The sequence below is a fragment of the Streptomyces sp. NPDC048434 genome, from assembly GCF_043200375.1.
Classification (GTDB): domain Bacteria; phylum Actinomycetota; class Actinomycetes; order Streptomycetales; family Streptomycetaceae; genus Streptomyces.
Map to the genome: position 1 here is coordinate 183,940 of NZ_JBICXQ010000010.1, position 56,235 is coordinate 240,174.

Annotated in this window: 48 protein-coding genes, 4 tRNA genes and 1 pseudogene (1 of these 53 only partly in view); 35 read left to right on the forward strand and 18 right to left on the reverse strand. The window is 72.7% G+C overall.

Annotation, left to right across the window (positions count from 1 at the left end):
- Window positions 1–215 precede the first annotated feature (215 nt).
- Window positions 216–291: transfer RNA gene (locus ACGFWI_RS14480), tRNA-His, on the forward strand.
- 74 nt (window positions 292–365) lie between these two features.
- Here ACGFWI_RS14480 and ACGFWI_RS14485 read toward each other — a convergent pair.
- A complete protein-coding gene (locus ACGFWI_RS14485; RefSeq protein WP_393906288.1) occupies window positions 366–1,016 on the reverse strand; it encodes an NAD(P)-dependent oxidoreductase in 651 nt (216 codons plus the stop codon).
- 122 nt (window positions 1,017–1,138) lie between these two features.
- Here ACGFWI_RS14485 and ACGFWI_RS14490 point away from each other — a divergent pair, with 122 nt between their 5' ends.
- Entirely contained in the window at window positions 1,139–2,044 is a 906-nt protein-coding gene (locus ACGFWI_RS14490; RefSeq protein WP_393906289.1) for a helix-turn-helix domain-containing protein, read from the forward strand.
- Between the two features lie 128 nt (window positions 2,045–2,172).
- Here ACGFWI_RS14490 and ACGFWI_RS14495 read toward each other — a convergent pair.
- The 3 genes and pseudogenes from ACGFWI_RS14495 to ACGFWI_RS14505 all read right to left on the reverse strand — a co-directional run.
- Window positions 2,173–3,063: pseudogene (locus ACGFWI_RS14495) on the reverse strand (chitinase); the annotation flags it as partial.
- 484 nt (window positions 3,064–3,547) lie between these two features.
- A complete protein-coding gene (locus ACGFWI_RS14500; RefSeq protein ID WP_393906290.1) occupies window positions 3,548–4,978 on the reverse strand; it encodes an ATP-binding protein in 1,431 nt (476 codons plus the stop codon).
- A gap of 88 nt (window positions 4,979–5,066) precedes the next feature.
- Entirely contained in the window at window positions 5,067–5,759 is a 693-nt protein-coding gene (locus ACGFWI_RS14505; RefSeq protein WP_393906291.1) for a response regulator transcription factor, read from the reverse strand.
- A 109-nt stretch (window positions 5,760–5,868) separates the two neighbouring features.
- On the opposite strand from ACGFWI_RS14505, the gene ACGFWI_RS14510 reads away from it, so the two are divergent.
- Entirely contained in the window at window positions 5,869–6,444 is a 576-nt protein-coding gene (locus tag ACGFWI_RS14510) for a hypothetical protein (RefSeq protein ID WP_393906292.1), read from the forward strand.
- Window positions 6,445–6,470: 26 nt separating this feature from the next.
- Here the strand turns inward: ACGFWI_RS14510 and ACGFWI_RS14515 are convergent, their stop codons facing one another.
- Both ACGFWI_RS14515 and ACGFWI_RS14520 read right to left on the reverse strand, forming a co-directional pair.
- Window positions 6,471–7,331: a spermidine synthase gene (locus ACGFWI_RS14515; RefSeq protein ID WP_393906293.1), complete on the reverse strand. Its 861-nt coding sequence runs from the start codon at window positions 7,329–7,331 to the stop codon at window positions 6,471–6,473.
- Window positions 7,332–7,523: 192 nt separating this feature from the next.
- Window positions 7,524–7,853: a chaplin gene (locus ACGFWI_RS14520; protein ID WP_393906294.1), complete on the reverse strand. Its 330-nt coding sequence runs from the start codon at window positions 7,851–7,853 to the stop codon at window positions 7,524–7,526.
- A gap of 243 nt (window positions 7,854–8,096) precedes the next feature.
- Here ACGFWI_RS14520 and ACGFWI_RS14525 point away from each other — a divergent pair, with 243 nt between their 5' ends.
- The 9 genes from ACGFWI_RS14525 to ACGFWI_RS14565 all read left to right on the forward strand — a co-directional run bounded on the left by ACGFWI_RS14525 (window position 8,097) and on the right by ACGFWI_RS14565 (window position 19,358).
- Window positions 8,097–9,188 carry a hypothetical protein gene (locus ACGFWI_RS14525; protein WP_393906295.1) on the forward strand — a complete coding sequence of 364 codons (1,092 nt, stop codon included), beginning with the start codon at window positions 8,097–8,099 and terminating at the stop codon, window positions 9,186–9,188.
- A 62-nt stretch (window positions 9,189–9,250) separates the two neighbouring features.
- Window positions 9,251–10,438 (forward strand): glycosyltransferase family 4 protein, encoded by a 1,188-nt coding sequence (locus tag ACGFWI_RS14530; protein ID WP_393906296.1) that lies wholly within the window; start codon window positions 9,251–9,253, stop codon window positions 10,436–10,438.
- Complete coding sequence (locus tag ACGFWI_RS14535; RefSeq protein WP_393906297.1) at window positions 10,435–11,931, forward strand: sugar transferase; 1,497 nt, start codon at window positions 10,435–10,437, stop codon at window positions 11,929–11,931. The genes ACGFWI_RS14530 and ACGFWI_RS14535 overlap by 4 nt, the downstream gene beginning before the upstream one ends.
- A complete protein-coding gene (locus tag ACGFWI_RS14540; RefSeq protein ID WP_393906298.1) occupies window positions 11,928–13,358 on the forward strand; it encodes an O-antigen ligase family protein in 1,431 nt (476 codons plus the stop codon). The genes ACGFWI_RS14535 and ACGFWI_RS14540 overlap by 4 nt, the downstream gene beginning before the upstream one ends.
- Window positions 13,359–13,363: 5 nt before the next feature.
- On the forward strand, window positions 13,364–15,235 hold the full coding sequence (locus ACGFWI_RS14545) for a lipid II flippase MurJ (protein WP_393906299.1): 1,872 nt from the start codon (window positions 13,364–13,366) through the stop codon (window positions 15,233–15,235).
- Entirely contained in the window at window positions 15,225–16,046 is an 822-nt protein-coding gene (locus ACGFWI_RS14550; protein WP_393906300.1) for a polysaccharide deacetylase family protein, read from the forward strand. The genes ACGFWI_RS14545 and ACGFWI_RS14550 overlap by 11 nt, the downstream gene beginning before the upstream one ends.
- Window positions 16,043–17,332, forward strand: a complete 1,290-nt coding sequence (locus tag ACGFWI_RS14555; RefSeq protein WP_393906301.1) for a glycosyltransferase — start codon at window positions 16,043–16,045, stop codon at window positions 17,330–17,332. Before ACGFWI_RS14550 ends, ACGFWI_RS14555 begins: the two co-directional genes overlap by 4 nt.
- A gap of 8 nt (window positions 17,333–17,340) precedes the next feature.
- Window positions 17,341–18,099, forward strand: coding sequence for a lipopolysaccharide biosynthesis protein (locus ACGFWI_RS14560; RefSeq protein WP_393906302.1), 759 nt, complete (start codon window positions 17,341–17,343; stop codon window positions 18,097–18,099).
- Complete coding sequence (locus tag ACGFWI_RS14565; RefSeq protein ID WP_393906303.1) at window positions 18,096–19,358, forward strand: GNAT family N-acetyltransferase; 1,263 nt, start codon at window positions 18,096–18,098, stop codon at window positions 19,356–19,358. Before ACGFWI_RS14560 ends, ACGFWI_RS14565 begins: the two co-directional genes overlap by 4 nt.
- A gap of 41 nt (window positions 19,359–19,399) precedes the next feature.
- Here ACGFWI_RS14565 and ACGFWI_RS14570 read toward each other — a convergent pair whose 3' ends face one another.
- On the reverse strand, window positions 19,400–20,635 hold the full coding sequence (locus tag ACGFWI_RS14570) for a glycoside hydrolase family 26 protein (protein WP_393906304.1): 1,236 nt from the start codon (window positions 20,633–20,635) through the stop codon (window positions 19,400–19,402).
- Window positions 20,636–20,786: 151 nt separating this feature from the next.
- Between ACGFWI_RS14570 and ACGFWI_RS14575 the strand changes: the two genes are divergently transcribed.
- On the forward strand, window positions 20,787–22,082 hold the full coding sequence (locus ACGFWI_RS14575; RefSeq protein ID WP_393906305.1) for an ATP-grasp domain-containing protein: 1,296 nt from the start codon (window positions 20,787–20,789) through the stop codon (window positions 22,080–22,082).
- Between the two features lie 93 nt (window positions 22,083–22,175).
- Window positions 22,176–23,435 (forward strand): NAD(P)-binding domain-containing protein, encoded by a 1,260-nt coding sequence (locus ACGFWI_RS14580; RefSeq protein WP_393906306.1) that lies wholly within the window; start codon window positions 22,176–22,178, stop codon window positions 23,433–23,435.
- A 60-nt stretch (window positions 23,436–23,495) separates the two neighbouring features.
- Here ACGFWI_RS14580 and ACGFWI_RS14585 read toward each other — a convergent pair whose 3' ends face one another.
- Entirely contained in the window at window positions 23,496–23,927 is a 432-nt protein-coding gene (locus ACGFWI_RS14585) for a hypothetical protein (protein WP_393906307.1), read from the reverse strand.
- A gap of 260 nt (window positions 23,928–24,187) precedes the next feature.
- Here ACGFWI_RS14585 and ACGFWI_RS14590 point away from each other — a divergent pair, with 260 nt between their 5' ends.
- Entirely contained in the window at window positions 24,188–25,636 is a 1,449-nt protein-coding gene (locus ACGFWI_RS14590; protein ID WP_393906308.1) for a tetratricopeptide repeat protein, read from the forward strand.
- 222 nt (window positions 25,637–25,858) lie between these two features.
- Here ACGFWI_RS14590 and ACGFWI_RS14595 read toward each other — a convergent pair whose 3' ends face one another.
- Window positions 25,859–26,452, reverse strand: coding sequence for a histidine phosphatase family protein (locus ACGFWI_RS14595; RefSeq protein ID WP_393906309.1), 594 nt, complete (start codon window positions 26,450–26,452; stop codon window positions 25,859–25,861).
- 284 nt (window positions 26,453–26,736) lie between these two features.
- On the opposite strand from ACGFWI_RS14595, the gene ACGFWI_RS14600 reads away from it, so the two are divergent.
- The 6 genes from ACGFWI_RS14600 (at window position 26,737) to ACGFWI_RS14625 (ending at window position 32,425) form a co-directional block, all read left to right on the forward strand.
- Window positions 26,737–27,978 carry a hypothetical protein gene (locus ACGFWI_RS14600; protein ID WP_393906310.1) on the forward strand — a complete coding sequence of 414 codons (1,242 nt, stop codon included), beginning with the start codon at window positions 26,737–26,739 and terminating at the stop codon, window positions 27,976–27,978.
- Window positions 27,969–29,519: a hypothetical protein gene (locus ACGFWI_RS14605; RefSeq protein ID WP_393906311.1), complete on the forward strand. Its 1,551-nt coding sequence runs from the start codon at window positions 27,969–27,971 to the stop codon at window positions 29,517–29,519. Before ACGFWI_RS14600 ends, ACGFWI_RS14605 begins: the two co-directional genes overlap by 10 nt.
- Before the next feature lie 40 nt (window positions 29,520–29,559).
- Entirely contained in the window at window positions 29,560–30,945 is a 1,386-nt protein-coding gene (locus ACGFWI_RS14610) for an AAA domain-containing protein (RefSeq protein WP_393906312.1), read from the forward strand.
- 146 nt (window positions 30,946–31,091) lie between these two features.
- A complete protein-coding gene (locus ACGFWI_RS14615; protein WP_393906313.1) occupies window positions 31,092–31,475 on the forward strand; it encodes a hypothetical protein in 384 nt (127 codons plus the stop codon).
- A 187-nt stretch (window positions 31,476–31,662) separates the two neighbouring features.
- On the forward strand, window positions 31,663–32,295 hold the full coding sequence (locus ACGFWI_RS14620; RefSeq protein WP_393906314.1) for a bifunctional DNA primase/polymerase: 633 nt from the start codon (window positions 31,663–31,665) through the stop codon (window positions 32,293–32,295).
- 56 nt (window positions 32,296–32,351) lie between these two features.
- Window positions 32,352–32,425, forward strand: a tRNA-Lys gene (locus ACGFWI_RS14625).
- Between the two features lie 102 nt (window positions 32,426–32,527).
- Here the strand turns inward: ACGFWI_RS14625 and ACGFWI_RS14630 are convergent.
- Window positions 32,528–33,769 (reverse strand): M6 family metalloprotease domain-containing protein, encoded by a 1,242-nt coding sequence (locus ACGFWI_RS14630; protein WP_393906315.1) that lies wholly within the window; start codon window positions 33,767–33,769, stop codon window positions 32,528–32,530.
- 361 nt (window positions 33,770–34,130) lie between these two features.
- Here ACGFWI_RS14630 and ACGFWI_RS14635 point away from each other — a divergent pair, with 361 nt between their 5' ends.
- The gene (locus ACGFWI_RS14635; RefSeq protein WP_393906316.1) at window positions 34,131–35,945 is read left to right on the forward strand and encodes a putative bifunctional diguanylate cyclase/phosphodiesterase; all 1,815 of its coding nucleotides are present in this window, start codon (window positions 34,131–34,133) and stop codon (window positions 35,943–35,945) included.
- A 22-nt stretch (window positions 35,946–35,967) separates the two neighbouring features.
- Here the strand turns inward: ACGFWI_RS14635 and ACGFWI_RS14640 are convergent, their stop codons facing one another.
- The 3 genes from ACGFWI_RS14640 to ACGFWI_RS14650 all read right to left on the reverse strand — a co-directional run bounded on the left by ACGFWI_RS14640 (window position 35,968) and on the right by ACGFWI_RS14650 (window position 39,017).
- Complete coding sequence (locus ACGFWI_RS14640) at window positions 35,968–37,104, reverse strand: LLM class flavin-dependent oxidoreductase (RefSeq protein WP_393906317.1); 1,137 nt, start codon at window positions 37,102–37,104, stop codon at window positions 35,968–35,970.
- A gap of 126 nt (window positions 37,105–37,230) precedes the next feature.
- The gene (locus ACGFWI_RS14645) at window positions 37,231–37,956 is read right to left on the reverse strand and encodes a decarboxylase (RefSeq protein ID WP_393906318.1); all 726 of its coding nucleotides are present in this window, start codon (window positions 37,954–37,956) and stop codon (window positions 37,231–37,233) included.
- 146 nt (window positions 37,957–38,102) lie between these two features.
- Window positions 38,103–39,017 carry a decarboxylase gene (locus ACGFWI_RS14650; RefSeq protein WP_393906319.1) on the reverse strand — a complete coding sequence of 305 codons (915 nt, stop codon included), beginning with the start codon at window positions 39,015–39,017 and terminating at the stop codon, window positions 38,103–38,105.
- Between the two features lie 206 nt (window positions 39,018–39,223).
- Here ACGFWI_RS14650 and ACGFWI_RS14655 point away from each other — a divergent pair, with 206 nt between their 5' ends.
- Window positions 39,224–40,189, forward strand: a complete 966-nt coding sequence (locus ACGFWI_RS14655; RefSeq protein WP_393906320.1) for a D-2-hydroxyacid dehydrogenase — start codon at window positions 39,224–39,226, stop codon at window positions 40,187–40,189.
- A 75-nt stretch (window positions 40,190–40,264) separates the two neighbouring features.
- Complete coding sequence (locus ACGFWI_RS14660; RefSeq protein ID WP_393906321.1) at window positions 40,265–41,686, forward strand: amidase; 1,422 nt, start codon at window positions 40,265–40,267, stop codon at window positions 41,684–41,686.
- 66 nt (window positions 41,687–41,752) lie between these two features.
- Here the strand turns inward: ACGFWI_RS14660 and ACGFWI_RS14665 are convergent, their stop codons facing one another.
- On the reverse strand, window positions 41,753–42,253 hold the full coding sequence (locus ACGFWI_RS14665) for a DUF3830 family protein (protein WP_393906322.1): 501 nt from the start codon (window positions 42,251–42,253) through the stop codon (window positions 41,753–41,755).
- A 110-nt stretch (window positions 42,254–42,363) separates the two neighbouring features.
- Here ACGFWI_RS14665 and ehuB point away from each other — a divergent pair, with 110 nt between their 5' ends.
- From ehuB to ACGFWI_RS14710, 9 genes are all read left to right on the forward strand, one after another.
- Window positions 42,364–43,302 (forward strand): ectoine/hydroxyectoine ABC transporter substrate-binding protein EhuB, encoded by a 939-nt coding sequence (gene ehuB, locus ACGFWI_RS14670; RefSeq protein WP_393906323.1) that lies wholly within the window; start codon window positions 42,364–42,366, stop codon window positions 43,300–43,302.
- Window positions 43,299–44,030, forward strand: a complete 732-nt coding sequence (gene ehuC / locus ACGFWI_RS14675; protein ID WP_393906324.1) for an ectoine/hydroxyectoine ABC transporter permease subunit EhuC — start codon at window positions 43,299–43,301, stop codon at window positions 44,028–44,030. The genes ehuB and ehuC overlap by 4 nt, the downstream gene beginning before the upstream one ends.
- 32 nt (window positions 44,031–44,062) lie before the next feature.
- A complete protein-coding gene (gene ehuD, locus ACGFWI_RS14680; protein ID WP_393906344.1) occupies window positions 44,063–44,680 on the forward strand; it encodes an ectoine/hydroxyectoine ABC transporter permease subunit EhuD in 618 nt (205 codons plus the stop codon).
- The gene (gene ehuA, locus ACGFWI_RS14685; RefSeq protein WP_393906325.1) at window positions 44,670–45,485 is read left to right on the forward strand and encodes an ectoine/hydroxyectoine ABC transporter ATP-binding protein EhuA; all 816 of its coding nucleotides are present in this window, start codon (window positions 44,670–44,672) and stop codon (window positions 45,483–45,485) included. Before ehuD ends, ehuA begins: the two co-directional genes overlap by 11 nt.
- A 522-nt stretch (window positions 45,486–46,007) precedes the next feature.
- Window positions 46,008–46,526: a winged helix-turn-helix domain-containing protein gene (locus tag ACGFWI_RS14690; protein WP_393906326.1), complete on the forward strand. Its 519-nt coding sequence runs from the start codon at window positions 46,008–46,010 to the stop codon at window positions 46,524–46,526.
- A 143-nt stretch (window positions 46,527–46,669) separates the two neighbouring features.
- On the forward strand, window positions 46,670–47,086 hold the full coding sequence (locus tag ACGFWI_RS14695) for a hypothetical protein (protein ID WP_393906327.1): 417 nt from the start codon (window positions 46,670–46,672) through the stop codon (window positions 47,084–47,086).
- 80 nt (window positions 47,087–47,166) lie between these two features.
- The gene (locus ACGFWI_RS14700) at window positions 47,167–47,625 is read left to right on the forward strand and encodes a hypothetical protein (protein ID WP_393906328.1); all 459 of its coding nucleotides are present in this window, start codon (window positions 47,167–47,169) and stop codon (window positions 47,623–47,625) included.
- A 328-nt stretch (window positions 47,626–47,953) separates the two neighbouring features.
- Window positions 47,954–48,712 (forward strand): IclR family transcriptional regulator, encoded by a 759-nt coding sequence (locus ACGFWI_RS14705; RefSeq protein WP_393906329.1) that lies wholly within the window; start codon window positions 47,954–47,956, stop codon window positions 48,710–48,712.
- A gap of 116 nt (window positions 48,713–48,828) precedes the next feature.
- A tRNA-Lys gene (locus ACGFWI_RS14710) sits at window positions 48,829–48,902 on the forward strand.
- Window positions 48,903–49,090: 188 nt separating this feature from the next.
- Here ACGFWI_RS14710 and ACGFWI_RS14715 read toward each other — a convergent pair.
- From ACGFWI_RS14715 to ACGFWI_RS14730, 4 genes are all read right to left on the reverse strand, one after another.
- Window positions 49,091–50,845, reverse strand: a complete 1,755-nt coding sequence (locus ACGFWI_RS14715; RefSeq protein WP_393906345.1) for an AMP-binding protein — start codon at window positions 50,843–50,845, stop codon at window positions 49,091–49,093.
- Between the two features lie 217 nt (window positions 50,846–51,062).
- Window positions 51,063–51,656, reverse strand: a complete 594-nt coding sequence (locus ACGFWI_RS14720) for a lytic polysaccharide monooxygenase (RefSeq protein WP_393906330.1) — start codon at window positions 51,654–51,656, stop codon at window positions 51,063–51,065.
- Window positions 51,657–51,950: 294 nt separating this feature from the next.
- The gene (locus ACGFWI_RS14725; protein ID WP_393906331.1) at window positions 51,951–52,934 is read right to left on the reverse strand and encodes a hypothetical protein; all 984 of its coding nucleotides are present in this window, start codon (window positions 52,932–52,934) and stop codon (window positions 51,951–51,953) included.
- A 443-nt stretch (window positions 52,935–53,377) separates the two neighbouring features.
- Window positions 53,378–53,797, reverse strand: a complete 420-nt coding sequence (locus ACGFWI_RS14730) for an SsgA family sporulation/cell division regulator (protein ID WP_393906332.1) — start codon at window positions 53,795–53,797, stop codon at window positions 53,378–53,380.
- A 458-nt stretch (window positions 53,798–54,255) separates the two neighbouring features.
- On the opposite strand from ACGFWI_RS14730, the gene ACGFWI_RS14735 reads away from it, so the two are divergent.
- Window positions 54,256–54,329 (forward strand) — tRNA-Lys (locus tag ACGFWI_RS14735).
- A 1,299-nt stretch (window positions 54,330–55,628) separates the two neighbouring features.
- Window positions 55,629–56,235, forward strand: partial view of a glycosyltransferase family 2 protein gene (locus ACGFWI_RS14740; RefSeq protein ID WP_393906333.1) — the start only. It continues 1,508 nt past the right edge of the window; only the first 607 of its 2,115 coding nucleotides appear in the window; its start codon is at window positions 55,629–55,631; its stop codon lies beyond the right edge, outside the window.

Consider the following 56,235-nt stretch of genomic DNA (forward strand, 5'->3'; position numbering starts at 1 on the left):
CCCGCAGAGCCTCCCCGCGCACCAGATCGTCCGCGCGGGGGGGGGCGCCCCCCCCGGGGTGGGGGGGGGGGGGGGGGGGGGGGGGGGGCGGCCCCCCCCCCCCCCACCCCACGCCCTCGGTCCCGGGACACGAAATCTGGGCGCGAGCACCCCTTGGGACCCTGTACACTTTTTCTCAGCCGGTGGGGAAAAAGAACCACACAGCACCGGTCATGGTGGGTATAGCTCAGCTGGCAGAGCACCTGGTTGTGGTCCAGGATGTCGCGGGTTCAAGTCCCGTTACTCACCCCACATCAAGGCCCCCGACCTCAGGTCGGGGGCCTTGTCGTTATGGGGGCGTAGAGAGAAGGAGCCGGTGCCGCGGCTCAGTAGCCGACGGTGAAGCGCTCGCCGAGGTGGCGGGGCTGCTCGATCTCGTCGAGGACGGCGACGGCGTAGTCCTCGGCGGTGATCCGGCTGGTGCCCTCGGCATCGGTGATCAGCTCGTCGAGGGCGGTCCGGTAGCTGCCGGTGCGCTCACCGGGCTCGATGGTGGCGGCCGGACTGAGGCTGGTCCAGCGCACATCGGAGACGGACCGGAAGAAGTCCAGCGCATCGCCGTGGGCGTGCATGATCTGCAGCAGGAACTCGGGGAGGCCCTCCGTGTCCCAGACCTGCGTGCCGCCCGGGGTACGCAGCGAGCCGGCGCCGCCGACGGAGATCAGCCGGGGTGCGGTGTCGCCGAGGGTGCGCAGACCGGCGACGAGGGACTCGGCGGCGGGCCTGATCGTGGCGACATGGCCCGGTCCGTCGCCGCCGCCGACCGCGCTGACCACGACGTCCTGGCCCTTGGCCGCGGCGGCGACGGCGGCCGGATCGAGGATGTCGCCGGTGGTCACGGTCAGGTCCGGATGGGTCGTGGTGATCTTCGCGGGGTCGCGGACGACCGCGGTGACCCGGTGGCCGCGCCGGAGGGCCTCGTGGCGGATGCGGCTACCGATGGTGCCGTTGGCCCCGAAGAGAGCGATCGTGGACATGGTGGTCTCCCAGCTGTTCTGTGCGTCCGGGCAAGGACTTCCGTTTTCCGTCAGCTGCCGCGCTGACGTCTTCTACGCTAGGGGGACCAGCGGGACATTTTGGGGTAGCGAGGGGACCAGCGATGGTCAAAAAGCGACAGGAGGGCGGGGAGCCCGTTCCGGAGATCCCGGAGGTGGCGTTCTCCGCGCCGGCCGGGCGGCCGAGGGGCGTGGAGGTGATGACGCTCGCGGAGCTGCGGGCGCGTGCGGACGCCTGTCAGCTGTCCACCCCGCACCGCCCCGGTTTCCACCATCTGCTGCTCCTGGACGGCGGCCGGCTGGTGCACAGCGTCGACTTCCGGGAGCACGTCCTGGCGCCGGGCGATCTGCTGTGGTCGCGCCCGGGGCAGGTCCAGCACTTCGGTGATCTGACGGGCGCGAAGGGGCGGCTGGTGCTCTTCGAGGCCGGCTTCCTGGACCCGGCGACCGCGACCGCGGCCCGGGTCGAGGACTGGTACGGGCCGCCGGTACGGCATCCCGAGGGCGCCGCGGCCCGGGGCGTGGACGAGGCGATGCGGCAGCTGCACGGGGAGTTCGGGGCGCTGGGCGGGCTGCCGCTGGAGATCCATCTGGACGTGCTGCGGCATCTGCTGGCCGTACTGGTGCTGCGGGCCGCGTATCCGGGCGGGGAGGCGGACGGGGACGGGTCCTGTGCGGCGGGCGCGACCTATCTGCGCTTCCGGGACGCGGTGGAGCGGGACTTCACCCGCAGCCGCCGGGTCGCCGACTACGCCCGCTCGCTGGGCTATGCGCCACGCACCCTCTCCCGGGCCACCGAGGCCTCCGCGGGGGTGGGGGCCAAGGAGTTCATCGACCGGCGGGTGGTGCTGGAGGCCAAGCGGCTGCTGGCGCACGGCGATCAGTCCGCGGCCCGGATCGCGGACCGGCTGGGCTTCGACGACGCCACCAACTTCAGCAAGTTCTTCCAGCGGCAGACGGGCACCACCCCGATCGCGTTCCGCACGGCCGTACGCAGCGGTGCGGGCTGAGGACGTGCCGCGTAAGGGAGTTGTGGCGCGGACGGCGGACGGCGGGGCGCAGCGGTGGGGGGAATATCCCGCTGCGCCCCGCCTCTGGGGCGAGCGGCCCGGTTGGGGGCCCGGGCCGCCGGTGGGGGTCAGCCGGTGTACGCGCCGAAGGCCTTGGTGAAGTCCAGCGGGCCCTGCTCGATGGAGCTGCAGGTCGGCTGCGCGGAGTTGCCGGCGCCGCCCGGGCAGGCCTTGTCGCGGGTCCCGGACCACATCGACAGCCAGGCCAGGTGCTTGTCCTTGGCGAACTTCACCAGTTCGGTGGCGTCGTCGGTCTTGAAGACCTCGCTCTGGACGTCGTTGACACCGATCATCGGGGTCACGGCCACGGTCTTCCAGGCGTCCGCGTCGCTCAGGCCGAGCGCCTTCTTGATCTGGCCCTGGGTGGCGGTGGCGGCCTGGGTCGCGTAGGTGCCCATGTCGCCGTTGTAGGAGGGGCCGTAGTCCATCGCCATGATGTTGACGGCGGAGATCTTGACGCCGTTCTTCTTGGCGTCGGCGACCAGGTTCACCCCGTCCTGGGTCAGGCCCTCGGGCAGGACCGGCAGGGTGAAGGAGACGTCCAGGCCGGGGTGCTTCTTCTGGAGCTGGGTGATGGCCTGGGCGCGGCGGGTGTTGGCGCCGGTGTTGGGCAGCGCACCGCCCTCGATGTCGAAGTCGACCTTGGTGAGCTTGAACTGGTCGATGACCTTGCCGTACGCGGCGGCCAGCTCGTCCGCGGAGCCGCAGACCAGCCCGAGTTCGGAGCCGGTGGCGCCGCCGAAGGAGACCCGGACATCGCCGCCGGCCTTGCGCAGGGCGGGTATCTGCTGGGCCACCGGGTCGTTGCCGAGCTCGCCGGAGCCGCCCCACTTGGGGGTACAGCCGCCGCCGGAGGTGACGAACGCCAGGTTGAAGTTCTTCACCCCGGTCTTCTGGGCGGTGCCGGCCAGGTCGTAGGCGGGGGCGAGCGAGGTGTCGACGTACGGGGCGAAGCCGGCCGCTGCCTGTGCGGTGCCGGTGGTCCGCGGCGCCTTGGCGGCCAGGGCGGAACCGGCGATGGCGAAGGCGCCGCCGGCCGCGACCACGGCGGCCGCGCCGCTCACGATCAGCTTGGTGGTGCGGCTCTTGCGCCGGCGGTGTGCCGAGGAACTCATCTCGTGCCTGCCTGTCGTCACATGGGGGGCTGGGGTGCACCGTGGTGCGTCCCGCACGCTAGCGGCAGCGAAACGGACAAATGCCGGGATCGGTACGGCGGTTGGCAGAATTATGTCCGCCTTAAGGCAGCGGAAGGGGGTGGTTAAGAGCCCCCGGCCCGGAGCCGTCCCGCAGCCCCGTGCGCCGGACGGGCGCCGGACTCGTCGGAGCCGCCGGACCCACCGGAACTCGTTGGCCCCATGGGACCCGTCAGGCCCGCCGGACCCGCCGGACCCGCCGGACGAGTCGGCCCCGCCGGACCCGCCCCCGGGAGTGTGACGACACCCCCTACGAGCCGGTGCGCGCCGCCCGCCGCCCGCGGGTGCGCAGCGTGCGGCGCAGCCGGTGGCCGCGGCGGGTGCCGAGGCGGGCGCGCCGGTCGTCCAGCGCCAGCCAGATCCGGATCTCGGTGCCGCCGAGGACGGAGCGGCCGATGCGCACATCGCCGCCGGTGGACTCGGCCAGCCGCCGCACGATGTCCAGGCCGAGGCCGGTGGAGCCTCCCCCGGCTGCCGCCGGTCGGTGCCCCCGCCCGCCGCCCGACCAGCCGCGGCGCAGTGCCGCGTCCGGGTCGGCGATGCCGGGACCGGCGTCCGAGACCAGCACGATCACCGCCTCCTCCGCGTTGTGGACGTCGACCGCGAAGGCGGTGCCCTCGGGGGTGTGGCGGAAGACGTTGCCGAGCATCGCGTCCAGGGCGGCGGCGAGTTCGGGGCGGGCGACGGGGACGCGTACCGGGCGGTCCGCGCCGGCGATGCGTACGGTACGGCCCTCGTCCTCGGCGAGCGCCGACCAGAAGCCCATCCGCTCGCGGATCACCTCTGCGGCGTCACAGCCGGCCGCGGCGGTCGCCTGCGGGGTCTGAGCCTTCTGCTCACGGGCGGTGCGGATGATCTGGTCGACCTCGCGCTCCAGCTGCTCGACGGCGGCCCGGGTCTGCTCGGCGGCCGAAGTGTCGCCGAGCGAGGCGGCGTTGAGCCGGAGGACGGTCAGCGGGGTGCGCAGCCGGTGCGAGAGGTCGGCGGCCAGTTCGCGCTCGTTGGCCAGCAGCTGGACGACCTGGTCGGCCATGGCGTTGAAGGCGCTGGCCGCGGAGCGCAGTTCCTTGGGGCCGTCCTCCGGGACGCGGACGCCGAGCTTGCCCTTGCCGAGGTCGTGGGCGGCGCCGGCCAGCCGTTCCGCGGGCCGCACCATGCGGGTGCCGAGCCGGTCGGCGACGGCGACCGAGCCGATGATCAGCGCGAGGCCGACCCCGGCGAGCACCACCCAGGAGGTGGTGACGCCGTTGGTGAGGGCCGCGTCGGGGACGAAGACCTCGACGACGGCGATGCCGGAGGCGACGGCGGTCGGCTGGAGGAGCGAGGAGCCGCCGGAGACCGGGGAGATGGAGGCCCGGCCGAGCTTCGCGGCGGCCTCGACATCCCGCTGCGCGGCGCGCCGGGAGCCGATCTCGGCGGGCTTGCCGTTCTTGCCGCTCGCCGGGACATGGACACCGATCCGCCCGCCGGGACCGGTCTCGGCGCTGGCGACGGCGCGCTCCAGCTGGGTGCGGTCGGTGGTGATGGCGAGGACCGGGCCGATGGTGGCGGCCTGCCGCTCGGCGTTGGAGTAGGCGCGGTCGCGGGCCAGCTCCTTGACGACCAGTCCGAGGGGGACCGCGAACGCGACCACGACCATGGCGGTGACCGCCAGCGCCACCTTGACCAGGGCCCATCTCACTGTGTCTGATCCTTCGCTTCTCCGCCCGCGAGGCGCAGAAGTGCAGCTCTCGCCGTCCTCTGCGGCCCGGCGGCCTCGCGCGCGACGCTCACCGCGGTGGCTCCAGCTTCACGCCGACGCCCCGCAGGGTGTGCAAGTACCGGGGCTTCGCGGCGGTTTCGCCCAGCTTGCGGCGCAGCCAGGACAGATGGACGTCGATGGTCTGGTCGTCGCCGTAGGACTGCTGCCAGACCTCGGCGAGGAGTTCCCTGCGGGGCACGACGACGCCGGGACGCCCGGCGAGGAAGGCCAGCAGGTCGAATTCCCTGCGGGTCAGATCGAGTGCGGCGCCGTCCAGTTCGGCCTGCCGGCGCAGCGGGTCGATGGACAGTCCGCCGACCCGGATCACTCGTGAGGGCGGTTCCGCGCCGGCCGCGGTGGCCCGGGAGCGGCGCAGTACGGCCGACATCCGGGCCGAGAGGTGCTCGACGGAGAACGGCTTGGTGAGGTAGTCGTCGGCACCGTCGTTCAACAGCCGGACGATTTCCGCCTCGTCGTCCCGGGCGGTGGCGATGATCACCGGGACATCGGTGATTCCGCGGAGCATCTTCAGCGCCTCGCCCCCGTCCAGATCGGGCAGGCCGAGGTCGAGGATGACGACGTCGAAGCCGACGTGCGCCACCTCGCGGAGCGCCTCCAGAGCGGTTCCGACGCTGCGTACGGTGTGGGCGGCCTCGGTCAGATGCCGGATGAGGGCCGAACGTACGAACTGGTCGTCCTCGACGACGAGCACACGTGCCATGGGCGGCACCGTACGCCATTCGGGCGAGGTTCTTCGCCCGAGGCTGACGCCGCAAGGGCGCACTCCGGCGTGCTGGACGGGCTGCAACGGGGCGGGCCGGTGGTGCAGTATGAGCCGAATGCAACGAGGACTGGTTCACGCGGCGGCCTGGACGCTGGCGACCGGCGCCGCGGTCACCCTGTCGTGGTTCGGCGTGCACACCGTGCTGTCCGGCACGGCGTACGACGCCCCGCGCGCGCTGCCGATCTCCGACCAGGTGGCCTCGGCAAAGGGGCGGCAGGACGACGGCGCCGCACCGCGCGTCTCCTCCACCCACCGCCCCAAGCCGTCCCGGTCACCCGCCCACAGCCAGGCGCCCGCCGACGGCAAACCGTCACGCCCGGCCGGCCCGTCCGCCAGCGGCACCCCCCGGTCGCAGTACCCGAACACCACCTCGCCGGGCGGCTCGGCCTCCGACGGCCGGGTCAAGAGCTACGCCACGGCGGGCGGGCGGGTGGTCTTCGACATGGACGGCCGGTCCGCCGAGTTGGTGTCGGCGACCCCGAACTCGGGCTGGGAGATGCAGGTGTGGAAGCAGGACGGGTGGATCCGGGTCGACTTCTCCGGCGGTACCTCGCATACGTCCGTGTTCTGCACCTGGAACGGCCATCCGCCGACCGTGCAGACCAGCGACCACGGGACGTAGACCCGCCCGCGCGACGCGGCCCGGCGTCAGTCGAAGGCCGCGGCCGGCGGGGCCGGTGAGGCGAGGGCCGTGGCGTCGGTGACCGGTGCCGCGCCGCCGGTGAAGTCCAGCAGCGCCCGGCCGTGTTCGACCCGTCCGGCCTGCGGATCGGTGGCCGCCCGCCGGGTCAGTTCGGCGACCGGCAGCTGCCCGTCGGCAGCCAGCAGAACGGCGTTGCCGAAGCGCTTGCCGCGCAGTACGGCCGGGTCGGCGGTCAGACACAGCTCGGGGAAGACCGTACGGGCCGTGGCGATCTGGCCGCGCAGAAACCGCAGCGGCGGCCCGTCCGCGAGGTTCGCCGCGTAGAACCCGCCGGGCCGCAGCGCCCGGTGTATCTCCGTCAGGAATTCGGTGCTGGTCAGGTGCGCGGGTGTGCGCGCACCGCCGAAGACATCGGCGATGATCAGGTCAGCCCAGCCGTCCGGGATCTTCGCCAGGCCGGCGCGGGCGTCGCCGCCGCGCACCCGTATCCGCCAGCCGCTGTCCAACGGCAGCTGCCGGCGCACGAGTTGGACGAGCGGTGCGTCGAGCTCCACCACCTGCTGGGTGGACCGCGGGCGGGTCGCCGCGACATAGCGGGCCAGGGTCAGGGCGCCGCCGCCGAGATGGACAACGCGCAGCGGTTTGCCCGCGGGCCCGGCCAGGTCGGCGACGTGCCCGAGCCGCCGCTGATAGGAGAAGTCCAGATAAGCCGGGTCGTCGAGGTCCACATGGGACTGCGGGGCACCGTCGATCAGCAGCGTCCAGCCGCGCGGCCGGTCCCGGTCGGGCCGTAGCTCGGCAAGCCCGCCGTCCACCGTCTCCGTGACGGATTCCGGTCCGCCGCGTCCGCGTCTGCTCTTCGCCATGCCCTCCAGTATGGCCCCTGCCCCGAAGGCCATATCCGCTGGTCAGCGAAGTACTTCCGGCCGGACGGCCGGGGTGGGGCGCCCGGACGTACGAGGCAGAGTGGCGGACCGCCCGTGACCGAGGTCAGGGGCGATCCGCCAACTGCACATTACGACCCATGCCGGCCCGACATCCTGCGGACCGGCGTCGGGTCACCTGTTGATGCAGACGTTCCCGAAGGCCGGGTTCAGCAGCCCGGGCACGTTGAGGCTGTTGCCGCACACATTGATCGGGATGTTGATCGGAACCTGGACATTGTTGCCGCTGAGGATGCCCGGGGAGCCGGCGGCAAAGCCCGCGGCATTGGCACCGCTCCGGTGGCTGAAGAGATTCCGGTGATCGTTGCGGTAACGCTCGTTGTCATAGTAACGACCGTGGCGACCGTGGTGGCCGTCCCCGCTGGCTGATGCGACGCCTGCGCCACTTAGCACGATGGCACAGCCGACCGCAGCCGTTGCGGCGGTCTTAACAAACCGCTTCATCCCATTCTCCTTTCAGTTCGTGAATGGGGCAACCGGTCACAACGAGCGAAATGAGTCAGGGGTGCGGATGTTCCCCCGTCCGGGAAAATGTTAGCCCTTCTGGCAGTAAGAGGGTGGCGCCGGCGGAGTTAGTATTCCGCTGACCGGAATCCCGACGGGGATCCGGCGTGCCTGCCGCGGTTTCCAACATGATTTCTGTCAGAGTGCTCTCCAGTTTGACTGATTGAAGTCGGAGAGGAAGACATGCGGAAGTCGATGGACCGCACAGCGCGCGGCGTCGTATGCGCACTGACCTCCTTGGCATTGTCCGCCGCCCTGTCTTCGGCGTCAGCCGCGCCGACTCCCAAGGAATCCGCGCGAATTCCTTTCCACGAGCGCTATCACGTGACCCAGCACGGCGGTGTCACGCGCGCGGCCAACTCCTCAGTCACCTGCAGGACGGCGTTCCGCCGCGCGGCCACCCCGTGCGCGGCGGTGCAGCAGGGCGGCGCCGGCCTGAACGGCCACTACCGGATGGCGTACATCGACGTCGACTCCGACGCCCACACCTACAACTCCAGCAGTGCGGACCTGCGGATCCCGGCCGGCTCCCGGGTGAGCTACGCCCGGCTGTACTGGGGCGGCAACCTGCGGGCCGGCGAGCAGAAGCCCGCCAAGGACAACGGCCGGGTGCTGATCGCCGAGCAGGGCGGCCGGTACAAAGAGGTGCGCGCCGACACCCTCACCGGCCACCGCACCACCTCCGCGACCGACGGTTTCCAGGCCTCGGCGGACGTCACCCGGCTGGTGCGCAAGAGCGGAGCGGGCGCCTACACGGTGGCCCAGATCAATGCCGCGATGGGCCATTCCCCGGCCGGTGCCTGGGGCGGCTGGACACTGGTGGCCGCCTACGAGAACAGCAAGCAGCCGCTGCGCAGAATCGCCCTGTGGGACGGCTTCCAGCCGCTGGGGCCGGACCGTCGCAGCTTTTCGGTACGGCTGAATGGATTGCATATCCCGGCTCATTCCCATGGCCTCGCCGGTGTGGTGGCGTACGACGGTGACCGGGGCCGTGGAAATGACGCGCTCGCCGTCCGGGCGGGCCGGCACCACGTGCAAAAGGTGCGGGATACCGCCAATCCGGCTAACGACGTGATGAACTCGACGATCACCGAATTCGGCCGGCAGACGAAGCGGCTGCCCGCCTACCGCAACACTCTCGGATTTGATTCCGACGTATTCGACATCACTCCCGCGCTGCGGTCCGGCGGCGACCGGCTCACTTTCCGCTTCACCACCCGCAGTCCGGGATATCTGCTCGGCGCGCTCTTCCTCCAGACCGATACCAGCCGCTGAGCGGCGCGCCCCGGCAATTCCCGCAGAGACTTCTGTCAGCTCGGCAATCAGGGGAGCAGTGCGTGCTGCCACAAGACCTGCAGTGCCAAGAGCGGCCAACGGTTCTCCATGTCTCCCGGCCCGTCGACGGCGGGGTCGCCCGGGTCGTCACCGACCTGGTGCGGGCCCAGGTGGCGGCGGGACTGCGGACCGTGGTGGCCGCGCCGCCCGGCGGCGAGTTGCACCGGGGCGCCGCCGCGGCGGGCGCCGAGGTGGTCTCCTGGCCGGCCCGCCGCTCCCCCGGCCCGGCGCTCGCCGGTGAGACCGGACGGCTGACCCGGCTGATCCGGCAGGCCGGCCCGCACCTCGTCCATGCGCACAGCGCCAAGGCCGGGCTCGCCGCCCGTCTGGCCGTCCGGGGCCGGATCCCGACGGTCCATCAGCCGCACGCCTGGTCCTTCGAGGCGGTCGGCGGGACGGCGGCGCGGCTGGCGCTCGGCTGGGAGCGCTACGCCGCGCGCTGGGCGGACCGGGTGCTGTGCGTGAGCGAGGCGGAGCGGCTGCGGGGCGTCGAAGCGGGGGTGCCGGCCCGGTGGGCGGTGATCCGCAACGGGGTGGACCTGGACCGCTGTATGCCCGCGTACCGCGAGGAGGCGACGCGGCGGGCGCTGCGCCGCGACCTGCCCGCGCTCGGCGATCTGCCGCCGGAGGCGCCACTGGTGGTGTGCGTGGGACGGCTGTGCACGCAAAAAGGGCAGCTGTCGCTGTTGCGGGCGTGGCCCGCGGTCGTCGCGGCCGTCCCGGACGCCCGGCTGGTCCTGGTCGGCGACGGCCCGGACCGGGAGCTGCTGCATGCGGCCGCACCCCCTGGTGTGCGTTTCGCGGGCGCGGCACGGGACGCCGTCCCCTGGTACCGGGCGGCGGATCTGGTCGTCCTTCCGTCACGCTGGGAAGGCATGGCGCTGGCTCCTCTGGAGGCGATGGCCTGTGGCCGCCCCGTGGTGCTCACCGATGTCGGCGGGGCCCGCGAGAGCCTGCCGCCCGGGGCCGCCCCGCACTGTCTGGTGCCGCCCATGGATCCGGCCGCCCTGGCGCAGGCCGTATGCGGTCTGCTGACCCGCCCTCAGCTGCGCAGGGCGCTGGGCCACCGCGCCTTGGAGCACATGCGGGCGGCGTACGACGTGCGGCACACCGCGGCGGCGGTCCTCGGGCTGTACCGCGAACTGCTCGGTGTGGCGTGCCCGGAGAGCAGGGAGCGGCTCAGCAGATGACGACGGAGAGCGCGGACGCGCCCCATTCCGCCCGGGTCCTTCCCCCGTCGGCGGTCCCCCGGCCGACGGCCGCCGCGGTCCACCCGCCCCGTGGGCCGGGCCTGCAGACCCTGCCCCCGCCCCGGCCCGGCCGCGGCGTACGGCGTCGGACCGTCGTCCCGCTGATGGCCGCCGACGGCCTGGCCACCGCGGGCACCGCGCTGCTCGTCCTCGGGACCGGTACGGCGCCGGCGGCACTCGCCGCCATGGTGCTGGGCCTGCTGCTGCTCCACTCCCAGGCCGGTCTCTACCGTCCCGGGCCCGCCCCGAACGTGCTGCACGACCTGCCGGCGCTGCTGGGCCGTGCCGCCGTCTGCTGGTGCGCGGCGGCCGCGGTGCTCGCCGCCGTGCATCCCGGGCAGGCGCTGACCGCCGCCCTGCTGGCGGGTGCGGTGGCGGCGCACACCCTGCTGGTCTGCGGCGGCCGGGCCACGGTCCACCGGGCGCACCGCAACGCCGCCCGCCGCCGTCCGCGCGCCACTCTGATCGTCGGCACCGACCCGGCCGCCCGGCAGCTGGCCGCCGTGCTGCACGCCCACCCCGAGTACGGCATGCGCCCGGTGGGCGTGGTCACGCCGGCGTCGCTGCCGCCCGGCGGGCCCGAGGCGCCCCCGGCCCGCGGGAGGCTGCCGCGGCTCACCTCCGCGCAGGACATCACCCGGGCCGTCATCCAGCACACCGTGCGGGACGCGGTGTTCACGCTGTCGCCGTACGGCGATCCGCACACCGCCGCGCTGCTGCGCCGCTTCATCGACCAGGGCTCGGCGATCTGGCTGGCCGGCGCGGCGGCCGCCCGCGAGGGCCGCCCGCCGCATGCGGGCACCGACCAGCTGTGGGGCTTCGCCTGCCGGCGGCTGGACACCGCCCCGCCACGGCACGGCGGCCGGTGCAAGCGGGCCCTGGACCTCGCGCTGGCCGGCCCGGCGCTGGTGGTCGCGGCCCCGGTGCTGCTGGGCTGTGCGCTCGCGGTACGGCTCGCCGACGGGCCCGGTGTGCTCTTCCGGCAGGAACGTATCGGCCGGGGCGGGCGCAGCTTCACCCTGCTGAAGTTCCGCACCCTGCACCCGTGCGACGCGCACGAGGAGGCGACACGGTGGACCGTGGCGGACGACGCCCCGATGAGCCGGGTCGGCCGGCTGCTGCGGCGGACCGCGCTGGATGAGCTGCCGCAGCTGTGGAACGTGCTGCGCGGCGATATGAGCCTGGTCGGGCCGCGCCCGGAGCGCCCCTTCTTCGTCCGGCAGTTCACCCAGGCCTACCCGGAGTACGGCGCCCGGCACCGGATGCCGGCGGGCATCACGGGACTTGCGCAGGTGCACGGGCTGCGCGGCGACACCTCCGTCGAGGACCGGGCCCGCTTCGACAACCTCTATATCGACAGCTGGTCGCTGTGGCAGGACATCCGGATCATGCTGCGCACGGTGGCCTCGCTGGTGCGGCGGGAGGGCGGATGAGCGCGGGTGCGCCGGCGTCCGCGCTGTCGGGGCCGTGGCGTACGGCCGTCCGGTCCTGGGCGCCGGCGGTGCACCGGGCACCGCTTCTCCCGGCGACGGCGACCGTGGTGCTGCTGTGCGCACCGGCCGGCAGCGCCGAGGTCACGGCGTTCGGCAAGGTCACCCCGGCGGATGTGGCGTCCGCCGTGCTCGTGGTCTGCTGCGCACTCCGTCTGCTGCGGCATCGCGCCCGGCCGCTGAGCCGGACGGCCGCGCTCGTTCTGGGCGCGCCGGTGGCGGGGCTGGCGCTGGCCACCGTCACGTCCGGCGACCCGGCGGCGAGCCTGCCGGGCCTCGTCCGTCATCTGCAGATCTTTGTGCTGGTGCCGGCCGCGCTGCTGCTGACGCTGCGCAGCGCACGGGATTTCCGGGTAATGGCCGGGTCGCTGGTGTTGCTGGCCCTGGTGCAGGGCGCGATCGGTGTCCATCAGTATCTGACCGCGACGGGTGCCTCTTATATGGGGCACGACATCCGGGCGGTCGGGACGTTCGGTCCGCTGGATGTCATGGGGATGGCCACGGTCGTCGGGTACGGCCTGACGGCCGCGCTGGCGCTGGGCCTTGCGCCGGCCGCGGACGCGCCGGGATGGGTGCGGCCGGCCGCCCTGTGCAGCGCGGCGGCGCTGGTGCTTCCGCTGACGCTGTCGTTCAGCCGGGGCGCCTGGATCGCCACCGCGGTGGCCGTCGGCGTCGTCCTGCTGCTGGCGGGGCCGCGGGTGGCGGCGGGGGCGCTGGCGGTGCTGGTCGCGCTGGCGGTGGTGCTGGTCGGCGGGGCGGGGGTGGGCTCCGCCCTGCTCGGCGAGCGGCTCGCGAGCATCACCGCGGTCTCGGACGCCCCGGACCGGTCGGTCACCGACCGGTACACCCTGTGGGCCGCCGCGGCCGGTATGTGGCACGACCACCCGCTGACCGGCGTCGGCCTCAAGGAGTTCCCCGTCCACCGCGACGGTCACGCCTCGCTCGGTCTGTCCTCGGGCGGCGACACCGCGGGCGCCGGAGTGGCCTTCCGGCGCGAGCCGTTGCTCTCACCGCACAACATGTATCTGCTGGCCCTCGGCGAGCAGGGGCTGATCGGCGCCACCGCGCTGGTGGGCAGCTGGGCGGCGCTGCTGGTGTGCGGGCTGCGGAGGCTGTGGCGGGTCCGCCGGCGGGCGGTGGCCGGGCGGCGCGTGGGCGCCCCGGACTGCGGCCCGGCGGACTGCGGCACGGCGGACTGCGGTCCGGTCGCGATCGGTCTGCTGGTCTGGCAAGCCGTCGACTTCCTCTCGTCCGACATCGGCGGCCCCTCGACGGTGCTGAGCGCGGTGCTGTTCGGGCTGGCCGGCTGGTGGGCGCTGGAGCCCGGTCCGGTACCGGAGCCCGAGGGCGTCGGGACGGCGACGCGATGAGGGACATGAGGGCACGGGACGCAGAGGTGCGGGACGCCACGGCGCGGGGCGCAGGGATGCGGGACGCCGCAGCGTCGGGCGCGACCGCGCCGGATGCCACCGCCGGACACGGGGCGGGCGTGGCGGCGCTGCCGGGCCGGACGGCCGCCTCCGTACGCCAGGAGGGCGTCCTCGCCTGCCCCTGCCCGCCCGCCCGTCCCGGCCGTCCCGCACCGCCCGGTGGCCCCGGCCCGCTCGGCCGCGTTCTGGCCCGCGCCGCCGCGATCACCGCGCTGCTGACCGCCGCCGGTTCGCTGTGCGGCCTGCTGCGCGACCAGACGCTCGCGCATCTCTTCGGCGCGGGCCGTGACAGCGATGCGTTCCTGGTCGCCTGGACCGTGCCCGAGACGGCGGCCACGCTGCTCATCGAGGACGCCATGGCGCTGCTGCTGATCCCCGCGTTCAGTCAGGCCCTGTCCGCACGGGCCGAAGCCGCCGACGGCGCCCGCGCGTTGCCGGGCGACGGCCGTGACCCCGTGCGGGCCCTGCTGACCGCCACCTTCCCCCGGCTGTTCGGCGCGCTCGCCTGCGGCTCCGCGCTCCTCGCGCTCGGCGCTCCGCTGCTCGTCCGGCTGCTGGCGCCCGGACTCGCCGCCCCGGCCCCGGCCGTGGCCTGTACCCGGCTGACCGCGCTGACCGTCCTCACCTTCGGTACCGCCGGCTACCTCAGCGCGGCGCTGCGCGCCCACCGCAGCTTTGCCGCACCCGCCGCGATCTACGTGGCGTACAACCTCGGCATCATCGGGACCACGCTGGCGCTGCACTCCGCGTGGGGGGTGCGGGCCGCCGCGGCCGGGGTCGCGCTCGGCGGCGTACTGATGGTGCTCGTACAGCTCCCGGCGTTCGTACGGCAGTTGCCGGGGCGCGAACGACGCCGGCACACCCCCCCACCCCCGAACCCACCCCCCGCCCCCTCCCCCGAAGGGGGAGAGGGGGAGGGGGCGGGGGAGAGCTCCCGGCCCCCGCTCCCCCACTCCCCCCTCCTCGGCCTCCCCCTGCTCGCCCCCGTCGTCTGCTTCGCGCTGGGCCGGCAGTCCCAGGTCCTGGTCGAGCGGTTCCTCGGCTCCTCGTTGCCGGCCGGTGCCATCTCGCATCTGAACTACGCGCAGAAAGTCGCCCAGCTGCCGATGGTGCTCTCGCTGATGATCTGCACCATCACCTTCCCCGTGGTGGCCCGCGCGGTCGCCGACGGTGAGACGGCGACGGCCGGGCACCGGGTGGAGCGGGATCTGACGCTGGCCGGGCTGGTGGTGCTGCTGGGCGGGGCGTATGTGATCGCCTGTGCGCCGCAGATCATCGAAATCCTCTTCCAGCGGGGGGCGTTCACCGCGGCGGACACCGCGGCCACCGCGTCGGTGCTGCGGGTGTACGCGCTGGGGCTGCTCGGCCACAGCCTGGTCGGTGCGCTCATCCGGCCGTTCTTCGCCGCCGCCCGGCCCACCTGGTACCCGGCCGCCGCGATGGCCACCGGACTGCTGATCACCGTCGTGACCGGGGTGTGCGCGGTCCGGTGGTGGGGCGTCCACGGCATCGTGGCCGCCAACGCGGCCGGCATCACGGCCACCGCACTGCTGTTGCTGCGCGGCCTCGGCACCCGGGTCCTCGCCCTGGACGTACGCCGGGTCGCCGCCGGACTCGGGCGGCTGGTGCTCGCCGCCGCCGTGGCCGCGGCGGCCGGTGGCCCGCTCGCGGCGCTGTCCGCCTCGCCGCTGCCCGGCGCGGCGGCCGGTGCGCTGCTGGTACCCGCCGTCTTCGCCGGCACCGCCCTCGCCGTTCGGGCCCCCGAGGTCCGGCAGTTGCTCCTCGCCGTCAAAGGAAAGCTCGCCCATGTCCATTGATCCGGCGCCCTGCCGCGCCGTTGCGCCCGTGCCCGCCGCCCGCCGTGCCCGCCACGGCCGCGGCGCCCCGCCGTGGGTGCTCATGTACCACTCGGTCGCCGAGGCCACCGAGGACCCGTACCGCCTCACCGTCTCCCCCGGCCGGCTGGACCGCCAGCTGCGCTGGCTGCGGGAGCGCGGGCTGCGCGGCGTCGGCGTCGGCGAACTGCTGCGCGCCCGCGCCGCCGGACGGGACGCCGGTCTGGTCGGGCTGACCTTCGACGACGGCTACGCCGACTTCCTGACCGGCGCGCTGCCGCTGCTGCGCCGGCACGGCTGCACCGCCACGGTGTTCGTGCTGCCCGGCAGGCCCGGCGGCGACAACGCCTGGGACCCGCTGGGTCCCCGCAAACCGCTGCTGACCGAGGCCGGTATCCGCGCCGTCGCGGACGCCGGTATGGAGGTCGGCTCCCATGGGCTGCTGCACCAGGACCTGACCGCCGCCGACGACACCGCCCTGGCGCGGGAGTCCGCGGCCGGCCGGCGGCGGCTCGCCGAGCTGACCGGCCGGGCCCCGGACGGCTTCTGCTATCCGTACGGCGCCGTCGATGGCCGGGCGATCGCGGCGGTGCGCGCGGCCGGCTTCGGCTACGCCTGCGCCATCGACCCCGGCCCGCTGACCGGCCGGTACGCCCTGCCGCGGGTCCACATCGGCGCCGCGGACACCTGCTGGCGGCTGCACCTCAAACGCGCCCTGCACCCGCTGCGGCGCCGTGCGCTGCCCCCCGACGAGACCACCACCCCGGCCGCTACCCCAGGAGGCATCCGGTGAAGGTTCTGCACGTCATTACGGGCCTCGACGTGGGCGGCGCCGAGCAGCAGCTGAGGTTGCTGCTGCGCCGGCTGCCCGCGCACTGCGAGGTCATCACCCTGACCCGTCCGGGCCCGGTTGCCGACGGCATCGAGGCCGACGGCACTCCCGTCACCCACCTCGGTATGACCGGCAACCGGGATCTGACCGCGCTCCCCCGCCTCGCCGGACTGATCCGCGGCGGCGGCTACGACCTGGTGCACACGCACCTCTACCGGGCCTGCGTCTACGGCCGGATCGCCGCCCGGATGGCGGGCGTCCGGACCGTGGTGGCCACCGAGCACTCGCTGGGCGATGCGGTCATCGAGGGGCGCCGGCTGACCCGTGGCGTCCGCACGCTCTACCGGGCCACCGAACGGCTGGGGACGGCGACGGTCGCCGTCTCGGACACCGTCGCCGCCCGGCTGCGCCGCTGGGGCGTACCGGAGGAGCGGATCCATGTGGTGCCCAACGGCATCGAGGCGCACCGTTTTGCCTTCGACCCGGCCGCCCGGGCCCTGGTCCGCACCCGGCTGGGGCTGCCGCTGGACGCGTTCGTGGTCGGCGGCGTCGGCCGGCTGGTGCCCGGCAAGCGGTTCGACGTTCTGGTCCGGGCGGTGACCCAACTACCGGGTGTGCACCTGCTGTTGGCGGGCGCGGGGCCGGAGCGGGAGATGCTGCGGCGGATGGCGGAGCAGTTCGGCTCGGGCGACCGGATCCATCTGCTGGGCGAGCGCGACGGGGCGGTCGACGCCGCGTTCGGCGGGCGAGCGGCGGACGGGCGGGGAACCGAGGGGCGAGGAGCCGACGGGGCCGACATCCCCGGCCTGCTCTCGGCCATCGACGTCTTCGTCTCGCCCTCCCCGGAGGAGGCGTTCGGGCTGGCAGTCCTGGAGGCGCTCGGGTCCGGGCTGCATGTGCTCTACGGCAGCTGCCCGGCGGTCGACGAACTGCCCGCCGACCAGGCCCCCGGCGCCCGCCACTTCAGCCTCGGTGTTCATGAACTCGCCACCGCCCTGCGGGAGTTGCGGCGCCTGGGGCCGGGGCGGCTGCCGGTCCCGCCGGTGGTGCGGCGCTATGACATCGCCCGCAGCGCCGAGGCGCTGATGTCCGTGTACGAGCAGGCGGTGGCCGTCGCCCCGGCGCGGCACCGGAGCCCCGCGGCGGTGCCCCCGCCGCAGGGCCGCTCGGCGGCGCTCCCCGCGGCCGCCGTGTCGCTGCCGGATCCGTCCCGGTCGCCCGACCCGTCCCCGCTCTCGAACAGGTAGGCACCGCCATGGCCACATCCGCGCGGAGAGAGACGCGGGAAGCACAGGGAGCGGCCGCGGGCGCCGAGAGGGGACGAGGAGCGGCCCTCGGGTCCGGGCCCGGCGCGCGGCAGGCGCGCGGGCGCCTCCGGGCCCGGTGGCGCCGGCTGCCCCGCTGGTGGCCGCTGCCGCTGTGCGCCCTGCTCGGCGCGTCCGGCGGCGCGGCGTACGGGCTGCTGCAGCCGCCGGAGTACGCCGCGACCAGCTACGTCGTGGTGGTCCCCGCCAAGGGCTCCGACCCGGCGGCCGCACTCGGCTTCGCCCAGGCGTACGGCCGGGTCGCGACGAGTGGGGCGGTGCTCGCCGACGCGCACCGGGCCGCGCACGTACCGCTCGGCGCGCTGCGCGGCGGGGTCCGCACGATGACCTCGCCGGACGCCCCGATGATCGAGATCACCGGCACCGCACGGTCCGCGCGCACCTCGGCGGTGCTCGCCAATGCGGTGGCCCGTTCGCTGGCCAGGACGGGCAACGGGACCGCCGCCCGCACCGGCGCCGAGCTCCTGGTCTTCTCCCGCGCCTCGGCCCCGGCCGCCCCGGCGTCGCCGTCCGCGCCGCTGTCCACCGGGGTGGGGGCCTGCGCGGGCGGTCTGCTGGGCGGTCTGCTGCTGCTCGTACGGCCGTCACGGGAGCGGCAGCGGACGGGGCACGCCGGGGCGGTTCCGGCACCGGCGCATGCCGCGGCCGCCTCAGGCGCCGTACCGGCGGCCGAGGACTCCGTGCGATGACGGCCCGGCGGACCGCGGACCGGGCGCCCTCGACGGTGCCGGCCCCGGCGCACCGGCCGGCCCGCCCGGAAACCGCCGGGGCCGCCGGTGCCGCCGGGCGCCCTGAGGCCACCACGGCCGTCCCGCTGTCGGCGACGCTGTGCCGGGACCCGGAGCGGTTCGCCGCGCTGGCCGCCGACTGGCGGGCGCTGCACCGCAACTGCCGGGCCGCCACCCCGTTCCAGAGCCACTCCTGGCTGTCGTCGTGGTGGCTGTCGTACGGGACGCCGGGACGGCTGCGCATCGTTCTGGTGCGCCGGGCCGGGCGGCTGGTGGCGGCGGCGCCGCTGATGCTGACGTACCGTCCGCTGCCGGTGCTGGTGCCGCTCGGCGGCTCCATCTCGGACTTCTCCGACGTCCTGCTGGACGACTCCTGCCCCGGCCCGGCGGCCGAGGCGCTCGCCGCCGGGCTGCACCGGGCGGCCCGCGGTGCCCTGGTGGATCTGCGCGAGGTGCGGCCCGGCGCGGCCGCCGAGCGGCTGTACGCGGCCTGGCCCGGCCCGCGCCGCAGGCTCGACGACTCGGTCTGTCTGGAGCTGCCCGGGGTGCCGATGGACGCACTGCTGGGGCGGCTGGCCGGCTCCCGCGCCCGCCGGGTCCGCGCCAAGCTCCGCAAGCTCGACGCGCTGGGCATCGAGGAACACTCCGTACCGGCCCGGGAAGTGCCCGCCTCGGTACACCACATGCTGTATCTGCACGGGCTCCAGTGGCAGGGCCGGGGCGTGACACCGGAGCATCTGCGGCCCCGGTTCGCCGCTCATCTGGTGCGCGCCACCCGGGAGATGGTCGGCAGCGGTGAGGCGGTGCTGACCGAGTACCGGATGGACGGCCGGGTGATGGCCGCCGACATCATGCTGATGTCCGCCGACCTGGCCGGCGGCTATCTCTTCGGCGCCCACCCCGAACTGCGCGAGCGGAAGGTGGACATCACCACCATGCTGATGCGCCATGACGCCCGCCATGTCGTCGACACCGGCCGCGGCGCGCTCAGCCTGCTGCGCGGCACCGAGCCGTACAAGCAGCACTGGCGCCCGGTGCCGGTGACCAATCAGCGGCTGCTGCTGTCCCGGCGCGCGCTGGCGCCGGCGCTGCGGCTCCACGCGGCGCAGGTGACCGGCCGGGCGCTGGCCGCCGACGTGGTCCGCGAACGGCTGACCCCGCTGCACGGGCTGCGGGCGCGGCTGAACACCTGGCAGGCGAAGGGCGCGACCAGGCGATGACCTTCCGGTGCACGGGCCCGCGGCGATCCGCCGCGCCGGGCTCACTCCTTCTTGCCGAGCGGCTGGTGGATCGTGTCGACGCGCAGGCCCGCCCCGCGGACGCCGGACGGGCGCTCGATGCGCTCCCCGAGGCCGACGGGAACACAGTCCGGCCGGGACGGCGACGGGGCGGGAGCCGGCGTGGGCGCCGGGACGGGAGTGGGCACCGGCGTGGCCGGCGGGCCGTCGGGCGGCGTGGGGGCCGGGGTGGGCGCGGGCAGGCTGTGCAGCGCCGCGCGAAAGGCCCGGGCGGCGCGCGGATTCTTCCGGCACTGCCACACCCCGTGCGGGCAGTAGTCGGTGATCGTCTGGTAGAGCGGTCGGTGCTCGGCGATCCAGGCCAGCATGCGCGTGACGAATTCGGCATTGTCGCCGTTACGGAACAGTCCCCATTCCGGGTACGAGATCTGCTTTGTGTGCGCGGCCGCGAAATCCGCCTGAGCCTGGAGCCCGTACGGCTGGTGAATCATCTCGTCGAAGGTCTCCCCGGCCGGCTGGTCATAGGAATCCATGCCGACGATGTCCACCACCCCGTCGCCGGGGTAGCACGCGGTCCAGCCGATCGCATCCATCCCCCGGGACGGCGCGAAATCGAAACGGAATGCCTGTCCGGGCACCGAACGCATCGCGGTGACGATCCGGTTCCAGTACACCTTCCAGGCGTGCGGATCAGGCGCGCAGCGATGCGTGTAGGTGATGCCGTTCATCTCCCAGCCGAGGGTGATCACGGTGTCCGGCACCCCTGCGTCGACCAGATGCCGGGCCAGCGTGCGGAAATGCCCGTCGAAGCGGCCGGCCGCGGCCTGTTGCAGCAGCCGGCGCACCTCGGCATCCGGCAGCCGCGCCTCGTTGCGCTCCATCATCGGCACATTCAGCACGAACATCCGGCCCGCCGCGGCGCGCCGCCATTGCGCCCACGGCCGCAGGAACTCCGGCTCTCCCTCGATGTCCGCCCAGCGGCCGCCGGGAAGATAGGTGTGGCCGACCCGGACCTCCGTACCGCCGAGCCAGCGCTGCAGACCGGTCAGCCGCCGCACGCCCTCCGCGTCGGATCCCAGGAAGGCGCCCAGCGCAACCGGCGCGAGCGGAACGTCAGCGGCGGGTGGCGGTCCGGGATTCCGTCCCTCCCCGGTACCGCCGATGCGGTCGGTGGCGGAGACGAAATGGCCGGCGGCGAGCAGACACATCGCGATCGCCCCGAGCGCGGCGCCCGTCAGTCTCCGGCTTCGCTGGGACATTCTGACTCCTTCGGGGAAGCCCGCGGTCCGGCGCGCTGATCCCACGACGGTAATCAGCAGATAACCCGTACGGGCGGCCCGAACGCATTCGGATAGCCCATTAGCGCATTCCGTCCCCCACACGGTCCATGGAAGTGAAGGGCTCCGCGCCATGTCATCGTTCGACACCGATGTGCCCGTACTGCTGCTCCGGCTCGATACCAACCCCTTTCACCACGGCACCCTCGGCGCGGTCAGATCCCTGGGCCGGGCGGGAATCGAGGTGCACGCCGTGGTCGCATCGGCGCGCGGCCCGGTGGGCCGGTCGCGGTATCTGCACCGGATGTACGAACTCCCGCCCGGACCGGTGGCACACGGCCCGCTGCTGGACTTCCTGCGCACGGTCTCCGAGGGCATCGGCAGGCCCGCCGTCCTCATCCCCCTGGACGACCGGGGCGCGATCGCCGCGGCCCGGCTCGCCGGCCGGCTGCTGGGCCGCTATCTGCTCCCCGCCCAGCCCGCCGACCTGCCCGAGCGGCTCGCCGACAAGGCCGAACTCGCCCTGCTGTGCCGGGAACTGGGCCTGCCGCACCCGGCGACCGCCGTCCCCGCCGACGCCCAGCAGGCCGCCGACGCGGCGGAGGAACTGGGGCTGCCGCTCGTCGCCAAGTGGAGCCGTCCGTGGCTGCTGCCCCCGTCCGCCGGGCTGCGCAGCACCACCTTGGTGCGCACCCGTGACGACGCCCGCCGGCTATACGGGCTGACCGAACGCGCCGGCAGCGCCCTGCTGTTGCAGCGCCGGCTGGCCGGCGGCCCGGACACCGACTGGTTCTTCCACGGCTGCTTCACCCGCGGCGGCGCCTGTCTGATCGGCGGCTCGGGCCGCAAGGAACGCGCCTGGCCGCGCGGTACGGGCCTGACCGCGGTCGGCCGCTGGCTGCCCAACCCCCAGGTCGAACGGGCCGCACTGCGGCTGGCGGGGCATCTGGACTACCGAGGCATCCTCGACCTGGACTTCCGCCGGGACGCGCACGGCCGCTATCACCTCCTCGACTTCAACCCCCGGCCCGGCGCCCAGTTCCGGCTCTTCACCGACCCGTCCTCGGGGCTCGATGTCGTCCGGGCACTGCACCTGGACCTCACCGGCCGCACGGTGCCGTTCGCGCGCGGCGCCCCGGGGCGGCTCTTCCGCGCCGAGAACTACGCCCTGCTCTCCGCCGTCGCCACGGCCTTCGCCGAACGCCCCGCGGCCCGCCCGCCGGGCACCGCACGGGCCCGGCGCCAGGGGGTGGAGCGGGCGTGGTTCGCCGCGGACGATCCGCTGCCGTTCCTCGCCATGACCGGATCGTGGCTGCACAGCGGACTGCGCAAGGGCGCGCACCGCGGGCGCACCACCCCACCGGACAGCGCCGCCCTCCCCTCCCGCCCGGAGCCCGCCCAACCACTCGGGGCACCCCAACGGCCTTGAGGGGCGGGGGAACCGCACCCCCGAATCGCACCACCCCGCACAACCCGCACCGCACAACCCGCACCGTACAAAGAGAAAGAGCAGGGAACTTCCATGTACGACCTCGTGGTGGTGGGCGCCGGCCCCTACGGACTCTCGATCGCCGCGCATGCGGCGGCGGCCGGACTGCGGCTGCGGGTCCTGGGCCGGCCGATGGCCTCCTGGCGCGACCACATGCCCGACGGCATGCTCCTCAAGTCCGAGCCCTGGTCCTCCAACCTCTCCGACCCGGACGGCCGCCACACCCTGGCCGACTACTGCGCCGCCCACGACCTGACCGCCGAGCACGGCGTCCCGCTGCCCCTCGACACCTTCACGGCGTACGGCAGATGGTTCGGCGAACAGGCGGTGCCGCAGGTCGAAGACGTCACCGTCACCTCCGTACGCCCGGACGGTGACGGCTTCCACGTCGAGACGGACACCGGCGAGCGGATCGCGGCCCGGACCGTTGCGCTCGCCGTCGGTGTGATGCCGTTCGTCAACCGCCCCTGGCCGCTGCTCGAACTGCCCCCGGACCTCGCCTCGCACAGCAGCGACCACCGCGATCTGCGCCGTTTCTCCGGCCAGGACGTCGCCGTGATCGGCTCCGGCCAGGCCGCGCTGGAGACCGCGACCCTGCTCGCCGAACAGGGCGCCCGGCCCCGCGTCGTGGCCCGCGCCGACCGGCTGCGCTGGAACGGCCCGCCGCAGCCGCTGGAGCGCGGCCGGCTGCGCGCACTGCGTGACCCGCACTCCGGGCTCGGCACCGGCTGGCCGAGCTGGATGTGGTCGGAGGTTCCCTGGGCGGTGCGCCGGCTGCCCTCGGCGACCCGGGTACGTATCGCCGAGACCGCGCTGGGCCCGGCCGGCGCCTGGTGGCTGCGGGAGCGCTTCGAGCCCGCGGTGCCGGTCCTGCTGAGCCACCGCGTCCGGGCGGCGACCCCTCAGGGCGACGGGGTGCGGCTCCACCTCACCCATACGGATGGCAGTACCGAGACCCTGGACACCCGGCACGTGGTCGCGGCCACCGGATTCACCACCGACCTCGGGCGGCTGCGGCTGCTCGTCCCCCAAGTGCGCACCACACTGCGGACGGTGGGCGGCAGCCGGGCGCCCGAACTGAGCTCCGGCTTCGAATCGTCCTGGCCCGGGCTGTTCTTCGCGGGGCTGCTGAGCGCCCCGTCGTTCGGCCCGTCGATGCGCTTCGTGCACGGCACGGCCTTCACCGCGGCGCGGCTGCTGCGCGGCGTACAGCGCCGGCTCGGCGACCGGCGCGGCGCCACCACCATCCCCCGCCCGGCGAGGGACAGCACACCGGCCGCACAAGGGACGTAGGGCGCAGGCGTCCAGCACGTCAGGGGTCGTCCGGCACCGGCCGGACGGCCCCTGTCCGGCTCACTGGCAGCGGTCGACGGCCTCGATCGTGCGGGCCGCCTCGCCGAGTGCCGCGCGCAGCACGGCCGGGTCGGTGGCGGCGGCGCCCGCGCCCTCCGGGGGCACCAGCCAGCCGGTGCCGGTCACCGGCGGCTCCACCGGTGACCCTTCACCGCACAGCGCACCCAGCGCGAGGCCCCGCCCGGAGGTCTGGGTACACGCGCTGCCCGGCACGTCCCAGCCTGCGGCGGTACCCGCGGGCACCACAAAGCCGAGGGTGTCGCAGGGGCCGTCGTGCAGCACCGGGCCGACGCCGTCCCGCAGCCGGAGGATGTCGACGGCTTCCAGCCCCTGCCGGGCGGGCACCGTCACGAGGTCGCACGACTGCTCCGGTACGGCCGGTGCCCCGTCTGCGACGGCCTGGCCCGCGGACCCGTTGCCACCCCTGCTCACGCCGGTCTCCCACACGGGGAACCCCTCCTCCTGCACGCACCGGACCCTTTACACCGACTTCAACGGTCAGACGTGTCAACAGCTACGGCGGCGTAACGCTGCAAAGGATGGCAGTTCATGGCAGATCGTGCGCGAGATATCCGATTTGTAGCCAAACTGTGCGTATCGGAGCCATCACAGCCGGTACGGTCATCCCGCCGCACCGCCAGGAGGCGGCATCGCCACCTGATGGCACGGAGAGGGCACGGAGAGGGTCCGCCATGGCGTCGCCAGCAGCAAGTTCAGCGTCGTCCCGCACCGTACCCGTCCGCCCGAACCTCGCTTTCCGACAGCTGCGCGGCCGGCTGTCGCCAGGCGAGTTCGCGGCGGCGGTCCGACGGTCCGCCCGTGAGATCGGTGAGCAGGTCTCGTGCGACGCCCGCTATGTGGGCCGCGTCGAGTCCGGGGAGATCCGGTGTCCGAACTACGCCTACGAGCGGGTGTTCCGGCACATGTTCCCGGGGTTGACGCTGCCCGACATGGGCTTCGCGCCGCGCGAGGCGGTACGCGGACGGGGGGCGCGTACGGCGGCGGTCAGCGCCGCGCCCCTGGCAACCGACCCCGACCACCGCGATACCCGTATCCAGATCTGCGAGGAGAGCGACGTGCTGCGTCGCGCGTTCATCACCGGCGGCCCGGCAGCGGCCCTGGGCTTTGCCGCCCTGCATCCCATCGAGGCCGCTGCCGCCGCCCCGCCCGCCCATGTCCCTGGCCCCCGCGTACCGGCCGGCGGCCGTGCCGGTGCCGCCGAGGCCGCCGCCGTCGAGGAGGCGGTCCGTCAGATCAGACTGCTCGACGACCGGCACGGCGCGGAGGGCATCTACCGCCGCGCCACCCAACCGCTGCACGCCGCCTACGAGTTGCTGGACGCGGGCGTACAGCGGCGCTCGGTGGCCGACCGGCTGCACGCCGGGGCGGGTGAACTCGCCATCACCGTCGGCTGGCTGGCGCATGACTCGGGCCGTTTCGGCGACGCCCGCTCGCACTACGCGGAGGCGCTGGCCACCGCCCGGGTCTGCGGCGATGCCGGCCTGGAGGCGCACGCCTTCTGCAATACGGCCTTTCTCGCCCGCGACGCCGGCCGTCCACGCGAGGCGGTGCGCGCCGCGCAGGCCGCGCAGCAGGCCGGCAAGCATCTGGCCTCGCCGAGGTTGCTGTCGCTGCTGGCGCTGCGTGAGGCGGGCGGCTGGGCGGGGCTGGCGGACCGCTCCGGCTGCGAGCAGGCACTGGTCCGGGCGGAGCGGCTGTTCGCGGGCGGGCCGCGGGACGGCGACCCGGAGTGGATGACGTTCTACGGCGAGGCCGAACTGGAAGGCCTGCAGGCGCAGTGCTGGTCGGCCATGGGCGAAGCGGGGCGCGCGGTGGAACACGCGCGCCGGGCGGTAGCGCTGCAGGATCCCCACTTCACCCGCAACATCGCCCTGTTCACCGCGGAGCTCGCGGGCGATCTCGCGGCCAGCGGTGCGCCCGAGGAGGCCGCCGCGGCCGGGGTCCGGGTGCTGACGCTGCTGACGCAGGTCCGTTCGGCCCGTATCCGTACGATGCTCGACGGCACGGCCCGTACGCTGCGGGCGCATCGCGACTGCGGCGCGGTCGCCGACTTCCTGGAGCGGCACGCGGCATCGGCCGCCTCCGAGGACGGGCCACCGGTCCCGGACTCCACCTGCTGACCCAGCTGGGCTGGGCGGTTCCGCGGCGGTTCCGCCTACCTCGGCCGGGTGTTGTGCCCACCGGGCGTCCCCCAGCCGAGATGCCCGGTGGAGCCCCTCCCGCCGACGTACCCAAGGAGCTCCCCCGGCCGAGGCGCCCGGTGGAGCCGCTGCCTACGTACCCGGTGAAGCCCCCGGCCGAGCCGCCGGCGGAACACCCGGGCCGCCCCCGACGGAGCGCCTTCAGCCAAGATGCCCGGTGTCGTTCCAGCGCTCGATCGCCGGCTCGCCGTAGGCCCAGCCGAGCACCGACAGGGAGGTCGGCTCCAGCCGGATCCGGGCGCCGAAGGAGATGTCCAGGCCCAGCCAGCGGGCGCCCAGGGCGCGCAGGATGTGGCCGTGCGCGAAGACCAGCACCTCGCGTTCGGCCGACCGCGCCCAGCCGATGACCTCGTCCGCGCGCGCGGCGACCTCGGCGAGCGTCTCGCCGTCCGGCACTCCGTCGCGCCAGATGAGCCAGTCCGGCCGCCCCGACTTGATCTCGGCCGGCGTCAGACCCTCGTACGCGCCGTAGTCGAACTCCATCAGCGCGTCCCACTGCTGCGCCCGGTCGCCGAAACCGGCCAGCTCACAGGTCTCCTTCGCACGCACCAGAGGGCTGGTGCGCACCTCGACGCCCGGCAGGCCGTCCCAGGGGGCGCGGTGCAGCCGCTCGCCCAGCAGCTTGGCGCCGCGCCGGCCCTCGTCCAGCAGCGGGACGTCCGTACGGCCGGTGTGCCTGCCGGAGAGGGACCACTCGGTCTGCCCGTGTCTGGCCAGGAAAATGCGCGCTGCCATGGTCGTACCTCTCGCCGACTTCTCGGCTGGTCGTTGCTCGGTGCGGGCGGCGTTGACCGCGGGCTTTCCATCATCGCGCATCGGGTCGATTTGTCCCCGGCCGGGAGGCCGTCACGCCGCTGACCGGGGATGTCGCCCTCCCGGCAGGCGAGGGTGCCGTCCGTCCGGGGCCGCCCGCGGCGTGCTGCCGTACGGCGTGGGGGCGCGCCGGGAGCCGCCGCGGCCGGAGGCCGGTCCGTGGGTGGTCGCCCCGCATGTCAGTGCCGGATGCGAGACTTCGGCGGGTGAACGTTTTCCGCGACAGTCGACCCGCGTCGGCCGCCCCCGTGGCGGAGCAGCCAACGGCGACGCCGAGCCTGCGGCATCGGCTCACCGAGCTGCGCGGCCCCGGCGTACGTCCCCGCTCCCTCGACGCCCGCGCGCTCGCCGCGCTGGCCGCCAACCCCGGCTGCCGGCGCCGTGCGCTGCTGGACGGGGCCGGCGTCGACAAGGGCGCGCTGGCCCAGGCGCTGGGCTCGCCCGCGGCGTACGGCCAGTCCCAGTTCGCGATCGTCCGCGGCAATGCCTTCGAGTCCCGGGTGAAGTCCGACGGCGGCACGGAGTTGCTGCGGCTGCTGCACGAGCGGCTGGCGCCCGGCACCCCGCCGCCCGCGCCCGAGGAGATCGCCACCCCGGATCTGTCCGCGGCCGGCCCCGAGGGCCGTACGGCGCGTACGGCGCTGGCGCTGCGCGAGGCGACCGCGGCCGGCGGCTGGGCGCTGCTCGACCATCCGATGCTGGCCGTCGAGGTGGCCGGCTCGCCCGCCTATGTGGAGCCGGATGCGGTGGTGGTGCATCCGGACGGCAGCTGGACGGTCGTCGAGATCAAGTCCTTCCCGATGATCGACGGTTCGGCGGACGCCGCCAAGGTGGGCGCCGCGGCGCGGCAGGCGGCGGTGTACGTCCTGGCCCTGGAGCCGGTGGCCCGGCACGTCGGCGCGCGCACCGGCCGCGCGGTCCAAGTCCGCGACCGGGTGCTGCTGGTGTGCCCGAAGGACTTCTCCAACCTCCCCACGGCCGCCGCCGTCGACGTCCGCAAGCAGCTGGCCACGACCCGGCGGCAGCTGACCCGCCTCACCCGGGTCGAGGAGATCGCCGCCGCCCTCCCCGCGGGGACCACCTTCGACCTCCGGCTCGCGGACGACGGGAAGACGGCGACCCGAGCGCCCGAGGAGCTGGCGGAGGCCGTCGAGGCGGTCGGTGCGGCCTACGCCCCCGAGTGCCTGGCCGCCTGCGAGCTGGCCTTCCACTGCCGTCAGCGGTCCCGTCAGGACGGTGCGGTGGAGGTGCTGGGGCGCGGCGTGCGGGGCGAGTTGGGCGGGCTGCACACCATCGAGGAGGTGCTGGCGGCGGCCGGGAGGGAGTCCCCGGCGGACCCGGACGACCCGGCCGTGGCGGCGCTGCGCCGGGCCGCCGCGCTGCGCGCCGAGGCGCTGGCCGGCGCAGCCGTGCCGGGACCGCGGACGGAGGAGCCGGGATGTCGCTGATCGAGACGCTGGCCCGGATGGAGGCGGTCGCCGCGGGCCGGGCGCGACCCCGGTGCACGGTCCGGCACCGCCATCTGTCCGAACGGCCGCTGGTCCTCGTCCCGCTGACGACCGCGGGTGAGGCCGGTGCCCCGCTGGGCGCGCTGGTCGGCACGGACCGCGAGAAGCCGGTGCTGCTGGCCGTTCCGCAGCCGCGCGACCGCGATCTGCGGTTCGCGTTCCTCGCCGAGCTGGCGGAGACGGTGCTGCCGTATGTGGACGGCTTCGCGGACGCCATCGAGTGGGAGGAGCGCAAGGAGACCGACCCGGAGACCGGCAAGAAGGTCCCGGTGCAGGTCGAACTGTGCGCGGACGCACCCCAGTTGATCGTTCCGAGTGCCGCCGGTATCGAGTTCGTACGGCTGCTGGGCCGCTCGATGCGGTTCCGGCGGACGGCCGAGCAGGAGCCGGAGACCCCGTACCCCGCGCCGCCGCATGTCCCGCTGCTGGGCCGCTGGCTGACCCATTTCGGCGAGCGGGCGCGCGTCCCGGGCGCGAGCCTGCTGCTGCCCATGACGGGTCTGCTGACCCGCCACTGGGCGAGCGGCCAGAGCGTGCTGGAGGACCAGCATCTGGGCGCGCTGCTCGCCTGGATCGACCCGCCGCCGGGGATGTCCGGCCGGGAGGCGGCCGAGCGCGCGGAGTCGGCGCGTGACGCGGACGGGCAGCTGCTGTGCCCGCCGGCCGGCCCGGCCACCGACCCGGCGTTCGACAACCGGCTGCTGGCCCCGGCGATGGCCCGCTACGACGCCGGGCTGCCGGGCGCCGAGGACGCGCTCCGGGCCCTGGTCGAGGGGCAGTTGCGGCCGACCTGGGACGCCGTCTGGCACGGCCTCGACCTGCTGCGGTCGCTCCCCGCGGGTACCCGGGTCCCCGACCGCTGGAAGCGTGACCGCTGGTCGTTCACGGCGCACCGGGACCGGGTGCGCGCCGGGGAGCCCCCGCAGCCCAAGCAGGACGACGCGGTCACCGCCGCACAGAAACTGTCCGCACGGGAGACCGCGCAGGCCCAACTGGACGCCCAGGAAGCCCTGGACGACCCCTTGGTGATGGCGGGGCGCCGGCTGGCCGGCGAGGCGTTCCAGGGCACGGTCACCGCCGTCGAGATGGCCTTCTCCGAGGGCAAGCGGCCGATGCCGCGTCCGCTGGTCACGCTCCGCACGGCCGACCGCCCGCAGCTGTCCGAGGGCGGCAAGCTCTACCGCCCCTTGCCGGAGGGCAGGACCCAGACCGCCGAATACGTGGCGCCCGTGGCCGAGGAGCCGGGTGCGCTGGTGGTGCGGCTGACGGGCGGGATGGGGCGCGGCAAGACACCCGAGCCCGGTTCGGTGCCGGAGCCGGACGAGACGGTGTGCTGGACGCTGTTCGAGCACGCCCCGCGCGGCGGCCCGGAGCTCCCGGACCCCGAGGACACCCCGTGGACCCACGGCGGCCCCCCGCCCGGCCCCGCGGACGCGCCGCACGACACCCCCGACCCCGTGACCACGGAGGACTTCCTGTGACCTGCGCCCGGCACTCGACCGCCCCGGAGAACACCGCCGCATGACGGCCCCTCAGGATCCCCACGCCCCCACGGCCAGGACCTTCGATCCGGCCGCCGCGGCCGCCGCGGCGACCGAAGCGATCCTGCACGACACGCTGCACGGCTCCCGGCGCGGTGTGGTCGTGGACTCCCCGCCCGGTGCCGGCAAGTCCACCCTCGTGGTGCGGGCGGCGCGCGAACTGGCCGCCGCCGGGCGCCCGTTGATGGTCATCGCGCAGACCAACGCCCAGGTCGACGACCTCGTGCTGCGGCTCGCCGAGAAGGACCCGGAGCTGCCCGTCGGCCGGCTGCACAGCAGCGAGCCCGGCGCGTTCGACCCGGCGCTGGCCGAGCTGCCCGCGGTCCGTACGTCCGCGAAGGCCGCCGATCTGGCCGGGATGGACGTCGTCGTCTCGACGGCCGCGAAATGGGCGTACACCAAGGTCGACGAACCCTGGCGGCACGCCATCGTGGACGAGGCCTACCAGATGCGTTCCGATGCGCTGCTGAGCGTCGCCGGGCTCTTCGAGCGGGCGCTGTTCGTCGGCGATCCGGGCCAGCTGGATCCGTTCAGCGTGGTCGGCGCCGAGCAGTGGGCGGGGCTGGCGTACGACCCGTCCGCGAGCGCGGTGTCGACCCTGCTGGCCCACAATCCCGATCTGCCGCAGCACCGGCTGCCGGTCTCCTGGCGGCTGCCCGCCTCGGCGGCGCCGCTCGTCTCCGCCGCGTTCTATCCGTACACCCCGTTCCGCAGCGGCACCGGCCACGGCGACCGCCGGCTGGCGTTCGGGGTGCCGGGTGACGGCTCGGGTGTGGACCGGGTCCTGGACGAGGCCGCGGAGTCCGGCTGGGGCCTGCTGGAACTCCCCGCCCGCCGTACGCCGCGTACGGACCCGGAGGCGGTCCGCGCGGTGGCTCGGGTCGTGCGCCGGCTCCTGGACCGCGGCGGCGCCGCGACCAGCGAGGCCCAGCGGGATGCGGACGGGGGGCCCGCCGTCCCCGCGCCGCTCACGGCGGCCCGGATCGCGGTCGGCACGGCCCATCGCGACCAGGCGGCGGCCATCCGTGCCGCGCTCGCCGAGCTGGGGGTGAGCGGGGTCGCGGTGGACACCGCCAACCGTCTCCAGGGCCGCGAGTTCGATGTCACGGTCGTCCTGCACCCGCTCTCCGGCCGCCCCGACGCCACCGCGTTCCATCTGGAGACCGGCCGGCTGTGTGTGCTCGCCTCCCGCCACCGGCACGCCTGCATCGTGGTCTGCCGGGCGGGCGTCGCCGACCTGCTGGACGAGCACCCCTCGACCGAGCCGGTCCGCCTCGGCGTCACGGTCAAGTTCCCGGACGGCTGGGAGGCCAACCACGCCGTCCTCGCCCACCTGGCCGAACACCGGGTGGTGTGGCGCCCTTAGGGGGAGGAGCCATGGGGCGCCCGGGCTCCGCCCCTGCGACGAGGACTCGGCCCCGGCCGAAAGGGGAGGCGGCGGACGGCACCACACACGGCCCCCTTGCGCGGGGCGGGACAATGGAATGCGGCACACGATCTGGAGGTAGGTACATGTCCGAGCCGCGACCGGCTCCCGACCCGCGTGGTACGGCGCCGGGACCACGGCGGATGAAGCCCGCGCAGCTGCTCTTCGAGCCGCCCGAGGCCGTCGCCGACCCCGAGCACTTCTTCGACCTGGAGTCGATGGAGGACCCGCGCGAGCTGCTCGGCCGCGCCACGGAACTGGCCCTCGCCTTCCGCGCCGCGGCCGACCGCGCCACGGAGTTCCAGGCGCTGGCCGCGGCCCAGCTCGCCGACCCCAGCCGGTTCGACCGGATGCCGCTGGCCGTGCTCGCGGAGCAGGCCGAGTGGACCGAGGACTATGCGCAAAAGATGATCGATTTCGGCCGCAGCCTGATGCGCAGCAGCAGCGCACTGCCGGGCGACATGGACTGAGCGCCCCGATCCCGCCGACCGCCCCAGGAGTCACTTCCGCACTACGCGCCCCACTACGGCTCATGGTCCATGACCATGGGCCGCTGGCATATGCAAGGAGCGCAAGATACCGGCTCCCGCACCGGCCCGTCCCGTTTTCCGGCAATCAGCTCAGCCCGTACGCACCGGGTCGGTAGACCTGTCCTCCATGAGCGACTGGCTGCCTGAGACCCCCCGCACCCTGGCCTTTCCCACCGCGGCGTATGTCACCCTCGCGGGCGCCGACTGGCTCGCCTCCGCCAGCCCCCACCCGGACGAGCTGCACACCCTGTGGGCCACTCGGCCGGCCGTCCCGAGCGTGCTGCCGTGCGGCACCGCTTTCGACGTGATCAACGCCCCGGCGCTCTTCGGGCGGCGCATGGTCGACCGTTTATGGTCCGACGGTCCCGGCTCGGGGCCGGTGGCGGCGCACCGCGGACGGATCCTGCTGTTCGCCGCCCCGGGCACGGCCCAGCGACTGCCATCACTGCTCGTCTGGGAGGAGTGGGCCGCCGCGGTTCCCCCGCTGCTGTGCCACGGCAGCGGCGATGCGGTGACCGTCCCCCCGCTGCACCCCCGCCACGGAGCCGCCAGTGGCGCGGACTCCGCCCCTTTCCTGGCCGCCGAGGACCCGGCCGGCCCGTCCGCCTCCCGCTGGCTGGTGGCGCCGGACGTCCGCAACCCCTGGCTGCCCGGTCCGGACGTGCTGCTGTGGGCCTGTGTGCGCGCCGCCCGCTCCATGGCCGGACCCGAGCGGGAAACCGCAGCTCAGCACCCCGATTCGGCGCTGATCCCGGGCTGAGACAAACCGATTTTTGTCCTCCCCGACCAGGATGCTAATGTTTTCCCCGTCAGCAGGCGCCGCTAGCTCAGTTGGTTAGAGCAGCTGACTCTTAATCAGCGGGTCCGGGGTTCGAGTCCCTGGCGGCGCACAGACAGTCGAAGGCCTCCACTCCGGTGGGGGCCTTCGTCGTATGCCGGCCCCTTCGCGCTCCTTGCCGGTCGTACGCCTCTCCTTGGGCCGCCGCCCGGCGTCAGCCGCGTCCGACCTTGACCGCCCAGTCCCCGTCGGTCGTCCGGCCCGCGACCTGGATGCGCACGCCGTCCTGGGCATCGTCCATGCTCTCCCCCACGCCCAGCGGCGCGTCCGCGAGCGGCGGGTAGACGGAGGCGCCCCAGCAGGCCGAGCTGCCCGGGTGCCCGTCGAGGACCTGCACGGGCCCCGACCCGGAAGGGGTCTGGCTGTGCACGCGGTAGACCAGGACGCCTTCGGTGCACAGGGAGCGGTCGTTGCCCATGGCACCGCGTGCCTCGATGGCCAGTGCGCTGTCGGGCCCCGTACGGACCACCAGGAGCCGCGGCCGGCGCTGGGCCCGGGGCTCCTTGGGGGCGGACAGCGTGCGCAGCGAGTGGAGGGCGGGGTTGGTCAGATCGACGCAGTCAACCTGGTTGTCGGCGATCCAGCCGAGCTTCCACTTGTGCCAGGCGAAGGGGTCGGGCGCCAGCCCGAACTGGCTGCCCATGAGGTCCCAGTCCCCCACGTAGGTGTCCCAGTCGCCCTTGCCGCCCGCCGGCCGGTGATAGAGGTCCGGCAGGTCGAAGACGTGCCCGGTCTCGTGTGCAAGGACATTGCGGTCCGGCGGGCTCTGCTCGAAGACGGTGACGAACCGGCGCAGATCGCGGTCGTCGGCGTGCATCGGCTGCTCCAGGTTGACGACCTTGGTGGCATCCGAGTCGACGCCGGGGGCATCCGGGTCGGCGACGAAATAGACCACGTCGTAGCGGCCGAAGTCCACGGAAGGGTCGGCGGCGGCGACCGCGTCGTGCAGATAGGCGGAGCGCCGGCCGGCGTCCCAGTCGCGCTGTATTCCGTAGGAGACGGACGGGCGCGGCATCCGGACCCAGCCGCGGTGGACGTCCGGACGCAGCCGGAACTTTCCGTACGAGGCGCGGTCGAAGAAGCCGGAGGTGGCGGGGAAGTAGGCGCGGGAGAGCTCCTGCGGGGTGGCGGACGGCCGGGCTTCCGGGAAGGACAGGAAGATCATGACGGCGTTGAGCGGACGGTCCGGGCGTGGATAGTCGCCGTTCCAGCTGTCGACGCCCTCCGAGTGGTGCGCGTCGGTGCGCCCCAGGGCACAGGGGAGGGTGGCCTCGGAGGCGGTGGCGGGCCCGGCGACGATGGACGTCGCGATGAGCGCACTCAGGGAGGTGGCGACGGCCGCGACGCGCCGCAGACGGCGACGATCCACCCCGTCGGGTGTCCGGGCGCGCGGCACATATACCTCCAGGGACGGATGCGGAGACCTCACCTACCCTGTGGCGATTTAATGCTATTCGTCCTGTTTTGCAGACCCGGAAGAGTGATCGGCGCGTCTTCGCCGCCCCGTAACGGAAAGTCACAAACAGCCAATGGGGCATTCGGTACGAACAGAGCCGGGCAGAAATGGCTGAAGTTCCGTCATGCGAGCGGACGATCACGGCTGCGTCGCTGGCTCGGCTGATGCGCCAGCCTCTATGATCGCCACACTTTCCAGCGCGAGATCCACCCTTCATCACGAGACAAGCGCCATGCGGGAGCGAGCAGTGAGCGGACACCCCGACAGTCCGGGCCGCACGCCCGGAGCGACGCTTCCCTCAGTGACGGAGCGTAACGGTAAGACCAAAGAATCTGCCGACGCCCGGCACACCCCCACCGGCCGCTGCGACGACACCGCGGCCTCGCTCGGCGACTACCGCGCCACCTTCTACGCCGCGCGACTGGCGATGGCCGTCCTCAACCGCGACGGCCTGGTCCTCGCCGCCAACCCCGCCTTCGGCGAACTGGTCGGCGCCGACCCGGCCGAGCTGGTCGCCGCCACCGCGGCGGACCTCACCGACCTCGGCGCCGACCCGCGGGTGTGGACCGCCTACCGCGAGGTGCTGTGCGGCCGCAGCGACCGGCTGCACTGCACCCGCCGCCTCAAACACCCCGAAGGGCACTCCATCTGGGTGGAGGTGACCGTCGAGCCGCTCACCCCGGAGCCGCTCAGCGGGGAGGAGCGGATGCTGCTGTCGGTGGCGGACATCAGCGACCGGCACGATCTGCTGGCCCGGCTGCGGCATCTGCAGATGCACGATCCGGTGACCCGGCTGCCCAACCGGGCACTGTTCTTCGAGCGGCTCTCCGCCGCGCTGGAGACCGCCTCCTTCGAACCGTCCGGCACCGGCCGGATCGGGCTGTGCTACCTCGACCTGGACGGCTTCAAGGCCGTCAACGACACCCTCGGGCACCGCATCGGCGACCGGCTGCTGAGCGCGGTCGCGCAGCGGCTGACGCGCTGCGCGGAGAGCGCGGCGGACCGCGGACCGGGCCGCGCAGGGCATCTCGTCGCGCGACTGGGCGGTGATGAATTCGCTCTTTTGGTGGAGGACTCCACCGGCACCGACCAGCTGGCCGAGCTGGCCCAGTGCGTCCTGGACGCGCTGCAGCGCCCGTTCGACCTCGCCGGGCAGCGGCTGTCGGTGTCGGCGAGCATCGGCGTCGTGGAGCGGACCGCCACCGGCACCACCGCGACCGGCCTGATGCAGGCCGCGGACACCACGCTGTACTGGGCGAAGGAGGACGGCAAGGCTCGCTGGACGCTCTTCGACCCGGAGCGCAACGCCCACCGGATGACCCGGCAGGCGCTCTCCAGCACCCTGCGGCCGGCCGTCGACCGCGGGGAATTCACCCTGGAGTACCAGCCGCTGGTCGGACTGGGTGACGGCCGGGCGCAGGGCGTGGAGGCGCTGGTGCGCTGGCGGCATCCGCAGTTCGGGACGCTGTCGCCGAATCGGTTCATCGCCCTGGCGGAGGAGAACGGCGCCATCGTCGAGCTGGGCCGCTGGGTCCTGGAGCGGGCCTGCCACCAGGCACGGGCCTGGCAGCTGGCGCACCCCGGCCAGCCGCTGTTCGTCAGCGTCAATGTGGCCGTACGTCAGGTGTGGGACTCCGACCTGGTCGCGGACGTCGCCGGGATTCTCGCGGAGACCGGGCTGCCGCCGCGGCTGCTGCAGCTGGAGCTGACCGAGTCGGCCGTCATGGGCTCGGCAGGCCGGCCGCTGCAGGCCCTGCAGGCACTCAGCGACATGGGCGTACGGATCGCCATCGACGACTTCGGCACCGGCTACTCCAACCTCGCCTACCTCAGCCGCCTCCCGGTGTCCGTACTGAAGCTGGACGGTTCCTTCGTCCGCGGCTTCCGCTCGCAGGAGCATCCGAACCCGGCGGACGAGATGATCGTGGAGGCGCTGGTGGCGCTGGCGCACCGGCTCGGCCTCACGGTCACCGCCGAGTGCGTGGAGAGCGCCGAGCAGGCCGAACGGCTCCGCCGGATCGGCTGCGACACCGGCCAGGGCTGGCTCTACTCCCGTCCCGTCGCCCCCGACCGGGTCGAGGCGCTGCTGGACGCGGGACGGCACACGGGTACCTGAGGGCGCCGCCCGGTCAGCACACCTACGGCCTCGGCAACCCGTACGCGTCCGCGATCAGCTCGTACGAGCGCAGCCGGGCCGGGCCGCCGTGGGCGTTGGCGGTGATCATCAGCTCGTCGGCGCCGGTGCGCTTGGCGAGGTCGTCCAGGCCCTGGCGGACGGCGTCCGGGGTGCCGTGGATGACGTTGCCGAGCCAGCTGTCGACGAAGCCCCGCTCCAACTCGTCGAAGCGGTAGGCCTCGGCCTCCTCGGGGCTGGGGACCAGGCCGGGGCGGCCGGTGCGCAGCCGGACCATGGAGAGTGCGCCGGTCATCACCTGGCGGCGGGCCTCCCGCTCGTCCTCGGCGGCCAGCGCAGCGACCCCGATCAGGGCGTACGGCTCGGACAAGGCCTCGGAGGGGCGGAAGGACGCGCGGTAGAGGTCCAGCGCGGGAACGGTGTTGGCCGCGGAGAAGTGGTGCGCGAAGGCGAACGGCAGACCGAGGGAGCCGGCGAGCCGGGCGCTGAAGCCGGAGGAGCCCAGCAGCCACAGGGGCGGCCGGTGGGCGGACTGGACGCCGCCGGGCGAGGTGGCCTGGACCGGGCCGGGGACCGCGTGGATCTTGGCGTAGGGGTGGCCGTCGGGGAAGGAGTCGTCGAGAAAGCGGGTCAACTCGGCCAGTTGCTGGGGGAATTCGTCCGCACCCTCGTGCAGCCGCTCGGTGCGGCGCAGCGCGGCGGCGGTGGCGCCGTCCGTGCCCGGCGCGCGGCCCAGGCCCAGATCGATACGGCCGGGGGCCATCGCCTCCAGGGTGCCGAACTGCTCGGCGATCACCAGCGGGGCGTGGTTGGGGAGCATGACGCCGCCGGAACCGAGGCGGATGCGCTCGGTGTGGGCGGCGAGGTGGGCGAGCAGCACCGCGGGCGAGGAGGAGGCGACGCCCGGCATGGAGTGGTGCTCGGCGACCCAGTAGCGATGGAAGCCACGGCGTTCGGCCGTACGGGCGATGTCGACGGCCGTGCGGACCGCACCGGAAGCGGTGTGGCCGGCGCCGACGGTCACCAGGTCGAGCACCGACAGGGGGACCGGGGCGCTGCCCAGGGCCGCGCCCCGTATCCCTTCGCCGCTCTCGCGGATCGTTTCGTCGCTGCCCCGGGTGGTGTCGTTCTCGCCGCTCACGGTGCGGGTCCTCCTCGCGTCGGTGGTCTGCGGGGAGGACAACCGGAGTGGTTCTCCACTTATTCCCGGGTCAGTTCCCCGACCGGCACCGGTGGGCCCGGTCGTGCGCCGTCCGCGAGACACGCCCTAGGCGTGCGCCGTCCGCGAGAAGAGGGTGCCGAGTACCGGGCAGGCAATCGTGCGGTCGAGCAGCCGCAGCCCTTCCCATGCCGTCACCTGATTGGCGGTGAGCACCGGCTTGCGCAGCTCCGCTTCGAGGGCCGGCAGATGTTCGGCGGTGTGCAGTGCGGTGTCGGGCAGCAGCACCACCTCGGCGTCGGGATGGTCGCCGGCCCGGGCGAGCGCCAGCACCTCCTCGCGGCCCCAGGTGCCGACCTCGGCGGCGGTGATGATGCCGCTCCCGCGGGTCGAGACGACCTCCGTACCGGCGGACTTCAAGAAGGCGTGGAAGCGCTCGGCCACCTCGTCGGGGTAGGTGGCGGCGATCGCCACCCGCTGGGCGCCGAGTGCCTGCACGGCATGCGCGAAGGCGAAGGACGTACTGGAGGCGGGCAGGCCGGCCGTGACGGACAGCTCCCGGACCTGTTCGTGGGCGCCCTCCCAGCCGAACACGAAGCTGGCGCTCGTGCAGGCCCAGACGACCGCCTCGGCGCCGCGCGCCTTGAGATCGTCGACGCCGGCCGCCAGCCGCGCGGCGGAGCCCATCTCCAGCAGCGCGTCGACCCGGTGGGCGTCCTCGCCGATGTCGGTGTGCACGAGCGGCAGGCGGACCGCGCCGCCCAGGAGTGTTTCGAGCCGGGGGTAGTCGTCCTCCGCGGAGTAGCCGGGGTAGAGGAAGCCGACCGATGCCATGCAGGTCTCCCTTGCGTGTACGACTGCGGGTGCAGGGGTGTTCGTGGGTGCGGGTGCGTTCACGGGTGGTGCGGTGCGGAAGGGGCGCTGCCGGCGCGTGGGGTGACGCCGGCAGCATCCGGGGCGGGGGCCGGGGAGAACCGGCCTCACACCGGGGGCAGACCTCCGGTGTCCTCGGGCGGATAGGGCGGGGGTTCCAGGCCGTCGAGGGCCTCCCCGTCCAAGGGCGCGGGGGATGCGGCGAAGGCGGCCTCGGGGGTCGCCTCCGGCAGCCCTGCTCCCGGTTCTTCCGGTTCCGATCCGGTCATCGCGGCCGGGCCGCGGCGCGCCACCGGGTCGAGCAGCGCCTGGTACGGGCCCACCGCCTGGACACCGATGGCGCGCAGTGCGGCCCACATCGTGACCTGGTTGGCGGACAGCACCGGCATCCGCAGCTCGGCCTCCAACTGCGGGATGACGTCGTAGGTCGGCAGATTCGTGCAGCTGATGAAGAGGGCATCGGCGGAGCCGACCACGGCCGCGCGGGCCATGTCGACGACGTCGCGGTAGGGCACCTTCCAGATGTGCCGGGTCAGCCCGAGGTAGGCGCGACCGGTGACCGTGATGCCTGCTTCACCCAGGTAGTCCTCCAGGGAGTCGGTGACCGATTTCGTGTAGGGCGTGACCACGGCGATGCGCCGTGCGCCGATCTCGCGCAGCGCTTCGATCAGTGCGCCCGATGTCGTGAGGGAGGGAACCTCCCCCGCCTGGGCCATGGCGGCGCACATGGCCCGTTCGCCAGCCACCCCGGCGACAAAGCTGCCGGACGTGCAGGCATAGGAGATGACCTGCGGTGATACCGCACACAGCGCCTGGACGGCGGCATGCAGCGTTTCGTGCTCGCTGACCAGACGGGCCAGATCGAGGCTGACCTCGACGGGCACAAAAGGGGTGCGGGTGAGGTGGAGGGACACGTCGTCGGGGACCCACCGCCACAGCTCCCTGTCGAGAGCGAAGTCGAAGGGAGCGACGACACCCACGCCGAGCTGCGGCTGTGGGCCACCCAGAAAAGAGACGTCCATGAAGGCCCCTAGAAGAAACGAAGGGCTGAAATGGCCAGGCCAGTGGCCGGGGATGAGGTGCAGCCGGATCAAGCCGGGACGTCGGGACAGTGCCGTTGTTGACACGGTAGATACGACTTCTTAGCGTGGTCAATCCTCGCATCTCAGGCATCTGCCGGCGCCCCTTTCCATGGAAAGGGACTCATGTTTCAGAACGGTTTCTGGCTATGTCCAAAAGCACCGTCCTCGTCCTCGGTTCCGACCCGCCGCCGAAGCTCGACCGGCTCACCGGCCGGGCACGGGTGATCTTCACCGATGAGGACTCGCTCGCTGACCGACTCCCCACCGCCGATGTGCTGTTGGCCTGGGATTTCACCTCCGATGCGATCCGCAGAGCCTGGCCGGAGAAGGGCCCCAGGCCTCGCTGGGTGCACACCGCGAGCGCGGGTGTGGATCAGCTGCTGTGCCCGGCGCTGATCGCCGACGACACCTTGGTGACCAACGCCCGGGGCGTCTTCGAGCAACCGATCGCAGAGTATGTGGCCGGGCTGGTGATCGCCATGGCCAAGGACTTCTACGGAAGTTGGGAGCTGCAGCGGCAGCGGCGCTGGCAGCACCGCGAGACCCTGCGGCTGGCCGGCAGCCGGGCCGTCGTGGTGGGCTCCGGACCGATCGGCCGGGCCATCGGCACCACCCTCCTGGCACTGGGTGTCAAGGTCGATCTGGTCGGCCGCCGGGAGCGCTCGGGCGACCCGCAATTCGGCCTCGTGCACGCGAGTGACGCGCTGAACGGCCTGTTGGCCCAGGCGGATTGGGTGGTCTGCGCGGCGCCCCTGACCGACGCCACCCGCGGCCTGTTCGACAAGGCCGCGTTCTCCCGGATGCCGCCGCGGGCCCGGTTCATCAACGTCGGGCGCGGGCAGCTGGTCGTCGAGGACGCGCTGATCGCGGCGCTGCGCGAGTGGCGGATCGCGGCGGCGGCACTGGACGTCTTCGAGCAGGAGCCGGTCGCCGCGGACAGCCCGCTGTGGGACGTCCCGCATCTGATCGTCTCGCCCCACATGAGCGGCGACACCCTGGGCTGGCGGGACGCCCTCGCCGAGCAGTTCCAGGACAACTTCGACCAGTGGTCGGCCGGCAAGCCGCTGCACAACCTCGTCGACAAGCGGCTCGGGTACGTACCGGTGCAGTGACGGCGCCGGCTGCCGTCCACGGCAGCGGCAACCCCGCCGCCGTCCCGCCCGGGGCGGCCAACGCTCGGAGGACGCATGACCACCGAACCGACCCACCTCGCCGACCTCACCGCCACCCGGCTCACGGCCGGGTACGCGGCCGGCGAATTCTCCCCCGTCGAGGCGACCCGGGCCGTGCTGGAACGCGCCGAAGCCGCACAGGCCGCGACGAACTGCTTCACCCGGATCGACGCGGACGAGGCGCTGTCGGGTGCCAAGGAGTCGGCGGAGCGCTGGCGGGCCGGGGAACCGGCCGGGCCGGTGGACGGGGTGCCCGTCACCGTCAAGGATCTGATCCTCACCCGGGGCGTCCCGACGCTGCGCGGTTCGCGGACGGTGCGGGCCGAGGGCCCGTGGGAGGAGGACGCACCGTCGGTCGCCCGGCTGCGGGAGTCGGGGGCGGTGTTCGTCGGCAAGACCACCACGCCGGAATTCGGCTGGAAGGGCGTCACCGACAGTCCACGGCACGGGGTGACGGGCAATCCGTACGACCCGGGGCGCACCGCGGGCGGCTCCAGCGGTGGCAGTGCGGCGGCGGTGGCGCTGGGCGCCGGGCCGCTGAGCCTGGGCACGGACGGCGGCGGCTCGGTCCGTATCCCGGCGTCGTTCTGCGGGATCTTCGCCCTCAAGGCGACCTACGGGCGGGTGCCGCTGTATCCGGCGAGCCCGTTCGGGACGCTGGCGCATGTCGGGCCGATGACCCGGGACGCGGCGGACGCGGCGTTGATGATGGAGGTGATCGGCGGCGCGGACTGGCGGGACTGGTCCCAGCTCGGTCCGGCCGCCGGCTCGTTCCGGGAGGCGCTGGCGGGTCCGGTCTCCGGGCTGCGGGTGGCCTACAGCCCGTCACTCGGCTGGGATGTGCCGGTGGCCCCGGAGATCGCCGCCGCGGTCCGGAGGGCCGTCGACACGCTCGCCGGGCTCGGCGCGTCCGTCGAGGAGATCGACCCGGGCATCGCGGACCCGGTGGAGGCCTTCCACACGCTGTGGTTCAGCGGGGCGGCCCGGGTGGTGCAGCATCTGGACGACGCGGAGCGGGCGCTGCTCGACCCGGGGCTCCAGGAGGTCTGCGAGCAGGGCGCCCGGTACAGCGCGCTGGACTATCTGACCGCGGTCGATACGCGAATGGCGCTCGGTCAGGCCATGGGCCGCTTCCACAGCGCCTATGACCTGTTGGTGACCCCGACCGAGCCGATCACCGCGTTCGAGGCGGGCGTCGAGGTCCCGTCCGGGTCCGGCCACACCCGCTGGACGGGCTGGACGCCGTTCACCTACCCGTTCAACCTCACCCAGCAGCCGGCCGCGACGCTGCCCTGCGGGGTGGACGGTGACGGGATGCCGATCGGCGTACAGCTGGTCGGTGCGCGGCACGCGGACGCGCTGGTACTGCGCGCCGCGCACGCCCTCTACGAGGCGGGGACCGCGGAGATCCCCGCGCCTGCGGCCGCCAAGGGGTGACCGCGTCGGCCCGTCGCCGGCCCGTGGGGCGGGCGACGGGCCGGCGCGGACGGCCCAGGGCGTGCCCTAGGCCCGCCGGAAGTTGAGGGTCTCCCCCAGGGCTCCGGCCCGCCACAGGTCCTGACAGGCCTCGGCCATCCGGTCCAGGCCGTCGACGACACTGCCCCACACGATGCCCGGCACCCAGCCCGCGTCACCGTTGATCAGTAGATTGTTGCGCTCGTAGAACAGCGCGAGATCCACGACGGTGGTGCGGCCCTGGTGCTGGGCCTGGGTCTCGTAACCGTAGGACTTCGTCCCCAGTTGGGTGTCGGTGAAGGTGAAGTAACACAGATCGCCGGGGATCGGGGTGATCGTCGGATTCTCCAGCGGCGGCTCCTCGGGAGCGAACGGCGCAAGCAGGGCGTAGATCTCGTTGCGGGCGTATTTGGCGTGATAGACGTCGCCGCCTAGCGGGAGCGCGTCCCATACGGCGTTGCAGGTGATCGGCGCGCGGTCGTCGAGCAACTTGGCCGTGCAGCTCACGCCGCGCTTGTCCAGGGAGACTTCGATGAAGCGATCGGTCATGCCCCGATCGTAGGTGGGCAATACCGGCGTACGGAACAAGTCCGAGGCGGTTGCATCAAGGGCCGGAAACGATCGGCATATGTGCCAGGCGTTCGGGTAGTCGCGCGCCCATGGCTCCACCACAGGAGAACACCAAAATGATCAAGAGAAAATTGGCAAGCGGCATTCGCCGCCGCTCGCTGCTCGCGGGGGTAGCGGCGCTCGGCGCAGCGGGTGCGGTGGGCACGGCCACGGGCTGCTCCCAGGTCGATGTCTCCGGCGCGACAGGCGGCGGGCATCTCCTCGACGACCTGCGGAAAAAGGGCACCGTCCGCATGGGAATCGCCAGCGAACCGCCCTACGCCTCCATCAACAGCAAGGGCGAGCTGACCGGCGAGGCCCCCGCCGTCGCCAAGACGATCTTCCGGCGGCTGGGCATCAAGAACTTCGAGCCGGTACCGGTCGAATTCGGTGCACTGGTGCCGGGACTGCATTCCTTCCAGTACGACGTGATCGTCGCGGGCATGTTCATCAACAAGGCCCGCTGTGCGGCCGTCCTCTTCTCCGACCCGGATTACGAGAACAAGGACGCCTTTCTCGTACTCAAGGGAAACCCGAAGAAAATCCACTCCTATGCGGACGTCGCCAAGGGCCACTACCGGATGGGCTCCGGCATCGGCTATGCCGAGATCGACTACGCGGTCGGCAACGGCGTCAAGAAGGACACGATCCAGACCTACGGTGACCAGATCGCCGGCATGGAGGCCCTGGAAGCGGGCCGTATCGACGCCTTCGCCGGTACGGCGCTGACCATGATCGAGGCGCTGAAGACCGGTAAGCACCCCAAGGTGGAGATGACCGAGCCGTTCACGCCGGAGGTCGACGGGAAACCCCAGCGCGACGGCGGCGGCTACGGCTTCCGGATCGGCGAGACCAAGCTGCGGGACGCCTTCAACCACGAGCTGCAGAAGATGAAGAAGAGCGGCGAACTCCTGCGTATCGCCAAGCCGTACGGCTTCACCGAGGAGTTCATGACCGACCTCACGGCGAAGGAGCTCTGTAAAAAGTGACCGGCGCTCTGTGGGAACTCTTCTTCAAAGGGCTGTGGATCACCGTCCAGTTGATGATCTACAGCGCCGCCCTGGCCGCCACCGTCGCCTTCGGTATCGGCCTGGCGCGCACCTCACGGTTCTGGATCATCCGCTTCCTGTCCGGTGTCTATGTGGAGTTCTTCCGCGGCACCTCGGCCCTGGTGCTGATGTTCTGGCTGTTCTTCGCGCTGCCGCTGCTGGGCTGGCAGCTGGTCGGTATCTGGGCGGGCACCCTGGCGCTGGGCCTGTCGTACGGCGCGTACGGCTCCGAGATCGTCCGTGGCGCCGTCCAGGCGGTGGCACCCGCCCAGCGTGAGGCGGCCATCGCGCTGAGCTTCACGCCCTGGCAGCGGCTGCGGAAGGTGATACTCCCGCAAGCCGTGCCCGAGATGATGCCGCCCTTCAACAACCTGCTGATCGAGCTGCTCAAGGGCACCGCGCTGGCGTCGCTGCTGTCCATCGGCGAACTCACCTTCCAGGCCAAGCTGGCCAGGCTGTCGACGGGCGAGAGCGCCCAGATCTACGGAATCATCCTCGTCCTGTACTTCGCGGTCGCGTTCGTGATGACCCGGATCATGCGGGTGCTGGAGCGCCGCGCCAAGGCCTCGATCGGCCGGGCGGTCCCCAAGGGTGAGGGCTGGTTCTCCCGCAAACTGCCCGTCGAGAAGCAGGGCCCCGAGGCGCTGGCCACCGGAGGAAAGCCGTGAACAACTGGTCATGGAGCTACGTCGGCGAGATCATGCCCGACATCCTCAAAGGCCTGTGGATCACCGTCCAGGCAACGATCTACGGCTCGCTGGTGTCCTTCGCGCTCGGGCTGGTGTGGGCGCTGGCCCTGCGCTCGCGCAGCCGCTGGGTGACCTGGCCGGTCAGCATCTTCGTCGAGTTCATCCGCAACACCCCGCTGCTGGTGCAGCTGTTCTTCCTGTTCTTCGTCCTGCCGGGCTGGGGGCTGGCCTTCTCGCCGCTGACCACGGGCGTGATCGGCCTGGGCCTGCACTACTCGACGTACACCTCCGAGGTCTACCGCGCCGGTATCGAGGGTGTGCCGCCCGGCCAGTGGGAGGCCGCGACGGCGCTGAACCTGCCGCGCCGGCGCACCTGGACCGCGGTGATCCTGCCGCAGGCGTTCCGCCGGGTGGTGCCCGCGCTGGGCAACTACGTCATCGCGATGTTCAAGGACACGCCGCTGCTGGCCGGTATCACCGTCGCCGACATGCTCTTCCAGGCGAACAGCATCAGCGCCACCACCTTCGACTACCTGGAGCCGATCACCATCGTCGGCATCCTCTTCGTGGTCATCTCCTACCCCACTTCTCTCCTCCTGCGAGCCCTGGAGCGTCGTCTTGTCCGCTGACAGCACCCCCTCAAAAGAAACGGCCAACCCGGCGGTGGACGGCACCGAGCTGATCCGCTTCGACAAGGTCACCAAGCGGTTCGGGACCAACACCGTTCTGGACTCCCTGGACTTCACCGTCTCGTCGGGCAAACACGTCACCCTCATCGGCCCGTCCGGGTCCGGCAAGACCACGATTCTGCGGCTGCTGATGACGCTGCTGAAGCCGGACGAGGGCACCATCAAGGTCGGCGGCGAGTATCTGACGCACGAGGAGAAGGGCGGCAAGCTCGTCGCGGCCGGGGAGAAGCACGTCCGGGAGGTCCGCAAGAACATCGGCATGGTGTTCCAGCAGTTCAATCTCTTCCCGAACATGAAGGTGCTGCGGAACATCACCGAGGCGCCGGTGCACGTCCTCGGGCTGGACAAGGACGCCGCCGAGGAGCGCGCCCGCGAACTCCTCGACCTGGTGGGCCTGACCGAGCATCTCGACAAGTACCCCACCCAGCTCTCCGGCGGCCAGCAGCAGCGGGTCGCCATCGCCCGGGCGCTGGCGATGCGCCCGCAGGTGCTGCTGCTGGACGAGGTGACCTCCGCGCTCGACCCGGAGCTGGTGGCCGGGGTGCTGGACGTCCTGCGGGACATCGCGCACACCACGGACATCACCATGCTCTGCGTCACCCATGAGATGAACTTCGCCCGGGACATCTCCGACGACGTCCTGATGTTCGACGCGGGCCGGGTCATCGAATCCGGTTCTCCGGAAAAGATCTTCACGGAGCCGGAGCACGAGCGCACCCGGGAATTCCTGAGCGCCGTGCTGTGAACCGCGGCCGCTAGACGCCGAGTCCGGGTGGTGCGTCCCCTCCGGGGGATGCACCACCCTTTCTCATTTCCGCACACCGGCACCATCGCGGCCAAATTCCGGAATATCGCCCCGCGCCCCTGGGCGGGGTGCGGGGAATCTCGCACGCGGCCGGCCCGTCGCCGCATGCTCAACAGTTCCTCAAGTCGATGACCCATGGCTGAAATCAGGTCTACGGTCTACCGTCTGTGTACGGTCTGCGGACGCGCCTGACACCACCTCATGACCAGGGTGATGGCGCGGAGTCGGGCCGTACCGGGCGTCTTGACCGGGTGCCCACCGCAGGTGTCGTACCTCAGGTTTCACGCCACAGAATTCTGTCCGCGAGCACAACAACGGGGTCCCTTTTCCATGGGAAGGACAGTGGAGACGTGAACGTCTCATTTTTCGCCACGGAGTCAGCGCATTCCGGAAAACAGTCAGAAAGGCGCGCCCGGCACGGCGCGTTTTCCCTCCTGGTAAACCCCTGAGGAGCTGATGCGCGTGCATACTCAGGAATCGCCGCTTCGGCACCAGGACGCCTACGCCGTCGTCGTCGCGGACACCGTCGACGACATCGAGCAGCTCAACGAACTGCTGCACAGCAATCTCCCGGTCCTGCTCGTCCGCGATCTCGACCAGGCCAGACGCCTGATGGACGGCGAGCCGTCCGGCGCGTCCGCCGCGGACACCCCGCGGCCGGACCCGCTGCGGGTGGGCCGGCTGGAGATCCGGCCGCAGGAGCAGCGGGCGCTGTGGTGCGGCGCGCCGCTGGAGCTGACCGCACAGGAGATCGGCCTGCTGCGCTGCCTCGCCCGGCACGGCGGCAGCGTGGCCTCCTTCCAGGAACTCGTCCAGGACGTCTGGGGAGCGTCCTGCGGAGTGGACACCACGGTGATTCACAGCGCCGTACGACGGCTGCGCCGGAAGCTGGAAAGGGCCGGTGTCGACGTCGGGATCGAGTCCGTCCGCGGTTACGGTCTGCGGATCGCCCATGAGGGTCGGCAACCGTCAGCGAACTGACATCAACCTGACATTGGCCGCCCCGCCGGATTCCTCAAGACTATGAGGCGATTCACCGGCGGGGACGCCTTTTCCGGACTCCTGACATACCCGCGGCCGGACGGCGTCTTTCGCTTCATGAAGACATTCGAACGGGAGGCAGCATGCGCGTACACAAGGCATCCCGCGCACTTTTGGTGGGTGCGGCGGCCGTGAGCATTCTCGGTACGACGGGAATGGCTTCCCCCGCTACGGCGGCCGCCGATCACGGCCCCGCCGTGCTGAAGAAGACCTGCAAGGTCTCCGCCTATACCGACCGCGTCGACCGGAAGACCGACAAGTTCGGCAACGGCGCGATCGAGTGCAACTACAAGCCCGCCTACACGAAGCTCGTCGTCACCCTCTACAAGGGCAAGAAGAAGGTGGCGAAGGCCAAGTGCGGTAACCACAAGAAGTCTTGTTTCGTCGCCACCAGGGCCGTCAAGGACGATATGCCCATCCAGAAGTGGCGCACCAAGGTCACCGGCGCCTGGGGCTCCGGAAAGCACAAGAGCGTGTGGAGCAAGGCGCTTCACGGCTGAGCCGGGCCGCGTCCCGCACGCTCACCGGCCTCGGTCCGCTGAGGCCTCATCACGCCCACGACCAGCAAAGGCAGATGCGTATGCGCTCCATGATCGCGCGTGGCGCGGTGGCCGCTCTCGCCGCCACCACCCTGGCCGGATCCTTCGCGGGTTCCGCCTCTGCGCAGCAGACCGTGCACACCAAGAAAACCGTGCACAGCCAGAAGGCAAGGGCCACCAAGAAGTCCCCCAAGCTCGACGGCGGCTGCAACTTCATCAACAACGGCCGCAAGACGGCGGGCGTGGCCTGCTTCAAGAAGAAGGGCGACCGGGTCTGGCTCCGTGACAAGGCCCGCGACGGTATGCGCATCGAGGTGCGCGGTTCGGTCAACAGCAAGGGCCAGCCCGGATTCCGCTGCTACGGCAACTACAAAGGCGGCTGGAAGGTCTGCAACTTCGACCGCAAGATGGCCGAGGGCCATGTCTTCCTCTGGTACGTCACCAAGTGGAAGGGCAGCAAACTGAAGGGCACCAGCGGCGAGAAGATGATGCAGACGTAACGGACGTCGCCTCGCGGAACCGGCCACCGATGTGGCCGGTTCCGTACCCTCCCCGGGCCCTCCCCCGCGCCGCACCGGGGCATCCCGGTGCGGCGCGGCGCAAAGTGCCAGGCCATCCGGAGCCTCATGACCTTGGCATATGCCAAAGTCTCAAGCCCCAGTACAGAAACGCCGGGCACGACTCTTTTCAGTCAAGACCCCCTCCATCGAGGGCCGTTGACCGCTATCGTGAGAGCACGCCGTTATCCGGGATCGGCCGCGCAGGCGCCGGCCGGGACCACCAACGACGGTCCTGACGCAAGCGGTAACAACCTGCTAGGGGGACACCGTGGCGCTGAAGCCCGAGCCGACCGCGCCGTTCCATTCGGTGCAGTACGCCCTTCGCGTGCTCGAAACGATCTCCAGGCACGCCGATGGCGTGACCGATGCGCAGATCGCCCGCGAAGCGGGCCTGTCCCCGGGCCAGCTCGCCCACATGCTGTCGATGCTCCGGCGCGAGGGCTATGTCGAGCAGGTCACCGACGGGGCGTATGTCGTCGGCGAATCGCTCCTGCTCCTGGGAGCGGGCGGCGACCGCGACCAGGCCCTGCGCGAAAAGCTGCAGCTCACCCTCGACCACCTGCGCGACTCGGTCGGCGCGGCGGTCTACATCAGCCGGTACATCGACGGCGAGGTGAAGATCCTGCACTACGCGGACGGACCGCTGGCCCCCAAGGTCAACGAGTGGGCGGAGTTCCACCGCACGGCGCATGCCAGCGCGGTCGGCAAATGCCTGCTGGCGCAGCTCGACCACGACGGCCGCAAGGACCACCTCTCACGCCACAAGACCGCCCGGCTCACCTCCCGGACGATCACCAACGAGAAGGTCCTGTTCCACAAGCTCGACAGCCAGCCGGCCACGGTGCCCGTCCTCGACCTGCAGGAGTACGCCGTCGGCACGGTCTGCGCGGCCGTACCGATCACCGCCGGCGCGACGGTCGGCTGCCTCGCCCTCTCCATGCCGCTGGAGCACGCCCACCGTCTGCGCCAGGCCGCCGACGCCCTCAACCGTCAGGCCGCTCCGGTACTGCTGTCGCTGGCCATCTGAGCCGGGGGCGAGCCGGGCCGGCACGGAACGGACCGGTCGGCGGCGCCGTTCGCCCTCCCCGGCTGCCGTGGTCATCAGCACCCGTCTCGGCCAGGTAGTATTTCTTTCGTCAGCGCGCGCCGCTAGCTCAGTTGGTTAGAGCAGCTGACTCTTAATCAGCGGGTCCGGGGTTCGAGTCCCTGGCGGCGCACGTATCGAGTGGGCGTTTCCGGTTCTCCGGGAACGCCCATTTTGTTTGTCGTGACGGGGTGGGCCGGATCAGCGGCCGGAGGCGGGGCATCCCGTCCGGGGCGGGGCGTCCCGTCCGGGGCGGGGCGTCCGTTCCGGGGAGCGGCGAATCCGGTCCGGGGCAGGGCATCCGCTCCCCGGCCACCGGGGTCAGCGGTCCAGCAGCGGGCCCCGGCCGTGCTCGCGATACAGCGCCAGCAGTGCAGCCCGGTCCCCGGCGCTGAACGGGCGGTACGCGCTTCCGGCCGGGACGGCAGTGGCGGCGGACCCGGCCGGGTCCGCCGAGGTGACCGGGGACCACCAGACCGGCTCCGGGCAGCGGAAACCGGCCCGCCGCAGGGCGGCCCGATGCACCTTGTGGGTGGCCGTCACCGGCAGCGCGTCCACGGTCCGTACGAACCGGGGCGCCATCTTCGTCCCGAGATCGGGCTGGGCGGCGAGAAAGGCCACGAAGTCGTCCGGATCGAACGCGGCGCCGTCCCGCAGGGCCAGGGCCGCCATGACCTGGTCCCCGGCGACGGGGTCGGGCACCGCGTACACGGCCACGCCGGCGGCCGGGGCGTAGCGGGCGAGGATGTTCTCGATCACCGCGACGGCCAGATTCTCGCTGTCGACCCGCAGCCGGTCATCCGTGCGCCCGGCGAAGTGGAAGAACCCCTCGGTGTCCCGGTAGAAGAGATCACCGGTCCAGTACCAGCCCGCGCCGACCTGCCCCTCGCCCCGGCCGCGGGTGCGGGCGGCGGTCGCCTCGGGGTTGCGCCAGTAGCCCTCGAAGGAGCTGCGGCCGCGGTTGACCAGCTCCCCTATCGCCCGGTCCCCGTTCAGCAGCCGGCCGGCCGGGCCGAGGCGGGCGCGCGGCAGCTCGGCGCCGGTCTCCGGGTCGACGACGGCGAGATCGTCTCCGGGGGCGGGCCGGCCGATGGCGCCGGGCGGGGTGTCCGGTGTGCGCTGGATCGCGGCGCCGCCCTCGGAGGAGCCGTACCCCTCCGTCAGGCGGACGCCGAACCGTTCGGCGAAGCGGGCGGCATCGACGGTGCCGGCCTCGGTGCCGAACCCGCAGCGCAGCCGGTGGTCCCGGTCGTCGGGGGCGGGCGGGGTGGCGAGCACATACTGCACGGCCCGGCCGACGTAGGTGAAGTAGGTGGCCCCGTAGTGGCGTACATCGGGGAGGAAGGCGGAGGCCGAGAAGCGGCGGCGCAGCGCCACGGCGGCGCCGCCGGCCAGTGCCGGGGCCCAGCCGGCGATCACCGCGTTGCCGTGGAACATCGGCATACAGAGGTAGTGGACGTCGTCCCGGCGCACCCCGAGATACCCGGCCAGCGAGCGTCCGGCGGCGGCCAGCCGGCCCTGGGTGCACAGGGCGGCCTTGGGCGCGCCGGTGGAGCCGGAGGTGAAGTAGAGCAGCATCCGGGAGTCGGGCGTCGGGGTACGGGTGCGGCCGCCGGTCATGATCTCGCCGGGCGCGGTGCCCTCGTACGGCGCGAGCAGCTCCCGGTAAGCCGGGTCGTCCACGACGAGGATCCGCTCGGGCGGGACGGGGAGGTCCAGGCCGACGAGCAGCGGCAGCAGGGCGCGTTCGGTGATCAGCAGCGCGCAGTCGGTATGGCTGATGTCGCGGGCGAGCTCCGGCCCGCGGCGCGTGGGGTTGATCCCGGCGACGGCGGCCCCGGCGAGCGCCGCGGCACTCAGCCAGAGCGGGTACTCGGGCACATTGCCGAGCAACACCCCGAGGTGTGCCGGTGCACCACGCGGCAGCAGCTCCCCCAGCAGCGCCGCCCGCGCGGCGGCACCGCCCGCCAGCTCGTGATGGGTGAGCCGGAGATCCCCGTACTTCGCGCCCACCCGGTGATCACCCCACTGCGCCTGTACGAGCTCCGCGACGGTCGCGGCGCCGGAACTGCCCATCCCGCTGGTGCCGTTGGTTGCCATGGCGCCGCAGGGTAGATGACGTAGCGTCAGATGTGGAGCGGGGGCGGGCGGACGTCGGGCGGGGGAAGGGGACTGCCGGCCCTCGGCCAGGCCGGACCCGCCGCCGACGGCGCACGACCGGACCGGGCCTCCCCGGGGAAGCGGGGAGGCCCGGCTGGGGGTGGCGTGCTGCGGTCCGGCGCGCGGGGTGGCCTCAGGAGAGGTCGACGTCCGAGCAGGCGTAGAAGGCGTTGCCCGTGTCGGCGATGTTCCAGACGCCGAGGATGATGTGGCGGCCGGACTTCTGGGTGGGGACGGTGCCCTGGTGCTGGACGGTCTCGCCCGGCTGTGCGCCGCCCATCGGGACCGTCATGAACGGTTCGGGTTCCAGGTCGGCGCGGGTGAGCGGCTTGCCGGGGTCGTAGCCGTCCTTGGTGATGAAGTACTCGAAGTCCGTGGTGGAGTGCCGCGCCGTCAGCCGCCAGGTGAAGGTGTAGCCCTGCCCGGGCGAGAGCTTGGTGCCGGGCCAGTTGCCGCCGCGCGGATCGTCCAGCTCGGCGAAGTTCTCATGCCCGCCGGAACAGATCTTGCCGTCCGCCGGGCCGGCGGCCGGGAAGCCCTTGGGAGCCTCTACGCTCTGCGGTTCGTACTGGATCGCGCCGCAATCCTTGACGGTGCCGTTGGCGCAGAGCGCCTGCCGACTGGGCGGCGCGTCGCTGTAGCCGTGGCTGGAGGCGCTGCCCGTAGCGAGAAGGGAAACACCGACGACGCCGAGGCCGATCACGGCAGCACTGATCTTTTTGCGCATGCTTCGCTCCTGAAGAACGTGGGGGGAGTTCCATGAGCCGGGAGAAATGCAGTGCACTGCGACGCCGAACTGCGACGCCGAACCGCGGTCTAGACCAAACCGCAGACTAAGGGCGCGGCATTGCCATGTCCAGACCAATGACCGGTTCTGTGCCGGACCCGCGTCGGCCGCCTGTCGGGAGCGGCGAGGCGGGCGCGACGGACCGGGCCGTCCGCGGGGCGGGCCGGGTGTCGGGGCAGGCCGCGGGTCGGGCCGGATCGGGTCGGGCCGCGAGTGGGGTCGGTCGGGTCGGCGTCAGGCTGCCACCGTGAGCGGGGCTGTGGTGGGGCGGGCGGCGGCCTGTACGAGGGCCGTGTAGGTGCGGCGGAGCGCGATCAGGGACTCCTGGGCCTCGCGGTAGACGGCGGCATCGGGGCCGCCACGGTGGGCGAGGGTGCGTACGGGCGCGCAGTGGCGGTCCATCGCGCTGAGCCAGGCACGGTGCTGCGCCGGGAGATGGCGACGCAGCAGCTGACGTCTGCCCTCGCCCATACGGCGTCCGCCGATGCCCAGCACCGCCTCGGCGGCCTGGAGTACCGGCGGCTCCAGGGCGCCCTGTTCGGCGAGCGCGCCGAGCACCGCACGCTGCTGCGGCGTGGCCGGCGCGGCCGCCAGTTCCGTCGCCTCGGCCAGGAGCTGGGCGCGCAGCGCATGCTGGACACGGACCAGGCGGCGCAGCGCCGTCGGGGTGGAGGAGTCGTCAGGCGACCGGCCCGCAAGGGTCTCGGCGAGCCGGAAGAGCCAGATCCCGTGCGCCTCCAGGCGGGTGGCGGCCAGCATCAACCGGTCCAGCCGGCTGAGCGGCTGGCCCTCCGGAGCCCAGCGGACGATCGGCACGAGCACTTCGGTACGGGCCAGTTGATCGATGGGGATGTGGCGGCGGGGTTTGCGTTCGGGGACCCAGTTGTGGAGCGCGAGGGTGGGCAGGGCGACGAACTGATCGTGGTCGATACGGTGCGCGACCGCCGCCCACAGTTCGAGAAACGCGGCGTCGGCGACCTCGCGAGCGGCCGGAGCCTGCGGGTCGAGTCCACCCCAGCCGCAGGAGACCGCGATCACCGCGATCCGCATGGCGGCAGCCTCCGCGTTGCGCAGGGAGAGACGGGAGACGCGCTGCCGCAGGGCGGACAACTCCTCGGCGCGATGAGCGCGTTCGACGAGCGCGATGGCGGCGTCCCGGTCGGGTACGACGGCGGCCGCGCGCGCCATGGCGTCCAGCCGGGTCCAGGTTCCGATCATGGAACGAACGGGTGGCCGCTCGGGCAGAAAGCCGTGGGCACAGGGATCGTGCGGGGAGGAGGTGACGGGAGCGGCGGGAGCCGCGGGAACAGCGGGAGCTGGGGGAACGGCCGACGGTATGCCGGGGCCGGGATCCGGTGTGCGGGCCGGGGTTCCGGAGCTCGCCGCCGGCACGGCAGACGGGCCGGCGGCACTGGACGTACCGGACGGGCCGGACGGGCCGGACCGTACACCGGCCCCGGGAGCGGTCGCCGGCACACCCGCAGGTCCGGCCGTGGTCGCCGGCCCGGTCGATGGCCCGGCCCCGGCCGTGGCCGCAGACCTGGCCGCGGGCACCCCCGCAGCCCGGGTCGCGCCCACGGTTCCAGGCGCAGTCGTCGCCGGGGTCGGAGTCGTGCTCGTGGTCATGCTCGTGGTCGTGGTCATGATCGCCCTGTCCCCCATCAGCACTTCCCGGCGAACAGCCGGGCCAGGTGGGTGTCCATGTCGAGATAGCGGTCCTCATGGCCGGGCGGGACGATCGCCGCGGTCTGCTCCAGCCAGGCGGTCAGCTCGATCGCGCGTACCGACAGCTCGCACACGCTGTCATCGGTGGACAGCTCAATATGTACGCGGCGCGATGCGCCCGGCAGGCGGAAGGGCCACACCCGTACGTCCCCCTCACCTGCTTCGTCGTACAGCCCCGCCAGCAGCAGATCACGGGCGAACAGCCAGGTGGCCACCTTCTGGCCACGACTGATGAACGCGACCTCGACCTCGTACGGGCGGTCACTGCGATAGCTGAACCGGCCGGCCACCGGAACTGCTTCGTCCGGCCCGAGGAGGAGCTGCATCTCAAGGGTGCGCTTGGCTGTCGACACCATGACGATCAACCTTTCCGACGGAGGGGCGAGTCCCGGGGACCCGGTCCGGGGCGCGCGTCCTGGCAGACGTAGCTGTGGAGGGTGGGGTTGCAAGAGGCGGCGGAGGAGTGACGGACGCCATGGCCCGGCACCCTCCGGGCGTGTTCAGTTCTTTCGTCCCGACGTTCGTCTCAGCCTCTCAACCGGCAGGAGATATCGCATGTTGACGGGGCAACTGATGATCTACCGCCATGGAATCGATGAACTCGATCTTCACGGAGTAATTCGGGCGGGCCGGCGGCCGAAGATCTCCACACCAAGGGACTTTTGCCTCATACGGGACACCGTGCTCGTGAGGTATCGCCGACGGACCGGACACCGTCGCGCGTGGCCGGGATCACATGGGCCGGGCGCGTGAGCGGCGCGGTCGGGGGTACGGAGCAGCTCTTGAGTTCGTGTAAAGTTCTCCAGGTCAGCGCGCGCCGCTAGCTCAGTTGGTTAGAGCAGCTGACTCTTAATCAGCGGGTCCGGGGTTCGAGTCCCTGGCGGCGCACGTACGACTGAGGCCCCTCGCCATGCGGGGGGCCTCAGTCATGGGGTCGGCCGGACGGATGACCGGTTGCCCCTTTTGTCGCGCATCGGGCCCGGAGGCCGAACGGCGCAAGCGCCGCCCTTGATGCCGCCGCACCCATGGCACCGCCGAGGCCATGGAGGCTATGGACGCCATGGACACCATACGGACGGCCGGCCTCGAACCGGCTCGGGTCTCCGTTCTTCGCGATCTCCCGGACGGCAGTAGTCGATTTCCTTGCGATCACAAACAGTAATTGCCTGATCGCACACGGATTCGGTCGCCGGTGGTCTCCTTCCTTTCCCTCCGCAGGCCCGCCACCTTTCTCCGCAGGCCCGTCGTTCCCTCATTTCGCGCCTTTTCGGAGCCGCCCGGACCTGCCCACGGCCGGCGGCTGCCACCCCGGCCACCAGGGCAGCGACGGCGCCGTTACAGCAGGTACCGAAATCCCGGGGACACCGTCATGACGGGGGCTCACTTCCAGCACCCCCCACCGGCCGCCGCCGATGCATCGAGAGGACAGGGATTCCCCGGGGAGTGGCCGGCACCTTCGGCCAAATCGGCGTACGTGCAGGTAACTTCACCGGGCCGACGCACGGGCCGAACGCGTCGTGGATCCGCCCCTCGCCCGCCTTGCCGGTAAATTCCCGCAGGCGCCGACCCCTGCCGCACGCACGGGCCCTCAAGTCACTTGATCAGGCCGTTCGTTCAGGTCAGGGCGATGTTCGCGCCCTCCGCCGTGCCCTGACCGGGAATCCCCCGACGGGCCGTTCGTCTTTGCCGGTTGACGGCGGATCGACGGGGGCATTACCGGTACGGAACGGCCCCATTACGCGCTGGAATCCGCCGCACACCGCAGAGTAATGGCCGCGCCGCCATTACCCCGAAATCCATCGACAGCGGGTGAATTAGCCCCACTTCCGGATCAAAGCAGTGTGCCCTGCGCCACACGCGGCCCCGTCTTGCGCACTCTTGTACACAATTCCCTGGACAACTCTTGCCATCACGACGGCGGTTAGGGACCCTGACCTGGTAACTCGGCGCAAAGAGGACCGCATCCAGCCGAGTGGGACCAGACGGGCACGCCGGTTGGCGTGATGTGAACACGGGGAAATCGCCGCTTGGCAGGATCGCGGCAGCGTTGCATACGCAACCGGAAGATGGCTGCCACCGTCTGACGGTGGCCGGCACCAGAGCGCCCGAGTCGGTCGCGGGGGACCGTGGACTCGGGCCAGCAGCAAAACGGCACGCAGCCCAGGTTGCGTGCGGGGGGATGGACTCATGACCTCGCCGCCTGACGGCTCCCGGCCGCAGCGCCCGTACGACTCATCGGCCACGGCTCGCCTGCGCGTGCCACGCCAGCACTGGCAGCGGCGGACACAGCGCAAGCCGCTGCCGCGCTATGACTACGAGCACTACAGCCGGCTGGCCGGGCCGCTCACCCGGCCCGACCCGGACAAGCCCTACCAGGTCCGCTACCGCTCGTTGCTCGCGGACGAACCGCACCGCATACGGGCGGCCCTGCTGCTCGGCGCCGCGCCGCTGCTCTCGTTCGGGCTGCTGGTCTGGCTGATGCAGCCGAGCCACTGGACCGAACGCGACTACCCCGCCTATGACTTCCTTCCGGCGCTGGACGTCGTCATGCTGGTCTCGATCGGGCTGATCGAGTTCTTCCGGTGCATGAATGTGCTGTCCAACGCGCACGCCACCCTGGTCGCCCGCGACCCGGTCCCGGTCATACCCGAGAGCGGCACCCGCGTCGCCTTCCTCACCTCCTTCGTGCCGGGCAAGGAACCCCTCGCCATGGTCACGAAGACCCTGGAGGCGGCGGTCAAGATCCGCCACCGCGGTCTGCTGCACGTCTGGCTGCTGGACGAGGGCGACGACC

What these genes read in the sequence shown, in the direction of transcription:
- ACGFWI_RS14525 (WP_393906295.1), top strand. Translation starts at nt 8,097, where the DNA reads ATGCGGAAGTCGATGGACCGCACAGCGCGCGGCGTCGTATGCGCACTG.
- ACGFWI_RS14665 (WP_393906322.1), bottom strand. Translation starts at nt 42,253, where the DNA reads ATGACCGATCGCTTCATCGAAGTCTCCCTGGACAAGCGCGGCGTGAGC.
- ACGFWI_RS14520 (WP_393906294.1), bottom strand. Translation starts at nt 7,853, where the DNA reads ATGAAGCGGTTTGTTAAGACCGCCGCAACGGCTGCGGTCGGCTGTGCC.
- ACGFWI_RS14595 (WP_393906309.1), bottom strand. Translation starts at nt 26,452, where the DNA reads ATGGCAGCGCGCATTTTCCTGGCCAGACACGGGCAGACCGAGTGGTCC.
- ACGFWI_RS14590 (WP_393906308.1), top strand. Translation starts at nt 24,188, where the DNA reads ATGGCGTCGCCAGCAGCAAGTTCAGCGTCGTCCCGCACCGTACCCGTC.
- ACGFWI_RS14725 (WP_393906331.1), bottom strand. Translation starts at nt 52,934, where the DNA reads ATGATCGGAACCTGGACCCGGCTGGACGCCATGGCGCGCGCGGCCGCC.
- ACGFWI_RS14575 (WP_393906305.1), top strand. Translation starts at nt 20,787, where the DNA reads ATGTCATCGTTCGACACCGATGTGCCCGTACTGCTGCTCCGGCTCGAT.
- ACGFWI_RS14715 (WP_393906345.1), bottom strand. Translation starts at nt 50,845, where the DNA reads ATGGGCAGTTCCGGCGCCGCGACCGTCGCGGAGCTCGTACAGGCGCAG.
- ACGFWI_RS14540 (WP_393906298.1), top strand. Translation starts at nt 11,928, where the DNA reads ATGAGCGCGGGTGCGCCGGCGTCCGCGCTGTCGGGGCCGTGGCGTACG.
- ACGFWI_RS14730 (WP_393906332.1), bottom strand. Translation starts at nt 53,797, where the DNA reads ATGGTGTCGACAGCCAAGCGCACCCTTGAGATGCAGCTCCTCCTCGGG.
- ACGFWI_RS14605 (WP_393906311.1), top strand. Translation starts at nt 27,969, where the DNA reads ATGTCGCTGATCGAGACGCTGGCCCGGATGGAGGCGGTCGCCGCGGGC.
- ACGFWI_RS14580 (WP_393906306.1), top strand. Translation starts at nt 22,176, where the DNA reads ATGTACGACCTCGTGGTGGTGGGCGCCGGCCCCTACGGACTCTCGATC.
- ACGFWI_RS14700 (WP_393906328.1), top strand. Translation starts at nt 47,167, where the DNA reads ATGCGCTCCATGATCGCGCGTGGCGCGGTGGCCGCTCTCGCCGCCACC.
- ACGFWI_RS14515 (WP_393906293.1), bottom strand. Translation starts at nt 7,331, where the DNA reads ATGGCGAAGAGCAGACGCGGACGCGGCGGACCGGAATCCGTCACGGAG.
- ACGFWI_RS14660 (WP_393906321.1), top strand. Translation starts at nt 40,265, where the DNA reads ATGACCACCGAACCGACCCACCTCGCCGACCTCACCGCCACCCGGCTC.
- ACGFWI_RS14535 (WP_393906297.1), top strand. Translation starts at nt 10,435, where the DNA reads ATGACGACGGAGAGCGCGGACGCGCCCCATTCCGCCCGGGTCCTTCCC.
- ACGFWI_RS14645 (WP_393906318.1), bottom strand. Translation starts at nt 37,956, where the DNA reads ATGGCATCGGTCGGCTTCCTCTACCCCGGCTACTCCGCGGAGGACGAC.
- ACGFWI_RS14610 (WP_393906312.1), top strand. Translation starts at nt 29,560, where the DNA reads ATGACGGCCCCTCAGGATCCCCACGCCCCCACGGCCAGGACCTTCGAT.
- ACGFWI_RS14620 (WP_393906314.1), top strand. Translation starts at nt 31,663, where the DNA reads ATGAGCGACTGGCTGCCTGAGACCCCCCGCACCCTGGCCTTTCCCACC.
- ACGFWI_RS14655 (WP_393906320.1), top strand. Translation starts at nt 39,224, where the DNA reads ATGTCCAAAAGCACCGTCCTCGTCCTCGGTTCCGACCCGCCGCCGAAG.
- ACGFWI_RS14485 (WP_393906288.1), bottom strand. Translation starts at nt 1,016, where the DNA reads ATGTCCACGATCGCTCTCTTCGGGGCCAACGGCACCATCGGTAGCCGC.
- ACGFWI_RS14510 (WP_393906292.1), top strand. Translation starts at nt 5,869, where the DNA reads ATGAGCCGAATGCAACGAGGACTGGTTCACGCGGCGGCCTGGACGCTG.
- ACGFWI_RS14550 (WP_393906300.1), top strand. Translation starts at nt 15,225, where the DNA reads ATGTCCATTGATCCGGCGCCCTGCCGCGCCGTTGCGCCCGTGCCCGCC.
- ACGFWI_RS14565 (WP_393906303.1), top strand. Translation starts at nt 18,096, where the DNA reads ATGACGGCCCGGCGGACCGCGGACCGGGCGCCCTCGACGGTGCCGGCC.
- ACGFWI_RS14615 (WP_393906313.1), top strand. Translation starts at nt 31,092, where the DNA reads ATGTCCGAGCCGCGACCGGCTCCCGACCCGCGTGGTACGGCGCCGGGA.
- ehuD (WP_393906344.1), top strand. Translation starts at nt 44,063, where the DNA reads ATGCCCGACATCCTCAAAGGCCTGTGGATCACCGTCCAGGCAACGATC.
- ACGFWI_RS14560 (WP_393906302.1), top strand. Translation starts at nt 17,341, where the DNA reads ATGGCCACATCCGCGCGGAGAGAGACGCGGGAAGCACAGGGAGCGGCC.
- ehuB (WP_393906323.1), top strand. Translation starts at nt 42,364, where the DNA reads ATGGCTCCACCACAGGAGAACACCAAAATGATCAAGAGAAAATTGGCA.
- ACGFWI_RS14545 (WP_393906299.1), top strand. Translation starts at nt 13,364, where the DNA reads ATGAGGGCACGGGACGCAGAGGTGCGGGACGCCACGGCGCGGGGCGCA.
- ACGFWI_RS14570 (WP_393906304.1), bottom strand. Translation starts at nt 20,635, where the DNA reads ATGTCCCAGCGAAGCCGGAGACTGACGGGCGCCGCGCTCGGGGCGATC.
- ACGFWI_RS14695 (WP_393906327.1), top strand. Translation starts at nt 46,670, where the DNA reads ATGCGCGTACACAAGGCATCCCGCGCACTTTTGGTGGGTGCGGCGGCC.
- ACGFWI_RS14650 (WP_393906319.1), bottom strand. Translation starts at nt 39,017, where the DNA reads ATGGACGTCTCTTTTCTGGGTGGCCCACAGCCGCAGCTCGGCGTGGGT.
- ACGFWI_RS14720 (WP_393906330.1), bottom strand. Translation starts at nt 51,656, where the DNA reads ATGCGCAAAAAGATCAGTGCTGCCGTGATCGGCCTCGGCGTCGTCGGT.
- ACGFWI_RS14490 (WP_393906289.1), top strand. Translation starts at nt 1,139, where the DNA reads ATGGTCAAAAAGCGACAGGAGGGCGGGGAGCCCGTTCCGGAGATCCCG.
- ACGFWI_RS14505 (WP_393906291.1), bottom strand. Translation starts at nt 5,759, where the DNA reads ATGGCACGTGTGCTCGTCGTCGAGGACGACCAGTTCGTACGTTCGGCC.